We start from the raw sequence: 45,079 nt of genomic DNA, 5'->3' as shown, positions 1-45,079 counted from the left end.
AGCTTTTTTGCTACGCTAAAGAAAGAGAAGCTGTACAAGATCCGCACGGAGCGCTATCCGATGGCCGCGATGAAATCGATCATCTTCCGATATATTATGGTCTACTACAACAGGCGACGGATCTATACCTCTAATCCAGGTGGCTGGCCCCCCGCCATTTATCGCGAAAGAATGCTGTCAATGGCAGCGTAGAAACGAGATTTCTCTATGAGTGTGTTTTCAAACTGCACTTTTGTTGACAACTCCAATACTTTTTCATCTGTCTGCACCCTACACCCATCGAAATGACAAAATCGTCCAAACCTCCACCATGCAAAAAGAGAAAATAAAGGCATACACCGTTTGTCTGAGGGAAAATTTTCTGAACAGGCCGTATACCGGAATGAGCATGCCAAAAAATACCAACGGAATTACTCCGACACAAAGCTTGCCTGCGAATGACAGCTCCCGCGGCAGCCTTTCTCCGTCCCCGTACACATAAAATTCAATCGCCGTAAATTCCAGCATGCCGTACAACACAACAATCAACAAAAGCGATACATACAAGTAGAACCCGTTTTTCACATCCAAGCGCCTCCTACCATTTGCTTAAAAATACAGCAGCGGCGCCCAGCCTGGCTGCGCCTTGCCGGGTTCTGACAGCCGCCGTTCGAGCGGAAGCGCATTTCGAAAATCGCCCGCGTCGCAGAAGCCGTTGCTCAGTTTTCCTCTCCGCAAGGCTGGTCTTCATCCATGTAATAGGCCGATGGCCGGTAGGTGACGAAAGCCACTTCCATATCGGCGACGCCTGTTCCCTTTACATGCCGGAATACGGCGTTGGCAAAGCGCTGACGGACAGACGCTCCGCGCTCGAACCAGCCCACCTCGACGAACGGGAAAGCAGCAACCGTCTTTCCTTCACTTACAGCAACCGCTTGAATACATTCCAGTGTAAAATTGTCCGTCCCGCACTCGCAAATGGCGGCCAATTCGGCAACCAGCGGCTCGCTGACCGCACATAGCTGTTCAACAGTGATTCCTCGAAAAGATAAACGAGGCATTTTGTAAGCTCCTTTCATAATAACCGTATGTACCCAAACATCCGTCCCCGCGCAACGGCTAGAGGAAGCGCCAGAAGCGGTCAACCCATGTTTTGACCGGCCGGTAGCGCAACGGATTGTCGAGCAGCACGGGCTGGCGTAGAACGCTTTTGCTGTGGGAAAAGGTCAGAAAGCTTTGCCGTCCGCGATAGCTGCCCATGCCGCTTGTGCCGGTGCCGCCGAACGGCAAATATACCGACGAGGTGTGCGCCACCGTATCGTTAATGCAGCCACCGCCGAAGGGGACCGTTTGCAGCAGCTCGCGCTGCAGACGCCGCGACTGCGTGAACACATACAGCGCCAGCGCTCTGTACGAAAGCGTGGCTACAATCCGCTTGGCTTCGCCTACATCGTCATAGGCCCAGATCGGCAAAATCGGGCCGAAAATTTCGTCCTGCATCACGCCGACGCCCAGATGTCCGGGCTCAAGCAACGTCGGTTCCAGCCGCAGCCCACCGGCGTCATAGCCGCCTCCGGCCAAAATCCGCCCATCGTTCAGGTAACCCAGCAGCCGTTCCATATGCCGGCGGTTGATAATGCGCGCGGTGGTTCCCGAGCGATGCGCTCCTGCCCCGTATTGTTCGGCGATTTCCCGCTTCAGCTCGGCGACCAGCGCTTGATGTACGCTGCGATGAACGAGCACGTAGTCAGGCGCGACGCACGTTTGTCCGGCGTTCATGAATTTGCCCCATACAATCCGCTTGGCGGCTGTTTTCAGACAGGCGTCCTCGTGAACAAGACAGGGGCTTTTGCCGCCCAGCTCCAGCGTAACCGGAGTCAGGAAATCCGACGCAGCCGCCAGCACTTTTTTGCCGGTTGAGGCGCTGCCTGTGAAAAAGATATAATCGAAATGATGACGCAGCAGCTCCGCGCCGGTTTCCCCATCGCCTTCAATGACGCACACATGCCCGGGCTCAAAAACGTCGGCCACCAGCTCGCGCAGCAGCGCGGAAGAAGCCGGAGCCAGCTCCGAGGGCTTGAGGATGACGGCGTTGCCGGCAGCCACAGCGCCAATCAACGGCCACAGCGACAGCGTGAACGGATAGTTCCACGGCGACAATATCAGCACCGCACCATAGGGCTCGTAATAAATCCGGCTCGAGCCACCGGGCAAATAGGACGGAGTACGCACCCGGCGCGGCTTCGCCCACGAAGCCAGCTTGCGGATGGCATGGCCAAGCTCGGTTAACAGCGGCACGATCTCGCTGACGTAGGCTTCCTGCTCGGGCTTTTGCAAATCGGCGCGCAGGGCGGCGATGATGGCCGGACGGAAAGCGGCGATGCGTTGGCGCAGCTTTTTGAGACGGTCAATGCGGTAAGCGACAGAAATGCCATCGCGAACCCGGAGGCGCTGCTGCTCGATCAACAGCTCTAGCTGATTGCCCATGTTGTGACCTCACTATCCTCTTCGGCAGGGGATTGATGGCGCATGAAAGTAACGAACAGCTCGGTAAGCACCGGGTCCCATTGCGTGCCTCTGCCTTCATCCAGAATATTCAGCGCCCGCTCGACCGCCATTCCCTTGCGATACGGACGGTCCGAGGTCATCGCATCGTAGGCATCGGCAATCGCGATAATTCTTCCGAGAAGCGGGATATCCTTACCAGCCAGCCCGTCGGGATAGCCCCGTCCGTCATAACGCTCATGGTGCGAACGCACGCCGGGCAGCAGCTCGGCCATCGCCTCGGCCGGTTCGATCTGTCTGAGAATCGTCTCACCCAGCACGGGATGCAGCTTGATCATCGCAAACTCCTCGTCGGTCAAGCGGCCTTCCTTGAGCAAGACATCGTCGCGCACGCCGATTTTGCCGATATCGTGCAGCAGGGCCGATTTGTGCAAAATATCCATCTCCGCATCGGCCAGCTGCGCCAGCCGGCCGATGCGTACCGAATAAGCCGCCACCCGCTCGGAGTGACCGGCCGTATAGGGGTCGCGCGCGTCGAGCGCTGCCGCCAGCGTGCGGAAATAGCTTTGCAGCAGCTGATCGTTCATCCGCTCGCGCGATTTCAGCCCGCTGACCATATGATTAAAGCCGGCAATGAGCCGGGAAAATTCATCGGAATAAATGTCGGCTGCCCGCGTGTTGAAATCGCCGTTTTGCACAGCTCCCATCGACTGGTACAGCTTGCGGATCGGATCTTGAATGTCGCGTGACAGCAGCCAGGCGCCCAGCGAGGCAAAGGCGATGCCAAGGACGAGAATAATCGCTGCCCATTTCCAGTAGTCGGCGCCGCCCTCCAGACCGCCTAGCCGAATTTGTGTCGCCAGACTGAACAAAAATAGCGGAAACGTGCCGATCAGAAAAGCGCTGAGCTGAAATTTGCGCTGAATGGAAACGAGCACCCGCCCGTCCAGCGACAAATCCTCGCCGTGCAGCTCGAACGCGACCTGGCGAATATGGATCAGCACCGGGCGAATCGCCTGATTGGTCAAAAAGAACTCGATGAGGGCGTGCATGCTCGCCACCAAAAGCGCGCCAACGCCGGCGATGCCGATATAATAGTAGGGTAAATCGACCCAACCGCAATAGATGTACACCACCATCTGGATAATGGCCGGAACAGATAAACCCAGCAGATGCGGCCCCAGCGTTCGCTTGACGGCAAGCGTCGGAAAGCGGTGTGTCTGAAAATAAGCCCGGCGCAGCGTCTCCGGCTGCGGCCGCTCATCTTGAAACAGCGTGCGGATCGGCTTGAGATCGCGGAAAAAGACGAAGGATTCCAATGAAATCATCATGACGAGCGAGCTGAACAGCAAAAAGGAAAGCAGCCATACTTCCCTTCCGCTCACCTCCAGCGTATTAAAGGTAATGATGCTGCCTACACCGAGCACGGCCACTGTAGAGCCGAATATGTAATTCCAGAGAAGGTTTTTGAGCAATTTTTGATAAATCGGCATGGGCTTACCTTCTTCCCTTATATTGATGAGGAGGCTGCCCGTTCGGGAGCTTAGCTATAACTATACCTGCTTTTGACTTTTTCGCCAACGCTTTTGGATGTTGAAAACCCGCACCGGGCTTGGCAATTGATGGAATGGAGGAGCATGATGATTGAAATTGCCGCTGTTTCGCTGGCCGCGGGCATGGACGAAGGCTTGTTCACCCGCCTGCTGAACGTCATTCCACCTGCCAAAGCGCAGGCTGTTCTGCGGTTTATGCGCCGCGCCGACCGCGAACGCTCGCTCGCCGCCGAGCTGCTGGCCCGCCGTCAGCTGGCTTTGCGCTGGGGCATCGATCCGCTTCGCCAGCAATGGATCAAAAACGGCTACGGCAAGCCCGCGCTGCCTGCGCCCGCTCCAGGGCACTTCAACCTGTCGCACGCCGGCGACTGGGTCGTGCTGGCCACGCACAGCAGGCCGGTCGGCATTGACGTCGAGCAAATTCAGCCGATAGAGGCCGAAATAGCCGAGCATTATTTTAGCCCCGAGGAGCAAGCGTATGTGAACAGCGCGGCTGACGGGTGGACGGAACGTTTTTTTGACATCTGGACGTTAAAAGAAAGCTATATCAAAGCCGTTGGTCAAGGCTTGTCGATTCCGCTGACCTCATTTTCGTTCCGTCTCGCCGGACCTGAGCCTATTTCCGTCAGCTGCGGCGGGAAGCAACTGCCGTATGCGTTCCGGCAATACGCATTGCCCGGGCCGTACAGGCTCGCTGTGTGCGCGACTGCCCCGGAGTGGCCAACGGACGTTAAGCTGATCCGACTGGAGGAGCTGGCGGCTTTTTTTCTGAATGGACCGACCGGGGGCCGGGGCTTGGATAGGTCGGTTTGATCCCGGATGGATACTCCGGCTGAAACCGTCGACGGGGCGCGGTCACAGTCGGATCGATTGACGCCTAAGACCGCCTGTGGATGAAAACATGGCGAAAAGCTTGCCTGTATCCATCATGGCGCTTCCCGGCGCCGGCCATGCCGCAATATCCTACTCGGGCAAGCGGTCCCCTGGGAAGCTGCGGCATGCATGCACCTCATACGTGAACATGCCAGCCTGAACGCCCGGATCGGCATCCATAATCCGCTTGACTTCTTCGGGCGGAGCATTGAAAATCCCCACTCCGCTCACTTCCCCGCCATCGGTCACCGGGCAAACAATTGCCAATATGCCCTCCTCCCGCAAACGAAAATTGTTGCGGCCGTGCTCCCAGCGAATCCGGTCGGCACCTTCTATTGCGTGCGACTCCGCGGTCGCCTTCAAAATTACGAGCGTGTACGCCTTGGTTTGAGTGAGCATTTGACGCATAAATTCATCGGAAATTTGCGGATTCATTTCTTTTCCCCCTCATGGATCATGGTTTGCAAAAGCTGGTCGACATGCTTGCGGTCACGGCCGAGCATGTCCATCGTCAGCTGGCTCCGCGAGCCGCAGCCCGGAGCCAGCATCAGGCGCAGCAGCGCCGCGACCGTCCCCGAGGGACCGAGGTCGACGAACAGGCAACGCTGCTGCGCCGCCTGCGCCTGCACCGTCTCGCGCAGGCGTATCGGCTCCCGGACCGCCCGCCACAGGTGCGGTCCGGGAGCAAAAGCCGCTGCCGCGCCGCCTTCGGCGCACGAAAGCAGCGGCACGCGCGGCGCGGCCGCCGCCGACAGAGCTGCGGCGGCCGCGGCAAATCGGGCGGCGATGCCATCGATCGCCGCCGAATGAAACGCGCGCGATACCGGCAGGAGCTGCGCGGGAACGCGCAGCTCGCGCAGGCGCGCGCGCAAACGCTCCAGCGTCGGGCGGTCGCCCGCGAGCACGAAGTGCTCGGGCGCGTTGACGCTGACAAGCGTGACGCTGCCGGCCAGCTCCGGCAGCGTCTCCAGCAGGCGCGGTGCGCCGAGGACGGCCATCATGCCCCCTTCGGGGCAGCCGTCCTCCAGCAGCTCCGCCTGCAGCAGCACAGCGTCGAGCGCGTGCTCGACGCTCAGCGCGCCTGCGGCTGCCGCCGCGGCGAATTCGCCAAGGCTCATGCCGAGCACCGCGTCGGGCCGCACGCCCTTGGCCGCCAAAAGCTCGGTCATCGCCCGCTGCACCATAAAAATCGCCGGATGCGTCACCAGCGTTTGCGTAAACGAGCCGCTTGCCGTCGCGGGCGGCGCATGCCGATAAAGCGCATCCACCACCGACACGCCCAAGCGGGCCTTCACATGCTCGTCCATCTCCAGCATCGACCGCCGGAACACCGGCTCCTCCTCAAACAAAGGCAGACCCATTCGATAAAATTGCGATCCTTGCCCCGAATAACAAAATACAACCGGCATATCCGTCAACCTCAAATCCCCCTGTCCAGCTCCAAGCGCAGCGAGTAAATGGAAACCCTCTCCAGTATACCACAGCGATACCGCAGCCGTTCGACGAAAAGCCCAAGCTTCAGGCCTTCGGGCCACGGAGCGGATTGCCCGCCTCAAGTGCCCGTTCGTTTGCACCTCCAGCCGTGCGCAGGGGCCACTCCGTCGTCCCGGCTGCACGGCTACTGCTTCACCCCCGCTCCTTCTCCGACCCCACGGCTACCCCTTCGCATCGACCCCACGGCTACCCCTTCGCACCGGCTCCACGGCCACTCCTCCGCACCAGCTTCACCACCGCTCCTTGGCACCAACCCCACGGCCACTCCTTCACACCAACCCCACGGCCACTCCTTGGCACCGGCTCCACGGCAACACGCAACCTCGGGTCGGCGGCTGGCGACAGAAAGTTTTTCCGTTTTTTGAGCTGAAAATGGTCAGGAAATTCCCGTTTCTGAGGCTATTACCTCCGTTCGTCCATTCCCAGTGGACAAAAACGCCAAAATGTTTTTCAAATGGTGGACAAAGGGGGATATAGGCTTCCACGGGCAAGCTCTATTTTTCAGCTAAAACCGTCCTCTGAGAACGGACATACCCACCAATAAACCAGCTAAATGTCCACTCAAAAAAGACATAGTTGCCGGCGATATTTTTAAGCCCATTTATGCAATGTCCACTATTTAAAAGACAAATTAAGCAAATTGTCCAATCCCAATGGACAAACGACGATTTTGCACCCGTCAAACCGCTGGAAACAGCCGTTTCCACCTGCTTTTGTCCACAAAAAAACTCCCATACCGTCATTACGGCAGGGAGCGCTGAATGGATCACGCTTCTTGAAAAACTTCAAACAACGATTCGGCAAACTCGCGACCAAATTGCAGGCACACTTCTTCATCGTCCGGGCCCAACTCGATTTTCAAATCCTCCTGGATGATGATTGCGCCCAGTTCGGTCAGCTTGGCCGAAAGCGTATCGACTGCGCCGCAGAAGTTGTCGTACGAGGTGTCGCCGGAGCCAAATACCGCAGCGATTTTGCCGGTAAGGTCCAAGCCGTCCATATCCTCATAGTAATCGAGGAACTCGTCAGCCAGATCGCCGTCGCCATACGTATACGAACCCAAAATGATGCCGTCATACTGCTCCAGCTCGCTTGGCGTCGCTTGCGGCAGCTCGCGCACGGTCAAATCGACGCCCGCCTGCTCCAGTGCTTTGCCAATCAGCTTGGCGATTTTTTTCGTGTTGCCTGTGCTGCTTGCATAAACCATGATTACTTTTGCCATCGTAAATTGCTCCTTTATTATATGAAGTGGGATTATACACAGCGTCAATCGCTCGTTCGATAACGATAATCGTTCTCAATAAGAAAAGAAAAAAATTTTGACTGCTTCATTATGCGAGTAACCCGGCCAGTCTGCGGCTGTGTGGCATATGGGCTGTTTTTATGTGTGCTGCTTTTACGTGTGCCGCTTTCACATGCTCAACTTTCACATACCACTGCTTGCGCATCCACTGCTTTCACGCGCGTTGCTTCTGGCTGCGCAAATCCTGCTCCAGCTCGGCCAGCTGCTCAACCTGCTGCTTTAAAACGCCGATTCGGCGTGATTGCAGAGCCGTGTAAATAAAAATCAAAATAAAGACGACGCTGTACGCGGCAAATACATAATTCATGCGGCTTCCTCCTTTCTGCGGCGCTGCGAGGGAGAGTCCTTCTGCTATTGATGCTCCCTTTCCCTCCTGTCCCTTAGGCAAGCTCGCGCAACGCTTCCTTCAAACGATTGGTTTCCTGTTGCAGCTTGGCAATGACGATGCCTCTGTAGAGCATAAAGAAATACAGCAGCGTAAAAGCAAGCAGCATGGCCAGCAAAGCAACGAGCATTTCCGGCTCGACACCGCCGCCTTTTTGGCTCGGGCCGCTGCCGAAGACGATCGGGTGCTGCTTGGTTTCCCACCAGCGGATCGACATGAACACAATCGGCACGTCGATGAAGCCGATGATGCCGAATACGGCGGCGAGACGCGCTTTTTTCTCCCACAATCCGTCCATGCGGCGGATCATGAAATAGCCCAGAAAGATGAACCACAGGATCAGTGTCGTCGTCAGCCGCGGCTCCCACGACCACCAGGCGTTCCAGGAGGAACGGCCCCAAATCGGTCCGGTAATGAGCACCATCGTCGTAAACAGAAAGCCGACTTCGGCGGAGATGTTGGCGATGTGGTCATGCGTCTGTTTTTTGCTGATCAAGAAAGCGACGCTGAATACAAATACGATAAAAAAGGCGAAAAACGCCGACCATGCCGAACCGACATGCACGTAAAAAATCTTTTGCACGATGCCCATTTTGCTCTCGACCGGAGCATAAATCAGCCCGAGGTACAAAGCGGCGATCATGCTGATCAGCGCCAGAATGCCGAGCGTCCGCTCGGTTGTGGTCCCCATACATTATCCCTCCATGATGTAATCGAATAAAAGCCAGCCGGCAAAGCCAAATACGATATTATAGGCCAGTAAAAGCTCCAGCCACAGTGCGCAGTCGCTCCAGCCCCCGCCCGCCAGCACGATGGTCGTCGCTTTGACCGCCGCAATCAGCAGCGGCGTGAGCAGTGGCAGCAGCAGTACGGGCAGCAGCAGCTCGCTGCCCTTGCCGTTGGCGGCGACAGCGGCCAATAACACCCCCACGACAACCAGCCCCAATGAGCCAAGCACAATGACGAGCGCCAGGAGCACAGCCGAGCCCTCCCAGCGAAAATCAAACAGCAGGAACAGCAGCGGTACGGTCAGCACATTCGTCAGGATGAGCAGCGCAAAATGGAACAGGCACTTGCCGATATAGATTGCGCTCCATTCGAAGGGAGCCATCAGCATGCCGGTCAGGCCGTCATTAAGCTGTTCCCCCACAAATGCCCGATTGAGGCCGAGAATGGCCGCAAAGACGATCATCACCCAGATAATGCCGGGAAATACGTTGCGCATCACATGATTGGCCGGGTCAAAGGCAAAGCTGAACACGACGATGATCAAGAGCGCGAAGACGGTCATGGAGACGACGACTTGTTTGGACCGGGATTCGGCCAACCACTCCTTGTATAGCACCGATATGACGCCATTGGGAGCGGTGTGTTTTTTCGAATTGTTCACACGTAAGATACCTGCCTTTGAAACTCCAGCTCCTCCATCTGCTTGCGCGAGATGTCTCTGGTCAATTTGCCTTGCGAGAGCCATAGCACGCGGTCGGACAGCTCCTTCACCTGGGCAAGATCGTGGCTGACCATCAGCACAGCCGTACCGGCGGCAGCGCGTTCGCGGATCAAGCCGTTCAGCCAGCGCACGCCCTCCTGATCAAGCCCCGTATGCGGCTCGTCGAGCAGCAGCAGCTCCGGGTCGATGAGTAACACGCGGGCAATCGCCAGCCGCTGAACCATTCCCCGGGAGAAAATTTGCACCTTCTCGTCCTTGGCCAGCCGCAGGCCCACCTGCGCCAGCGCTTCCGCGATCACTCGACCGCTATCGGCGATGCCATACCAACGGCAGACAATGCGTAAATTTTCCGCCGCGCTCAAGTGCGGGTAAAACGAGCTTTGGTGAAATAAATAGCCGATTCGCCCGCGCAGGCTTGCCTCGGCCTCGGCCAGCGGTTCGCCAAACAGCTCGATGCGCCCTTCCGTCGGAGCGACGAGCCGGGCGATCAGCTTGAGCAGCGTGCTTTTGCCCGCGCCGTTGGGCCCCAGCACAGAAACGCATTCTCCGGCGCGGATTTGCAGCGAAATGCCGCTGAGAATTGTGCGGTAGCCCCAGCGCTTTGAAACGTTGTCCAAGCGTACCATCGGCCGCCCTCCCTAAGATATCAGCTTGTTTAACTCCATCTGCACGTCGACGATTTTTTCCTTGTAGCCTGCCTTGAGCCGGACGAGCTCGCCGTCGTCGGCTCCCTCTTCATCGATTCGCTGCTGGAGCGCGGCCAGTTTTTCGAACAAAATCTGCTTTTGCCGATACAGATCGAGAAAACGCTGCTCCTCGGCATCCGGCGTCCATTCGGCTGCGCCCTTGCGCTTGCGAAAGGCGTCGTAGCCCAAATATACGCCAATGCCGATCACGACGGCGACAATCGCCGCGAGCAGATGCGGATTGACCGAGCGCAGCACGCTGTTTTGCCACAGCTCGATCAGCTTTTTGCTGTGAAAGGGCGGCACATGCACCGTGCCGGCGGCGCTTCTTACGTCGATGCCATAGACGCCCGCTTGCAGCGAGCCAGCGCGATAGAAGAAATATGAGGTTCCCTGAAAATCCGTCGGGCCGGTTTTGCTCAAGCCGTCGGCGGCCAGCTCGTACTGCTGATTGTCTGCAGGCAGCAAAATTTGCAGCGTCTGGGCCGGATACGACAGCGGAAGCGCAAAGCGCTTGCTGCCGGCCGGATACGGATAGCGGTAGCGGTAGACGATGGTGAAATCGCCGCCGCCGGACAGCGCTTCCTTGCGCTGGAGCTTTTTGCCGCCGACGTTGATCACGTCGGATTCGCCGACGAGAATTTGCAGCTCGCTCGCTCCCTCCGGCAGCTCCCACACTGCTTGCTGCGGGCTTGCGCCCGCATTCACGGCATGCAAAATCGTATGCACGCTGATGCCTTTATCGTCGGGGTGGACGACGACGGTTTCGCTCTCGAAGACGATGCCGTCATTGGCCAGCGCCAGCGGCGCGGGCAGCACCAGCAGCAGCGCCGGCAAGGCAAGCAGCGCCAGCAGATACAGGTGGAGCCTATGGAAACGCAAAGTGTTCATGGCCGGTTCCGTTCCTTCATTTTTTTCTGCAGCTCCAGTTCAATTTGCTCCTCCAGCCGCTTGCGTTGCGCTTCGTCGCTGCCGGAGGACAGTCCGTCTGCCGCTTCGTTCTGCGCTCCTGCTTCGGCTATTGTCCGGACTTGTGCTTCAAACGCTGTGGCAAGCCCGGTCGTCGGACCTGCTTCAACTGCTTGGGTCAGCTTGCTCGTTGAAGCCGCTTGTTCCAGCGAAGCCGCCGCCAGCTTGCGGTAAGGAGCGGCCAATTTTTCATAATCGTCGGCCGACAGCTTGTTCATGCGATAATCGTATTCCAGCTCATTCAGCGTCATCATTGCCTCGACGCGCTGCTGCTCGGCAACGGAAGCCGCCGCAGCTATTCCGGGCGCAGCCGCCGGATTCCTGGTCCATAGCGGCCGGGCAACCATCAGCATGACGACGGCAAAGATCGCCAGGCCCAGCAAAACCGTTTGCATGGGATCGTGTCTCCTTTTTACAAATATGTGCGCCGCTCGCGTTCCACCATCTCTGCGTACAGCTCGCTATCGACGGTATTGACCGTGGCAGACGCGCCTGCGAGCGCTTCGCCCGCAGCGGCAAGCTGCAAGGAGCCTTTGGCGATGCGGCGGCGAATCAGCAGCCATACGCCTGCTCCGCCAAGCGCCAGCCCGGCAAAGGGCAGCGTCCATGCGGTGAGGCTGAAGCCTGTTTTCAGCGGTGCGCGCAAGATGCTTTCTCCGAATTGAGCGACGTAGTAGTCGCGAATTTGCTCCTTCGTCTTGCCATCGCGCAGCATCTGCTCGATTTCACTGCGAAACGCTTTGGCGGTTGGGCATTGCGATTCGTCGCACGGGTTGATTTGCGTGCCGCAGTTGCAATTGCACACAAATAACAGACACATGCGCTGGATGTCCTCGGAGCCGGGATTGGCCGCCTGCGAGGCGGTGACCGGCACGATCAGCGCGAACGCCATGCCGAGCAAACGTAACCAGAAATAGGCTTGTTGTTTCATGCGCCGACTCCTTCTATATATTTGGGCACCTTTTGACCAAAGCGACCGCCCCAAATTGCCAGCAGTCCGCCCGCCAGCACGACGACAGCGCCGATCCATACCCAGATTTGCAACGGAATGACCTTGATCATAAAGGTCGCGCGGCCGTCTTCTTCCCAAGAATTGAGCACGACGTACAAGTCGTTTTCAAAGCTGCTGAGAATTGCCACTTCGGTAGACGGCTTCTCGAACGTCGGGTAGAACACTTTTTCGGGTTCAATCGTGTCTGTGCCGCCCCCGGCTTTATGAACGGACAGATCGGCGTAAACAACGTCGTTGGCGTTGACTTTCTTTTGCTTCACCTGCTGGTAGGTCAGCACGTACGGTCCGACGGTAATTTGCTGCCCGGGCTTTAACGTCTCCAGCTTTTCCTTCGCGAACTGCTGCGAGCCGACGATACCGACGGCGATCATGACAATGCCCATATGCACCAGATAGCCGCCGTACCGTCTGCGGTTGCGCACGACCAGCCTGTACATCGACACAACAAACGACTCCCGTGTCATCTGCATCCGCGCCCGCACGCCGCGGGCAAAATCGATATAATGCGTCATGACGACGAATACGAGCACGCCCGAGGTCAAAAGTGCCCAGTTGTTCCGCATATCCATGAGATAAAAGACAAGCGCGACGCCATTGGCCAACAGAAACGGCAGCAAAAAGTTTTGCCGCAAATGGGCCAGCGACGAGCGCTGCCACGCGATCAGCGGGCCGATACCCATCAGAAACAACACGCCGAGCAGCATCGGAGCGACGACGTGGTTGTAATACGGCTCGCCAACGGTAACCGTCGTTCCGCGCACCGCTTCGGATACGAGCGGGAACACCGTGCCCCAGAAAACGGCGAAGGTCGCGCCGACCAGCAACAAATTATTGAACAAAAAGCTGCTTTCCTTCGAAAGAAAGGAGCGAAATTCTCCGCCTTGGGTCAGCAGCGAATAACGCTTGAACAGCACGTAAACCGCGCCAATCGTCATGATGCCGATAAAAACGAGGAAATACATGCCCAAATCGGAGTCGCCGAAGGCGTGAACGCTCGTCAGGACGCCGCTGCGCACAAGAAACGTACCGAACAACGTCAAGCCGTACGTCACAATAATCAACGAAATGTTCCAAACCTTGAGCATATCCTTGCGCTCCTGAATCATCGCCGAATGCAGGAAGGCGGTTGCGGTCAGCCAAGGCATGAACGAAGCGTTTTCGACCGGGTCCCACGCCCAATAGCCGCCCCAGCCCAATTCCACGTAAGCCCAAGCCCCGCCCAGCACGTTGCCTGCGGTCAAAAACAGCCAAGCGATCATCGTCCAGCGGCGGGTCGCTTTGATCCAGAAGCCGTCGGCGCGCTTGAGGATCAGGGCTGCGATGCCAAAAGCGAACGGCACGACCATGCCGACATAGCCGTGGTACAGCATGACTGGGTGAATGAGCATCGCCGGGTTTTGCAGCTGCGGATTGAGACCGCGCCCTTCCTTGGGCACGACATCCAATACCTGAAATGGCGAATCGACAAAGCCGAGCAAAGTGAGAAAGAAAATCATGTTCAAGGCCAAAATCGCCATCACGATGGGAACCATTGGATTGCCGCGCAGCGAGCGGGCGTACTGCACCAGCATCGCGTACGCGCATAGAATGAGCAGCCACAGCGTCAGCGAGCCGGCGTTGCCGGCCCAAAAGGCGGCCAGCTTGTAAGGCAGCTGCAAATCGCGCGTCGTGTAATTGACGACGAACTCGAAGCGAAAATCGCTCGTGCCAAGCAAATACCAGATCATTCCGGCGATGACGAGCACGAGTCCAAACAACGCGGTCAAGCCGCGAAAGCCGCTTTGCACAAGCTGCGGCTTGCTGCGCCAGGCGCCGAATGCAAGCGCGGCAAACGAATAAACGGCCAGCGCCCATGCGGCGTAAAATAACGCTTTTCCGAGCATCTCCATCAGGGGTAAACCTACTCTTTCTTCATATGCTGCTTCTCGTAAGCTTCCTTGTTCGCTTCCTTGTCCAGCGACTCGTATTTGGACGGGCAACGCGTGCGCAGCCGCTCGGCGACCAGCATTCCGCGCCCGGCGTCGTAGACGCCGTCGGCCATCACAATGGTCCCGTCGCTGAACGTATCGGGCTTGACGCCCTTGTACTCCACATCGATGGTCCGGTCATCCTGTTTGATCTGAAAACGCAGCAGCGTGCTGGTTGCGTCCCAATTCACGGTGCTTTCCTGCAAATCGCCCTGAACGGTGATCAGCTTTTCCTTGTATTTGTCGGGAGCCGCAATCACCTTGTCCAGCGTCACTTCCTGCGAGGAAGAGTTCGTCGTGTTGGCGGCAATCAGCAGCGCAATGACCACAACGAGCGGAATGACGGCGAATAGTATTTTTTTATTTTTCTTCATCAACGTACACGCTCCCGGCGGTTAGCCCCATTTTTTTCGTGCGGCTTTGTAGGCTTCCTCGTTTAACTCATCGGCCAGCAGCTTGCGGCGCAGGGCGTTGATTTGCTCGCGCCTTTTGGCGCTTTGCGTCTGAGCTTCGGCCTCTTGAGCAGCCGTCGTCCGCGCTGCCAGCGGCGCGCGATAGCTGCGCAAGCCCAAAAAGACAAACAAGCCGAAAATGATGATTGCGCCGCCAATAATCCACGAGTCCTTCGAAGCGTCGGGCTTGCCGGCCGCTGCGTCCGTCGTGCCGAGCGGGCCCGTATCGACGACTGCGGTTCCCGCCCCAGCGGCTGTCCCGGCCGCTTGCCCGGTCTGGCCGCCGCTTGCGGCCGCTTCCTGATCCTGCTGCGCCTGACGCGTATGCTTGGCCAGCACGGTTTCCATATTGTCCTTCAAATATTTCACCGACAGCTTCGACGCTTGACCGCTGCGGAGCGCGCCAAGCTTGAACGGATACACTTCTTGTCCAAGCTCGCTCGTAAAGGAAGCTTCGCCTTGCGCCGACAGCTCAAAGCCGATTGTATCGGCCGGTTTGAATACGAACAGCTGGGCTTCATCGGTGTCATAGGCCGCTTGCAGCTCAAATTCAAAGGCGTGCTCCTTCTCCTTGAGCGTAAACGGATTGCTGTAATACTCCACGACGAAGCTGTAGCTTTGGCCTGGCTCCAACGCTTTGGCTGGCTTCCAAACAACCTTGTTGTCCTTCAGCTCGTAAGCGAGCTGCGTCGTCGGGTCCTGCGATTCGCTCAGCTCGGCGACCAGATGAATGCTCAAATCAGGGGATGCCTGCACAGGTACGGCGATTTCGCCGTCATAGGCTGCCGTCCCCGTGTTGACGAGCAGCCCGTAAATGCCTGTCAAAAGGCAAGGCTTTTCGGCCGGCCAATCCTCGGGAGCGACAAATTCGGGCATCACCTGCACCTCCAGCTGACTGAGCTTGAGCGGCTGCGTATCGGCAGCAGCGGCTGTTGCCGGCGTCAGCGCCAGTGCCGCCTGCAGCAGCAGGAGCAAAGCCGGGACGAGTCCGGCGTATTTTTTCCACATGTTCTTCACGACCTTACGGAGTAGTAGCTGCTGTGCTCGCTTGAACCTCGCGGGCCAATTCTTCGGCTGTCAAACCGCCGATAATGTAGCGCCGCACGACGCCTTGGGCATCGACGATCATCGTTTCCGGCTGGCCCTTGATACCATAAGATTTGCTTACGTCATCGCGGTAATCAAGCAGAAAATGCAGGGGCGCCTGGTTGCTAGCGGCAAACGCCGTCACCCGCTCCTTGGGCTCCCGGCGGTCCACAACGAGCAGCGGGTAGCGGTCGCCGTAGCGCGCGTGAAATTTTTTCAACTCCGGCAGCTCCTCGACGCACGGCCCGCACCAGGTCGTAAAAAAGTTCAGCACGACCGGCTGGCCCTTGTACTGCTCCAGACTGACGGTTCCGCCGGCAATCGTCTCCAGTTGAAAGGCGGGAGCGGCTTCGCCGACCTGAACCGTATCCGTACGCTGCACAAAGCGCACGCCGGTGTATACAAATAAAGCCACAAGCATTAGCAAAATGCCGTATTGGACCCATGTTCTCATCGTTATTCTCCAAACGTTGGCAAAATAGCGCCGCCGTGTGCGGCGTGTAGAGATCGTCGGCGCCGCACGCCCTTAGGGCGCGTTACCGACGATGCAGGCTCGCCTGCCGCACCGGCAACGGCGGCGCTGGCGCGCGCCCGATTAGCGGCGCGCCCGCGGCTGGGGCCGCCGCCTGCGGCGTGGCGGCCTCCGTAACCGGCGCGTTCTGCGGTGCGCCGGGGGGCGGGTCCGCTGCCGATGGCGCTGCGGCCCCGCCGTCATCCGGCGCGTCGGCTGGCGCGCCGGCGGATTGGGCCGCTGCGGGCGGGGCAGCGGCCTCGCTTGGGGGCGCGCTCGCCGCCGGGTCGCCGGGCTCTTGTGGCGACTGCGGCGCTTGCGCGCCCGCTTCCTCCGGCACGCTGGCCGGCGTGCCGAGGGGCTGCGCTGCGGCCTGCGGAGCCGCAGCCGGGAGGGCAGCGGTCAGCGCGTTGCTGAACGCGGACCGCTGCCCGGCCCTTACGGCGCGCACCGTGTACGTGTACACGGCGGCTTGCGCGCTCGGGCCGAGATCGTCGATGGCATAGAGCATCGACGTAGTCCCAAGCAGCACTCCGTTACGGAATACCTCGTAGTGTATAGCTCCTGCCGCTACGCTGTCATTTGCTCCGCCGATTGCTGCGCTATCACCAGCCTTGTCGGCCGATGCGCTCCATTCCAGCTTCACCTGCGCGCCGTTGGCTTGCAGTCCGATTAGCTCGGGAGCAGCCGGGGCGTCGCCGCGTTCTGCCAATTCGCCGAATGCCAGCTCGTTCCAATAAAACGATACTTTATCGCGCCGGCGGTCCAGGGTCAGGTAATTCGTAATTTCTTTTTCGTGCGCATAGCTGATCCAATACGTCCCGCCCGCTTCCACAGCGGCCGCTTGGCCAAAAACGCCTCCTTGCCAGCCCTCCGCCTGCGAGTCGAACCCGCTTTGCGCCAGTATTTGGCCAGGTCGACCGGTCGCCGGATCGGTCAGATACAAGCGCACAATGGCTCTGCCCGGCGCCGAGCTGTAGAACTGCACTTGCGAGACCAACATTGAAGCGGACGGACGCCACTGATAGCGGACCTCAATCCCGCTCTTTTGCAACGCTCCGGGCGCCGGCGTCGCCGCCTCATTCAAGCCTTCAAGCGGCGCCGCTTCGTCAGGCACAGCCCCGGCCGCATAAACCCTCATCATTGGGCTTACGCCGCCATAAGGTCCTTTCAGCGGTCCGGCCGGTCCCGATGCAGCGATAATCGCCGCACTGTCGGGCTCATTGCCGGCTGCGGAAGAGGTTGCGCCGTCGAGCGGCTCAATAATTCCGGCCGCGGCCGCTGCGTCTTCCGGCGTCACCTCCGCTCCGCCAGGCGCTGCTCCTGCGTCGCCCGACTCGCTCACCGCGCTGCCCGCTTCCGCTTGGCTGCCCGCTTCCGCTCGGCCGCCCGCTTCCGCGTCTGCTCCCGCCGCTACGCCTCCCGGCGTCGCCTCCGCTCCGCCCGGCGCTACTCCTGCGTCGCCCGACTCGCTCGCCGCGCTGCCTGCTTCCGCTTGGCCGCCCGCTTCCGCGTCTGCTCCCGCCGCTGCGCCTCCCGGCGTCGCCTCCGCTCCGCCCGGCGCTGCTCCTGCGTCGCCCGACTCGCTCGCCGCGCTGCCTGCATCCGCTCGGCCGCCCGCTTCCGCGTCTGCTCCCGCCGCTGCGCCTCCCGGCGTCGCCTCCGCTCCGTCCGGCGCTGCTCCTGCGTCGCCCGACTCGCTCGCCGCGCTGCCTGCTTCCGCTTGGCCGCCCGCTTCCGCGTCTGCTCCCGCCGCTGCGCCTCCCGGCGTCGCCTCCGCTCCGCCCGGCGCTGCTCCTGCGTCACCCGGCTCGCTCACTGTGCTGCCGATTCCTGTTTCCGCCACGACGCGTTCGTCCGGGCCAAACAGCCCGGAGGCAGTTAGTGCCACAAGCAGCAGCACCAGCGGAAGCACGACCTTTCGCTTCATGTTAATCCCTCCCTTGCATCCAAATTAAGCCAAGCTATTCCTTTCATTCAGTGCGGCCCATACAGGCTTCCGCATCCGTTACGGTACGTTCAAATGGCAGCCCGAGCCGGGGGTCGCACAGGAGTTTTTGTTCGTCCAGTCGCCGTCGGCCGGATAAAAAATCGTCAGATTCGTATCGGTACTATAAGTCTGATAAGGGGCCGGATCGCTCAAATCGACGAGCATCGCCGGCAGCCGGCCCGTGCCATGCGGCACTGCCGAATGGCATTGCGCGCACGCTACGCCCAGATGGCCCTTGTTCAGCGCAGCGTTCCAATAATTGTGCAGGTTCTCGCCCGTCTGCGGTACGCCGACAGTCGCTTCGCCCGTACGCCGCTGGAAGCGGGTTTGCCCCACCGACATGTACGAGGCGTCCTTGCCGGGATTGCCACCGTACGAGCTGCGGTCGTGACAGGTAAAGCACAACGCGTTCGCGTCTGTATCCGCCCGCGTCGCCGCACTGTACGGCAGCTTGAGCAAATGGGCGTTCGTCGAGCCGTGTACGCCCATTGCTGCGCTGCCCGCAGACGCCGCTCCGTGACAATCGGCGCACGCCGTAACTCCGGTCGCTGTCCAGCCGTTGACATACGCGCCAAAGCCGCTGGAGGCCGAGAAGGCAATATGACCGGAGACGTTGGCCGGATTGAATTCCTTGGCCGTTGACGTTGCCGCCGTCGCTACCGCTTTATCGGGATTGCCCGAATGGCAGCTCAGACACAGCTCGTTTTGCGTGCGCACCGCCGATTTGACGGCAAAGCCAATCGGCTCTGTAAACGGCTGCCCGTCATATTGCGGCTCAACTCCAGCCACATGAGCAAGGCTGCCGGACACATCCGGCGCCAGCGACCGCGCGCCGTTGGCCGCATGAGGATTGTGGCAGCTGCTGCAATCCATGCTGCCGGTCGGAGCCGCAGCGGTGCCGACGACCGGATGAAACGAGACGTCCGCTGACGTAAATTGACCGCTGACGTTATATGTACTGCCTGTACCGTCATGGCACGTGAGACAAAGCTGACTTTGGCTCGCCTTTTTCAAAATCGTCGTGCCGTAACCTTTGTGCGACACGTGACAAGTGGAGCAGGCATCTGTGTTTTCCGTATAAGAGTGGTGCGGATGACGCAGCGGATCAATAACCGCCGGCACGCCGCGTACGGCGCGTGTTCCTGCCGATTCGACTCCAGAGCCGACGGCCCGGATCACGTAGTAATACGTGCGTCCGTTATTTAATCCCGTATCGGTATACCTTGTTTCCGTAACAGGAGCAGCGTTGAGCTTCGTAAAAGGTCCCGTCTCCTGCGTACTGCGATACACATTGTAGCCATCCGGCGCAGCTCCGCTGCCGGCTGTCCAGCTCAGGCGCAAGCCTGCGCCTTCATTTGGCACCTCGACGCGCACCTGACGCGGTGCCTGCGGCCCGCGCGGCAAATCCAGATAAACCTCATCCACATTCACGGCATTCACTGCCGTCGTGTCGGCATCCGCCGTCCACAGCTCGGCCACAAAACGGATATCGTAAGTGCCGGCTTGTGTCACATAGGATGTCAAATCCAAATTTTCAACCAGCGCATAGTCGCTCATACTGCCAACCGTGCTGTCTTCCCATACGCGCACCCAAGTGCCGTCAGGACGGGCAAGCTCCGCCCGCAGCGCTTGCTTGCTCAAGCTGTCCACCAGACAATTGCACGTTTTTTTCCAGGCAAAGCTGAGCTGCACCGGCTCGCCATTTGGCGTCACCTCCAGCTTGCGCTGATACAGCGTGGTGCGTGTGCGCTTGCCCGCTCCCGCCGCCGTTATTTGGGCCGCTTGGCCCTTGCCTGTATAGGTGTGACCCGCATTGTGAATGGCGCCGCCGTAGCCGTCGCTGTCCAGGGTGAGCTGCGCCCGGCTCCACGGCGTCGCATCGTTGTACAATTCATAAAAACCGGTCGACCAGCCGCTCCAGCCGCTGTCAAAATGACCGTTTTCCATCATATTTTGCTCGGATACAAAAGCCGCCATTGCCGTGGAAAGCGGCAAACTAAGCAGCGATTCATAACCGCCGCTATTAACGGCGCTGACCCGGTACTCATACGTCTGTTCGCGTTCCAGTCCGGTATCGATGTAGCTTGTTTGCGTAAGCAAAGCTGAATTCAGGGAGAAAAAATTAATGCCGTCCTCGCTGCGATATACGCGATAACCGGCCAGGTCGCTTTCGCTGCTTGCTGTCCAGACCAGCTCGAACCCCTCGTCCCGCTGCTGACCGTGCAAGCCGCCAGGGCTGGCCGGCGGCGCATCCGCCGCTGCTGCAAGCGGAAGCAAGTCCTCCGCGCCGATCGACACAATCAGCAAAATGAGGCAAACTACAATTTGTGCAAGGCTGCCGCTCCAACTCTTCATGAGAAACGCGTGCCGCCACACCTCCTACCGGCTTGATGCAGCCGCCGTATGGAGCGGACTGCTTACTTGTCCGACAGCCACCGGTCCAGCAGCCACATATACAATGAAATTGATACATACGTCAGGGCCGGCAAAACAATAAAAAGTCCGATGACATACAGCCCGATATGCAGGACGTTCGTGACGCGATTGCCCGCCTCGATGAACAAATAAGAGGCGGCCCCGGCCAGAAGGCCGGTGCCGAGAAGCAGCAACAAGGTGTGCGCGTACTGCTTGATGGTTTGCTTGTTCATTATTTTTTGTGACATTCCTGACAGACGCCGACGTAATCCATGCGGTTGAGCATCGTCGAGGTTTTGCCCGGGATGAAGTTCGATTTTTGCTCGCCGGCATTTGGCGTTCCGTGCGAGTAGTGACAGGTGATGCAAGTAATGTAGCTGTCCTTCGTTTTACCGTTGTCGAGCGTGATGTTGTTCGGCGAATCGCCCGGCGCCAAATCCTTGGCGTTTTGCAGCGGCAAATTCGAAGTCAGCAGTGCGCCGTGCAGGTTCATTGCTTTTTCCGACGGATGGATAAAGAACGTTTCCCCGTTAAAAGTCGACGTCGTGCCCGTCGTCGGATGAAACGCCTTGTGGCACTGCTCGCAGAACTGTGTCGCGCCCGATTTGTAGCGCACCGTTTCCTTCGTGCCGTCCGTGTTGACGGCATAAGCTTCAATAACGACCGGCGTGACGGTAGCGGTCAGCGTTGTGGACGGCGCCACGGCGGCGTAGGTGCTGTTGACGCTTTTGAGCAATCGGAAGTTATTGTCGTTCGGATGCGCTTGATGGCAGCTTGTACACTGCATGCTGCGCGTTTCCAGCAGGACCGTCGATTTTTTATCGGCGCTTAGCCCAAGGTTCAAGCTGTCGCCCTGCGCCTTGTACACGCCGGTGTACGGATGGCCGGAGGTCGCTTTTTTGATGCCCTTGGCGGCAAGCGCCGGATCGTTCGGTACGGCTGCGCCGAACAGCTCGGTTTCGGTTCCCTTGGTGATCGGACCGGCCGGAGCCGGCGTGAAATCGCCGTTTTTATCCCGTACGGCTCCATAATCGACCAAATATTTGCTGCCCGCCGCTGCCGCTGTATGACAGGTTTCGCACAAGGCGCGCACTGTATCGGTTTTCAGGAGCTGCTTGGCGGCGCTTTTGCCCTTATGGTTGACGTGACAGCTCGCACAGGCATTCGTATTACTCACGTAGTTGCCGTGCGCGTTCTCTACGGTCGGGTTGCCCGAATCGATAAACATGTTGACGCGCTTGATATGCGACTGCTTCGTCGACGTCGAGCGTTTCGTGGTATCTGCGTCGTAGCCGGCGTCGCGAATTTCGTAAAAGACGTTAGAGCCCTTGACGAAACCGCTGCCGTTATTGTCGTCTTTGACCGTTACGTTCCCGTCCGCAGTTGCTGCCGGAATGGTCAGCTCCGTCCAGTTATCCCCGTCAAAGGTGCGAAACAGCCGGTCTCCGGCCGTAAACTTCCATTTCAAGGTGACAATGGCCGACGAGCCTGTACCATCCTGCGACGCTTCGACATTCACCGTGCGCGCTTCCGCTCCAGCGGATGCGAATAACAGCGCCAGCAGCGCCAAAGTAAAAATTCCCAAAAGCCGTTTCATCGCGTTTTTTTCTCTCTCCTTTCCTTCATGATCGTTATGTGCCTGCCGAAAAGACTTGAACGCGCTTGTTCTCGCGATCGGCGACAAACACTTTCTTCCCGTCAACGGCGACCCCGTTCGGGAAGCTGAATTCGCCGTCCTCGCTGCCCAGCTCGCCGTATTCAAACAGCGATTCGCCCGTAAGCTCGAAAAATCGGACCTGATTCGCCAGCGTATCCACGACAACCAAATGGTTGTACGCATCGATCGTCAAACCGCGCGGCAATGCCAGCCGGGACTTGCCCCCGCTCGTTCCGTCGATCACAGACAAAAATTTCCCCTGCCGGTCAAACACCTGCACGCGGCCGTTATTGGAGTCGGCCACATAGATACGTTTGTTTTTGTCCAATACCAGATCGTGCGGGTAAGCGAACTGCCCTTCCTTGCTGCCCGGCTGGCCGAAGCTCGCCGTCTTCTGCCCGTTCTGATCCAGCTCGACGACGCGATGGCCCGCGACATCCGTAAACAGCACGTGGCCGTCTCCAGCGGCGGCAATGCCGACCGGCGAGTATTTGTCATCATCCGGCGAGGTAAACAAGGTTTTGACGAATTCGCCGTTTTTATCAAAAGCCTGGATGCGGCCCACCGTCGGATCGGTAACCAGCACAAGTCCGCCGGATACGGCCAGCGCTGCGGGCGCTGCGAGCTTTTGCTCCTCGCCGCCTGTCTGACCAAACGATTTTACAAATTTGCCGTTCGGATCATAGATTTTGATTGTGCCGTCGCCATTGTCAATGACATAGCTTTGGCCGAGCTCGTCAATGGCAATATCGATCGGCTGGCGCAGGTTGTTTTCGTCTCCGTCGCCGTTGCCAAACGAATACATGACGCTCATTTGCTTGATTTCCCGGCTGGCGGCCAGCACGGGCAGCTGCTCCAGCGGCGAACGCTTTTTGCTGTAAAAGAAGATGAACGTCCCTGCCGTTACCAGCACCAGCGCGCTTAACACAATGAGTAATTGCTTAACCTTCATGGCGAAGTCCCCTGCGCGGTTTCATGAAATTTTTTCGGTTCATAGGCGTCGACGCCCAAGCGTTTCAGCCCGGCTCTTGCCTCGGCATAGTCGGGTACGAAATCGACGCATTTCTCATAGTGCGCAATCGCTTGCTGCGGCTTGTTCATCTTTTCATACAGCAGCCCGGCGTCATAATACAGATCGGCCGACAAATAGTTCAGCTCCAGCGCCCGCTTGAAGTGGCTCTCCGCGTCCGCATATTGCCCTTGCTCGCGTTCGGCGACGCCCAAATCATGCAGCACCGCATCGTTGTCCGGGGAAGTCTCGACCAGATCCGCCAGCAGCTTCTCCGCCTCAGCGTACCGCTGCAACCCCATGTAGGCGTTGGCAATGCCGTATTTGGCATCGGCGCTTTGCCCAGCCTTGTACGCTTGATCGAATTGCTCCAGCGCCTGCTCGTATTTGCCCTGCTCGTAGTACGTCCACCCCAGCTCCAGCTGATTGTTCGTATCGTTGGGCTTGACCACCGCCTGCTCCTCCAGCTGCGTTGCCCGCTTCTGGCTGCTTGTGGCCGTATCGTATTGGTTCCAGAAAAAGCTGTAGCCGACCGCCGCCCCGATGCCGCACAGCAGCACGGCCGTTCCGGCGATGAGCAGCGCCGAAGCTTTGCCGCTAACTCGTTGTTCCACTTGCTTGCTCCCCCTTCTGGCGCAACGCCTTGAGCATCTCCAGCGATTTGGCATGATGGCTGTCCAACTTCAACGCTTTGGTAAACATCAGCTCCGCTTCCTGTTTGCGGTCGTTTTTCAGCGCCAGCATGCCGAATAGGCAAGGTACTTCCGGAGATTGCGGCAAAAATACGCCGGCCTTGCCAACCGCCATCCCCGCTTCCTCATAGCGACCGAGGCTGTAATACACGTAGGCAACGTTCACCAGCGCCTCCCCGCTGTCCGGGTAGCTTTGCAAAAACCGATCATACGCCGCCAGCGCCTCTTCATACGCATTGTCCATACTCAGGTACAACCCCTTATAGTACAAGCTTTTGATCAGCAGCTCGCTGTCCGGCGCGGCATGTTCCCCGATATATTGAAGCTGCAGGCGCGCTGCGTCATGCTGGCCCTTGCGGTACATCGCGCCCAGCAGCTCGTAGCGCACCTTCAGGTCCTCGGGATGCGTCTTGAGCTTCTCGATATTGGCGCGATATGCCTTCTCCAGCTGGGTCGCGCTGTTATAATCGTTCCACACCAGCAGTTTGATCACGAACGCTCCGCTGCTGATCAGGATTGCCATGACGAAAACGATCACTGACAGCGCCATTTTCGCGCTCATGCGCTTGGTCGGCTTCGGCGCGCTCGCTGCGGCTGCAGCCGCAGCTACCGCCGGGGCCGGCTTCTTGGCGGCGGGCGTTTTGCCGGCGGCTTTGGCCTTCGCTGCTGCCAGCGCCGCTGCCTTCGCTTGCGCCCTCGCTCGCGCGTCCGTCGGCTCGCTTCCGCCCGGCGCTGCTTCCGACGCTCCGCTCGCTTCCGGCTCCGCCGCTTCGGCCCGCTGCGTCGCTTCCACCGCTCCCGCCTTCGCCCGCACCGCCGCCTTCGCTGCTGCCAGCGCCGCTGCTTTCGCTTGCGCCCTCGCTCGCGCGTCCGCCGGCTCGCTTTCGCCCGGCGCTGCTTCCGACGCTCCGCTCGCTTCCGCTTCCGACGCCTCGGCCCGCTGCGTCGCTTCCACCGCTCCCGCCTTCGCCCGCACCGCCGCCTTCGCTTGCGCCCTCGCTCGCGCGTCCGTCGGCTCGCTTCCGCCCGGCGCTGCTTCCGACGCTTCGCTCGCTGCCGGCTCCGCCGCTTCGGCCCGCTGCGTCGCTTCCACCGCTCCCGCCTTCGCTCGCACCGCCGCCTTCGCTGCCGCCAGCGCCGCTGCTTTCGCTTGCGCCCTCGCTCGCGCGTCCGTCGGCTCGCTTCCGCTCGGCGCTGCTTCCGCTGCTCCGCTCTCCAGCGTCGCCACGGCTGCCCCGCCGGCTGCGCTCGCCGGCTCCGCTTCGCTTTTCGCTTTTCTCGCCGCTTTGGCCGCCGCCAAAGCAGCCGCTTTTTGCTCAGGTGTCACCGTTCATCACTTCTCGCATATTGAAATTATGGCAGCTCAGACAATCAAAGCCGTCCGCATCGATGCTGCCGGGCGTCGTCGTGCTCACACCCTTCTCCCCAACGTGAAACTTGGGCTCGTGACACTGCTCGCATTCGCCATGCTCCGGATACGGCAGCTTCACAAACGACTTCGAAGCGGAGTCGATGTGCAGCTTTTGAATATCGGTATGACAGAACGTATGCGATTTGAACGAAAACGGCTCGGTCAGCTTGTGGCACTCCTCACACGTTTTATTGACCATATCCCGATGCGCCTGCTTGTAATCGCTGATGTGACATTGCTTGCAATCCTTTTGCAGCTTGTCGTCCAGCTTCGTCTTGTGTCCGTCGAGATCAAGCGGCAGGCTGATGTTCCCGGCCAATCCGCGATGCTCCGTATGACACGTGAAGCAGGTCACCCCGTCTACAAACACCAGATGCGCGTCCTTCACAACCTCCCGTTTGGAATTGGCAGTGAAATCCGCTTGCGAATGACAGCTGACGCAGTATTCGCTTTTGACCCGCTGCCCTGGCGTGTGACAGTTCTGGCAGTTGATTTCGCTTTTGAAATGGGCCGCATGCAGCTCACCCGGCGAATACAGGAAGGAAGCCACCTTGTCCGACCATCCGCCCTCGCTGCCGTCGGTCAATTGCGCGCTGCGCGTATGATCCGTTTTCGGATGCAGGCTGTCGCTGACGATCATCACGGTCACCAGCACGAGGCCGGCGATAAAAGCGGCCGCAAACGTGTGAAGCGTCCCCCACTCCTTTTTCATAAACGCAAGCCCCGGTAATACAGCTCGGAAATGACGTGCAGCACGATCAGAATGGTCAGCGCCGCCGTCAACTGCACATGCACCAGCTTCCAATGCTTCATGACCGACACCGAAAATACCATGACCATCAAATCGTCTTCCTCGTCGCGCGCGCTTCTCGCTCCCGCTGCAGCGACTTCGTTCGGATGAGCCTTGGGCGCCTTGGCCGCCAGCGCCTTTTCCTGCGAAATTCGCTTGGACAGGTGCGAAATCAAATACCGTCCGATGACCCCGCTAATGACGACCAATTGCATCGCAATCAGCGTCAGCGACGGCAGCAGCGCCCGAAAATGGAACTCCGAATGCACAAAAATAAGAAACGATCCGAATGATCCGGTCAGTACGTGCAGATCCAGCCATGTTTTCATACGCGACAGTTTTTTCAAATAGCGCTTGCGCAGCACGTAACCGAGCGAGATGATCACAATAACCGTCCCGGCGATTCCCATATAGATATAGGCGATTTTGGGGAGCAGATCCCCCGCCACATATTTAAAGGCGAATACGAGCAAGTTTAAAAAGAAAAAATACAATGCGGCCATGTAAATTGCCACCTGGAACACAACCGTCACCCTCATCTGCCGTCGGATTGCCAAGCCTGCTGCTTGGCTGTTCGTTTGCTCGTTCGTATTTATTGATAACAAAAATCATTCTCATTAAATAAAAAGCAGAAAATTCCCTTGCAGCCGCACCCATCAAGCAGCTTTCAAAATCGCCCCTCTCATTTTCATGCGAATGAGAATCATTTTCACATACATATTTATAGAGGATAACCGGGCTTACTGTCAACAAGATTTTGTGACGTTTCACACTTTTTTTTACAAAACTTGCACAGGGCCTGCCGGATCACGCCTCCGCCGCCGTTGCGGACACGGCAAAAAGTCCACCTCCTTCTTGCGAAGAAAGTGGACGCAGCAGCAGCTTCTGCCGTTTTACGCTACTATAACGACCCATTCGTCTTTGCCGATAAATATAATCCGTGCGCTTTTCACGCGGAGCTTATTTCTCGCATCGCGGCTTGCGGCATACCATGCCAGCTGTGCCAGACCCTGCTGCCTGATCGTTTCCAATTCCACGGTATGCTATTTTTTTAATACTTGAGCTCCACAAGCCATTCATACATAATGCCCGGAATGCGGGTATCTTTCTCCAAAAAAATGTCGATGCAACCATTTTCAGTTTCCCGTTCACTGACCGGCCAGCTACTCGATCGGCATGCGCAGCTGCTCCGTGGCGGGACGAATCTGCTGCCGCACAAATTCTCCCCCCACCCACATAACGCCGCCTCCACAGGAATAAGATGAAACATAAGCTCTCTACAACGAGAGCCTGTTTGCATTCCCAGGAGGTGTCACCCGCTATGACAAATCCTTTATTCATCGTGTCCCACGAGGATTGGTCCCTGCATCGCAAAGGCTATCAGGATCAGAACCGGCACCAGCAAAAAGTGCGGGATGCGATCAAGCAAAACCTGCCCGATCTGGTGACCGACGAAAGCATCATCATGTCAAGCGGCAAGCAGGTTGTGAAGGTGCCGATTAAAAGCCTTGATGAATACCGCTTCCGCTTCAATTACAACAAAAGCAAGCACGTCGGACAGGGCGATGGCGATACGGCCGTGGGCGATGTGCTCGGCGTCGATCCTTCTCCCGCAGCCGGTCCGGGGAAGGGCGAAGGCGCAGGCGATCAGGCCGGCGAGGACTATTACGAGGCCGAGGTCAGCATGGAGGAGCTGCAAACGATGCTGTTCGCCGAGCTGGAGCTGCCGAATTTGCAGCAAAAGGAACACAAAAGCCTCTCGACACAGGAAGTGATTTTCAACGATATCCGCAAAAAAGGGATCATGTCCAACATCGACAAGAAGCGGACGATTCTGCAAAATCTGCGGCGCAATGCCTCCTCCGGCGTGCCGGGCATTCACGGCATTTCGCCGGACGACCTGCGGTTCAAGACGTGGGATGAGGTGGAGAAGCCGCATTCCAACGCGCTGATTATTGCGATGATGGATACGTCGGGATCGATGGGCTCGTTTGAAAAGTACATCGCGCGCAGCTTTTTTTTCTGGATGACGCGGTTTTTGCGCACGAAATATGAGCATGTGGAGATCGTGTTTATCGCCCATCACACAGAGGCGAAGGAAGTGACTGAAGAGGAGTTTTTCACTAAGGGCGAAAGCGGGGGCACGATTTGCTCATCCGCTTATCAGACCGCGCTCGACATCATCGACCGGCGCTATCCCCCTGCACAATACAACATTTATCCGTTCCATTTCTCGGACGGCGACAACTTGACTTCAGATAACGAGCGCTGTGTCAAGCTGATCGGCCAGCTGATTGCGCGCTGCAACATGTTCGGCTACGGTGAAGTGAACCAGTACAACCGCAGCAGCACGCTGATGTCGGCGTTCCGCCACATTCAAGACCCGAAATTCCTTCACTACGTCATCCGCGAAAAAGGCGAGGTGTACAAAGCGCTGCGCACGTTTTTCTCCAAGCAGGAAGCACCCGTGGTGTAGCGGGACGGACGGCGGTGGTGGGTGGTGGCTGGCCGTTGGTGGCTGGTCGTGGGTGGATGGATGGTCGTGGGTGGCTGGTGGTGGGGCAGCTTCCCGCTGGTTTATCACTCCCGGCCGCGCTGCTGCGTTCCCCATCGTCCACTGGGAACCGCGCCCGGCCGCCTGCCGCTTGCCCGAACGCAAAAAAGGCGCAGCAGCGCTGCACCGCATGTTGCGTATAACCCTCCGCTTCAATTGTCGCTTCCGCCGGGGGCGCGCAGCAGGTCGTCGATGGCCTGCAGCGCGTCGCCGGCTTTTTGCTGCAGGAAGCCGTCAAAGCCGCGGACGTGACCGTTGTGCTCAAGGTTGATGTACAGCTTGCGCGCCGTGCCGTTCATCGCCGGCAGGCTGCTGACCGGGTACACCTCCAGACTCGTGCCGATCACGAGAATCAGGTCGGCGCGCCGAATGTGGTCCAGCGCCGCCGACCACGCCGCTTCCGGCAGCGTCTCGCCGAACAGGACCACGCCTGGTCGCAGCCGTCCGCCGCAAGCGGCGCAAGGGTTACCGGCGACCCAGTCCACATCCGTCGCCGCCTGCCCGCAGGCGTGGCAGCGGATGCGGCGGATGTCGCCGTGCAGCTCGCTGACGTCGCGGCTTCCCGCGCGGCGGTGCAGCCCGTCCACATTTTGCGTCGCAATGTGGGCGACAAGACCGAGCTGCTCCCATTCGGCGAGCAGCTCGTGTCCGCGATGCGGGCGCACGTCCGCAAGGCGCTCCAGCCGCATCGTATAAAACTCGTGGAACAGCTCGTAGTTCTGTTCCAGCGCTTCCACCGTCGCCACCGTCCGCGGATCAATTTGCCGCCACCAGCCCGACGGTGAACGGAAATCGGGGATGCCCGACTCCACGGACATGCCCGCGCCAGTCAGCACGACCGTATGCGTCGCGTCGCGCAGCCACTCGGCCGCTTGCCGTATGTCCATCACGCAGCCCCCGTCCTTTTTATACTTGAATCCAGGCAAACGACTTGCGGTATTCCCCCGGCGGATAGCCGGTATATTTGCGGAAGCTGCGCTGGAAGTGCGCAGGATCGACCGCACCGACACGCTCCATAATATCTTCAATCGACAGCGTGGTGTTGTGCAGCATCGAACGGGCCATCTGCATGCGGATCGTATTGATGTACATCATCACCGAATGACCCGTATAGCGCCGGACAAGCTGATTCAGCGTCGTTTTGTTCGTCGTAAACCGCTGCGCCAGCTCGTCCACCTTGAGCTTTTCGCGATAATGCGTATGCAAATAACGCAGCACAGGCTCCAGCATTTCGTCTTCGCCTTCTGTGTCCATCAAGCGTCGCTCCTGCGCGCGCGCATACATGCGGCGGATCAGGAACAGCAGCTCCAACAAGCAGGCACGGGCCAAACAAGGCCAGTGGTGAGGCTGCACATGCAACGTTTGATGAAGCTCCTCGACAATCACTTTGGCGTGCCGTGCCACCTCCGGCGCCAGCAACAGCTCGCCTACGTAATCCTCGCTCCGTTCAAAAAACGGCGCCAGACACCACATATCCTGCGAGCCGGTAATCGACGCGTTCAGCTCCTCATTGCGAAAAGAATCAAAATCAAACCGCTCATTGATCACGCACGGGTGAAAATAAATCAGACTGCCGCGCAGCGCCACATCGGACAGCAGCCGTAGCCCTTCCTGCTCATTGCAGCAGTAGATCGCCGGAGCAATCAGCATACACGACGTATCGCCCAGTTGCATCCGCCCAATGCCCTCTTCGACGAGCAGCAACGCATAACGCGTGCCCGGCTCACGGTCCGGCAGCTTTCCTTCCACCGGCCCGCACGACATGGACATCGTGAAGCCCAGGTAATATTGTTTTGCCTCCGTACTTCCGTTCAAGTCTGCTTCCTCCCAATCGCTTTTCTTAATAAGCGCTGATGTCCCTACTAGCTTCGCCTTTTTGGACCGATTTTCCTTCTTAACCGGGCTTTGCAAATCCGTTTAATCGGGCTTCGTTCGGGGCGAAATTTGTGAAACGAGCGTTTTTGCCGCTATTTTGGCGGATTACGTAATATTGCGTATCAAAAACATAAAACATTTCATCGAGTTCCTGGACAGAGAAGCCTACAATGGGTGAAGCGCTTGTAGTAAATGATGGAAAATACATGTTGCAGACCCGGCAGATTTGATCATGAAATGAAAGCGCGCTCTTTTTGGAAGGGGGATTTAAAGGAGTATGCAGATTGTTCATATCTGCAATGATCCATGTTCATCCAATATGAAATCGGAGGCTTAGTGAATGACTCGAAAAAAATGGTTGTCGAACAAAAATCCGTTTGCGTTATGCTTGTTGGCAATAACTTTGTTTCTCACGCAATTGACCTTGATTCCTGCGATTTCAATCGCCGCCACGAATCTGGCTGCCGGTAAAGCGACTACGGAAAGCGGCCATGCCGACGTTTACGGTTCGGGCAACGCCACCGACGGCAATCAGGGCACTTACTGGGAGAGCGTCAACAACGCATTTCCCCAGTGGATTCGCGTTGACCTGGGCAGCGCCAATACGGTCAATCAGGTTGTGCTGAAGCTGCCTTCAGGCTGGGGCACGCGCAATCAAACGTTGTCCGTTCAAGGCAGTACGAACGACTCCACTTACACGAATCTGGCCGCTTCCCAGACATATACATTCAACGGAAGCACCAACACCGTAACGATCAACTTCACAAGCGCAAGCGTGCGTTATGTGAAAGTGAACTTTACGGCTAACACGGGCTGGCCGGCCGGACAGCTGTCCGAACTGGAAGTGTACAACACGTCAACTTCCACGCCGACGCCGACGCCAACAGCAACACCTACAGCAACACCTACACCAACGCCAACTCCTACACCTACACCAACACCTACACCAACGCCAACTCCTACACCTACACCTACACCGACTCCAACCCCAACTGCAACTCCAACATCGACTCCGGCAGGAGGCACGTATCAAGCCGAGTCTGCAGCATTAAGCGGCGGAGCGAAGGTCAACACGGACCATACCGGCTACACAGGTACGGGATTTGTTGACGGCTACTGGACGCAAGGCGCGACAACAACCTTCACCGTCAGCGCAACGACTGCAGGCAGCTATAGCGTAACGCTGCGTTACGGCAATGCCAGCGGCAGCGCAAAAACAGTAAGCATTTATGTGAACGGAGTGAAGGTCAAACAAACGACGCTGGCTAATCTGGCTAACTGGGACACATGGGCGACCAATGCCGATACGCTTACGTTGAATGCCGGCAATAACACGATCGCGTACAAATACGACTCGACCGATTCCGGCAACGTCAATCTGGACAACATTCAAGTGACTTTTACAGGAACGACGCCAACGCCGACACCAACGGCGACTCCTACAGCAACGCCGACGGCAACACCAACGCCAACGCCAACGGCAACACCTACACCAACACCGACGGCAACTCCTACACCAACGCCGACGGGTACACCGACGCCAACGCCAACAGCAACGCCAACGCCTCCTCCTAACTCGAATCTGGCGCTGAACAAGCCGATCACGGCATCCTCGTCTGTGTTCTCGTTCGTGGACACGAATGCGAATGACGGCAGCGTAACGACTTATTGGGAAGGGGCCGGCGGTTCTTACCCTAATACCTTGACTGTCAACCTCGGTTATAACGCCAATCTGACTTCCATCGTCTTGAAGCTGAACCCTGACAACGCCTGGTCGACTCGCACACAAACGATTCAAGTGCTGAGCCATGACCAATACGGCACGACGTTCAATAATCTGGTTTCTGCAGCAAGCTACACGTTCAACCCGGCTTCCGGCAACACCGTTACGATTCCCGTATCGGCCACAGCCAGCGCCGTACAGTTAAAAATTACCGCAAACAGCGGCTCTTCCGCAGGCCAAATCGCCGAGTTCCAAGTATTTGGCTCCGCAGCGCCAAACCCGGACTTGACCGTAACCAACCTGACGTGGACACCAACCGGCACGATCACGGAAGCCACGCCGGTCACGTTTAGCGCAGAAGTAACCAATGCCGGCAGCGGCGCTTCGCCGAACACCGCGCACAAGGTCTCCTTTCGCGTCAATGGCAATGAAGTGGCTACAGGCACAGCGACGACCAGCCTTGCCGTCAACGGAAAAGTAACCGTGACCGCTTCCGCCCCGTGGGTCGGCTCCGCCGGCACCTACAGCATCGCTGCCGTCGTGGATCCGGACAACAGCGTCATCGAATTGAACGAAACGAATAACACGAATACGAAATCGCTGACGCTTAGCCAGCTCCCAGGCCCCGACCTGATCGTACAAAACGTAACCTGGAACCCGACGCATCCGGCTCCGGGCAATACCGTCAGCTTTACCGTAGCTGTGAAAAATCAGGGTAAAGATGCAGCCAGCGGCAGCATCGGCGTGCGCGTAGTCGTTGGCACAACGACGTTAAACGGCACCCTCTCCGGCGGTCTCGCCGGAAATACATCCGCTAACGTGATAATTCCGGGCACATGGTCGGCCGTAAATGGCTTGACGCCGATTACAGCTACCGTCGATCCGACTAACGCGATTAGCGAAGTCAGCGAAGCCAATAACGTCTTCAATACAAGTATTGGCGTATCTTCCGCCGGACCTGCGCTTCCTTACGTAGAAATCCAGGCTGAAGACGCCGTGACCAACGGCACGATCATTGGGCCGAACCGCGCTTATCCGAGCCTTGCCGGCGAAGCCTCCGGCCGCAAAGCCGTCACGCTCAGCGCCCAAGGCCAATATGTTGAATTTACGGTACCGCAAAACGCCAACTCGATCGTATTGCGCTACAGCATTCCCGACAGCGCGCAAGGCACGGGGCAAACCGCGCCGCTTGGATTTTACATCGACGGCGTCAAACAACCGGATCTTTCCCTTACCTCCATCTACGGCTGGGCCTACGGCGGCTATCCGTTCAACAACACGCCTACCGACTTGAGACCGCATCATTTTTACGACGAAGTGCATCGTCTGGTAGGTCAAATGACGCCGGGAACCAAGGTTAAAGTACAAGTAGATCCGGGCAACAACGCCGGTTCGTACACGATTGACCTGATCGACTTCGAGCAGGTTGCTCCGGCGGCTACACAACCGGCAGGCTCCCTCTCGCTGACCGACTTCGGCGCTGACCCTACAGGCGTGAACGACGCAACGACAGCTACGCAAACTGCAGTGAACACAGCATCGAGCCAAGGCAAAGTATTGTGGGTGCCGGCCGGTACTTATAAAATCAACACGCAAATCCACGTCGACAATGTCACGATCAAAGGGGCCGGTATCTGGTACTCGACGTTCCACTTCGTCAACCCTTACGGCGACAACGAAGGTTTCTACGGCAAGTTCCGGCAAGGCTCCGCCAGCCAGAACGTTCACTTGTCCGACTTCGCAATCTTCGGTGAAGTCATCGTTCGTATCGACAACGACCAAATTAACGGGATTGGCGGCGCACTGTCCAACTCCACGGTCGACAACATCTGGATCGAGCATACCAAATGCGGCATGTGGCTGGATGGACCGATGGATAATCTGAAAATCACCAACATGCGCATCCGCAACCAAAATGCCGATGGCGTCAACTTCCATCAAGGCGTAACCAATTCCAGCGTCAGCAACTCGTTTTTCCGGAATACGGGCGACGACGGTTTGGCGATGTGGAGCGATTCCACAAACGCTCCAGGTTATAACGTTTCCGTAGCCGATGAGAACAACTCCTTCTCGTTCAACCGCGTGGAGCTGCCGGTTCTGGCAAACGGGATCGCACTGTACGGCGGCAAAAACAACAGCGTAACCGACAACTATGTGGCCGACCAACAAGCGGAAGGCGGCGGTATCCACGTAGGCAACCGCTTCTCCCCGGTGACGCCGGTAAGCGGCACCATCACCATCGCGCGCAATGTCGTCGTTCGCTGCGGCTCGGAAGACTACTACAACGGCTGGGACTTCGGTACAGGCGCAATCTGGTTCTTCGCTTTGGATCAACCGCTGACAGCGACGATCAACGTGGATGACAATAAAATCATCGACAGCAACTATGAAGCGTTCAATTTTATGGGCAACACCATTACCGGCATTACGCTGAACCGCAACGAAATTAACGGCACCGGCACGTACGCGATCGAAAACCGCGCCAACACCGGCTCCGTAACGTTCAATTACTTATCCGCAACCAACCTGGGCCGTGGCGGCTACCTCAGCACAGGCACAGGCATGACCGTTGTGCAAGGCACGGGCAATACCGGATGGAGCGCAACGCCGGTATTCGTCAATCCATACCCGGCTCCTATTTACTTGCCGATCACTTATTAATCTCTCGTTGCAGCCAGCCATGCAAGATTTGGCCTGCGAAAACAAACGCCTCTGTTTCTTCGTGAAACAGGGGCGTTTGCTTCTCCTCATATTCCGCTCCCCAGCGAAATATATATATATCGGAAGAAGAGGAGGGATGCACCATGTTGGGCGAGGACAAAAAGCAGCTCGAACGGGCCATTGCCGAAATTACGGAAATCGCCACCGGCTTCGGGCTCGATTTTTATCCGATGCGCTATGAAATTTGTCCGGCGGACATCATTTATACATTCGGCGCCTACGGGATGCCGACGCGGTTCAGTCATTGGAGCTTCGGCAAAAATTTTCACCGCATGAAAACGCAATACGATCTAGGCTTGAGCAAAATCTATGAGCTGGTCATCAACTCCGACCCGTGCTACGCGTTTTTGCTGGACGGCAACTCGCTAATCCAGAACAAGCTGATCGTAGCGCACGTGCTCGCGCACTGTGATTTTTTCAAAAACAACGTTCGTTTTTCCAAAACAAACCGCAACATGGTCGAAAGCATGTCGGCGACTGCGGAACGCATCCGTCAATACGAGCTGGAATACGGCTCGGCCGAGGTCGAGAAGTTTCTTGACGCCGTTCTGGCGATTCAGGAGCACGTCGATCCGAGCCTGAACCGCTCCCGCCGCCCCGAGCGGACCGCCAAGGAAGCCAAAAAACCACCAAGCGTCCGTCGAGACTTATCTGGCAGCTACGACGACCTGTGGGAGCTCGACGAGCCCAAGACTGAGCAGCCGCCCGACAAAGAGGACGCGCGCCGCTTCCCGCCGAAGCCGGAGAAGGATTTGCTCCTATTCATCGAGGAGTATGCGCCGTATCTGGAGGATTGGCAGCGAGACATCCTCACGATGATGCGCGACGAAATGCTCTATTTTTGGCCGCAAATGGAAACGAAAATCATGAATGAAGGCTGGGCCTCGTATTGGCACCAACGCATTATGCGCGAGCTGGATCTGACCGAAGAAGAGACAATTGAATACTCGAAGCTGAACTCCTCCGTCGTCCAGCCGTCGCGCCACAGCCTCAATCCGTATTACCTGGGGCTGAAAATTTTCGAAGATATCGAAAAACGCTGGGACCATCCTACCGACGAAGAGATGCGCCGGCATAACCGCAAGCCCGGAGAGGGCCGGCAAAAAATGTTCGAGGTGCGCGAATACGACTCGGATACCTCCTTCATCCGCAATTATTTGACCAGAGAGCTTGTCGCCGACCTCGATTTGTACATTTTCGAGAAAAAAGGCCCGGAATGGAAAATTACCGACAAAACGTGGGAGCATATTCGCGACCAGCTCGTCTACTCGCGCGTCAACGGCGGCTTTCCTTATCTCGTCGTCGAGGACGGCGATTACCAGCGGAGCGGCGAGCTGTTCCTCAAGCATGCGTTCGAAGGCGTCGAGCTGGACCTGAAATACGTGGAAAAAACGCTGCCCTACATCTACCGGCTCTGGGGCAAGCCTGTCCATCTGGAAACGACTGTCGAAGATAAGAAGGTCCAATTCACGTATGACGGCAAAAAGCATCACCGCCGGTTTTTGTAGCTGCATGCTGCGCCCCCGCCTGAATAGGACTTCGCAAGTACAAGACGCTTTCAGACCGATTGGCATGGTCGTAATGAAAGCGTCTTTGTCTATGCGCGGGGACTGACGCATCTGCGGCTGGGCTTTGCGGGCAGCTCGTTGCGCTTGCCTTGTGCGCTACCCGGGCTGCAACGGGATCGGCGGCTCCCCCTAGATCCGTCGCCGGGCTCTATAACCAGAATGGTTCACATTCTGTCCCGGAGCCAGACGGTTCGGTTAGCACTTTTTAGCAGGATACGCTATCTTTTTTCAATTAATCACCAAATTTCGACAACAATGTCGAAGCTTTTTGCATATAATCAAGAAGGCTGTTCACACACGCCCTGCTGCGTCAGATTATATTCAAAGAGATGAGGGAATCGTTTGCTTCACCCGCCCGACCTGAGTCAATTTCAATTCGGCTATTTGCTGGCCGCTCTGGCCGTATCCTCGCTGGGCAGTCTGGGAGCGACCCGACTGCAGAAGCGCTGCGCGCAAGCCCCGCTCGCCGCCCCCGGCGATAAACCGGCCCTGCTGCTCGGCGCTGCGGGGCTTGGCCTCTGCACATGGCTGGCTTATTTACTGTGCCGTTTGGCGCTGGACGTTGCGCTGCCGCTGGCAGGCAACGCCGGCTACTATGCCGTCACCCTGCTGCTGTGCCTGACGCTCAGCAGCTGGACCGTGCTCCGTCTGCGCCCTCGCGCCCGGCAGCGGCGGCGGCTGCTCGGCGCCGAGCTGCTATTCGCTGCCGGCTGCGTCGTGTGCGACGGCGTCGGCTATGCGCTGACGTATCCGCACTACGCCCAATGGAAATACGCGCTGGTCGCCAGCACGATTACGTGCATCAGCGGCACCCGGCTCGTCGCCACCCGCCTTGCCTTTCGCCGCCAGGAGCTGCGCGGCGCGGCCCCAAGGCCGCTGGCGCTGGCTGCCGGCAGCGTACTGTCGGGAATCGCCGCCGTCCTGCTGCCCATGTTGACCGCGCTCGCTTTGTCCGTCGCCCAGCCGCTGCTGTTTGCAGCAGTCACGCCAGGGCTTGTCTACATGCTCGGTTTTACAATCGTCCTGTCCGGGCTGCTTGTAGCGCTCCACCTGCTGGAGACGTCGATTGAGCGTCAATGTCTCGCCGCCGAAGAAGCGGCTCTGCAGGAAGAGACGCATTACGACGTGCTGTACGAGCGCAATCCCGACGCCGTCTTCCGGCTCGATCTGATGATTCGCTTCACGCATGTCAATCCGGCGATGAACACGCTGAGCGGCTATGACGCGGATGAGCTGATCGGCAGATCGCTGATTGGCTGCATCAGTCCAAGCGAAGTCGAGCTGACCCTGCAGCAGCTGTATCAGGCGCTCAAGGGACAAGCCTGCTCGTTCGCTACCGCTCTATTGACCCGCAGCGGTCAGACACGCGGCATGCTGATGACGGCCATTCCCATTGCGCCCGACGGCCGGACCGTTGGCATTTTCGTCATGGCCAAGGATGTTCACGACAGCAAAAAAGCGTTCCATGAATACCGCTATTTAACATATTACGACGAGCTGACAAACCTGCACAATCGCCGCTCCCTTCTGGAGAACGTCGACAAGCAGTTGACCTCCGCCGAGGGCGGCGGCTCGCGTGGCGTAAGCGTCCTCTATATGAATCTGGACCGTTTCGGACAAGTCAACGCGCAATTCGGCCACGATTTCGGCGACCGGCTGCTGCGCGAGGCCGCAGGACGGCTGGCCCACTGCATCCCGCTCGGAGCGCTGCTCGCCCGCATTGGCGACGACGCCTTTGCCGTCCTGCTGCCCGACGTCGGTTCGCCGGACGACGTGCCCAAAATCGCCGCCCACATCGTCGAGCAATTCGCCAAGCCGCTCGTCGTCAGCGGCCGCGAGCTCGTCGTCACGGCGAGCGTCGGCGCCGCGAGCGCGCCCGTCGATGGCAGCGATGCCCGCACGCTGCTTGCGGCCGCGCAGCAAGCCATGCGTGCAGCGAAGCGCCGTGGCGGCAACCGCTGCGCGGCGGGCGGCGATGCCGATGGCACGGCGGCGGACGGCGCGAACGCAGACGGCGCAGCGAATGCGGCAAGCGCAGCTCTCGCCGAACGGCACACCGGCGCGGACGCAGACGGCGCAGCGAATGCGGCAAGCGCGGCCCTCGCCGAACGGCACGCTGGCACGGACGCAGACGGAACAGCGAATGCAGCAAGCGCGGCCCTCGCAGGACGGCATATCGGCGCGGACGCGTACAACCTGGACGGCAGCTCGCGTAACAAAATTGGCGATCTGAGCGAAGATCGCTCTGACCCGGCCGTCGCCGAACGCTACACCGTCTCCCCAAGCGCGGGCTCCGACCCCTCCGACACCCGCAAGCGGCACAAGCCCGGCGAGGCCGACGGGCCAACGAGCGCGGCGTTCGCCCCCGGCAGCGCCGCAGGCGATTGAATTATGCGCCGTTTTGTGTCACTATAGGCTTAGGCTGCAGGCAGCCTGCAATACACAAGATTAGGTGGTTTGACAATGACAACGGGAGAAGCTCCATACCGCATTTTACTCTACTATAAATTCGTCACGGTTGAGGACCCCGAGGCTTTGGCTCGCGAGCACCTCGCCTATTGCAAACGGCTCGGCGTGAAGGGCCGTATTCTGATCGCCCCCGAAGGGATCAACGGCACGCTGTCCGGCACGGTCGAGCAAACCGACGCGTACATGCAAATGATGCGGCACATGCCGCTGTTCCGCGATCTCGTTTTCAAAATCGACGAAAGCGACAAACACGCGTTTCAGAAAATTTTTGTCCGGCCGAAAAAAGAGCTGGTGACCTTCCGTCTCGAAGAAGACGTCAACCCGAACGACCTGACGGGCACGCATCTGTCGCCTAAGGATTTTTACGAGAAGCTGCAGCAGGAAGACGTCCTCGTGCTCGACGGCCGCAACAATTATGAATACGACATCGGTCATTTTCGCGGCGCGATCCGGCCGGAGGTCGAATCCACTCGCGAATTTCCCGAATGGATTCGCAGCAATCTGGAGCAGTATAAGGACCGGCCGGTGCTGACCTATTGCACCGGGGGCATTCGCTGCGAAAAGCTGTCCGGCTTTTTGCTCAAGGAAGGCTTCAAGGAAGTGTATCAGCTCGACGGTGGGATCGTGACCTACGGGAAGGACCCCGAGGTGCAGGGGCGGTTGTTCGACGGCAAATGCTACGTATTTGACGAACGCATTTCCGTGCCGATCAACCGCACCGCCGAAGACGTCGTCATCGGCCACTGCCACCATTGCGGCAAGCCTGAAGACCGCTACGTCAACTGCGCCAACGATTACTGCCACCTGCAGCACATTTGCTGCGAAGCTTGTGAGGAGGAGCATAACCGCTTTTGCTCCAAGGAATGCGAGGAACAGACGATGGCCCGTCTGGAAGCGTAATGCCGATAAAGCCCGTGGAGATTGGCTCCGACGGGCTTTTTATTTTATGGAAGCATGAATACGCCTGTGAATCCCTTGCGGACTTATGGGTTTTTGCGCATGCGCGTGCTCCAACCATAAGTGCGACCTTCCTCGCGGCCAGCGCATTTAACGGTAATCGCGGCCAATCGCCCGCGCCGCATACATCCCGCTAAGCGCAGCCGAAAGTGTGCCCGGCCCCGGAAAAACCGTCTCGCCCGCATGGTACAAGCCGGGTACGGACGTACGTACGCCCGCAGGCCGCAGCAGCGCGCGCTCGACCGTCAGCGGGAAGCCGCCGACCTCGGCTTTGCCGATATAGCGCAGATAGGTCCGCGGCGTACCGATGTCGGCAGACCGCACGTGCCGGCGCAAGTCGGCAATCTTGGCGATTTCGCGCCAGAGCGCTTCGCCGGCCTGTTGCTTTTGGGCCGCATACGCTTCATCAGAGCAGGCCAGCCAGCGCCAGGTATCGGTATGCACCGTCGCCGTCATCGTCACTTCTCCGATAACCGGCCGCCCCTTGCCGTCCAGCGTACGCTGAAAGGTGACGTATACAGGGCCGTGCTCGTCTCCGAACAGCCGGTCATGCTGGCAATCCGGTGCGATTTGATACGCAAAGGGCAGCGCCAGCCGCGGCAGACAGGCCTCAAAGCCCGTCTCGTCCAGCACCGCATCCAGACGAAACGCGCCCCAAGCTCCCGCGTGCGGCTGCGGCTGCAACTCAACCGGCAGCGCCCTCCCGGGCTCTGCCTTCGTTCCCGCCCGCGGGTTTGCTCCAGCGGCCAACCCGCCCTCCAGGTCGAGGCCGGTATTGTTGACGACGATGTCGTAAAACCCGCTGCGCCGTGCAGCTTCCACACTCCACTTGCGCTGCTTTGCGTTGTAGACCGCAGATTGCACCGGGGAAGCGGTGACGATCTCGCCGCCCCAGCCGGCTATGCGTGATGCCAGCGCCTCGCAAAGCCCGCCGAGCCCGCCGTCAAGCCCGAAGCTGCCCTGCCGGTAGACCGTCAGCGCGAGACTGGACGGCAGCAGCGCGGCCCGGCTGACATCGGTCTGCACCGCATCGACCAGCTGCAGATTCAGCAGTCGGACCAACGGCTCGTAGTGCTCCAGCCCGTGCGCCCGCAGCAGGTCCAGCACCGTCCGCCGCGCAGAACGAGCCAGCTGCAGCGCCGTTCGCGGATGACGGAGCAGGTAGCCCGGCAGACCGCCAAGATCGGCCGGCCGCCGCACAGGCAGGGCCGCTCCCGTCCCCGTGACACCGAGCACCGCATGGCTGATCGCTTCCAGCTCCCGCCAGAAGCGAAGGGTCGCTGCGCGCTGCTCGGGAAACCGCTGGGCCAGCTCCTCCTCCCAGGCTGCAGCATTGCGCAGCACCGCCACCTTGCGGTCGGGCAGCACGATATCCATCGGATGCTCCAGCTCCTCCGCCTCCAGCTCCACGCCAAGCTCCTCCAGCCTGCTGCGCAGCAGCCCACCCGCTTCGAGTCCAAAAGCCAGCGTCGCGCCGGTCGGAAACCGCCGGTTGCGCCGCACATACCAGCCCGCCGAACCGCCAACTGTCGCCGCTTTTTCCAAAATCGTTACCGCATAGCCCGCCTGGGCCAAATACGCGCCGGCCATCAGGCCGCCGATTCCCGCTCCAATCACACATACGCTCGTTTTCATCCGATCTCCCCCTCGCTTTCCCGCATCCTGACTGTCCATCCCCGCTTGACGCCGCAGCAACTGCCACTAGCGCCGTCAGACTGCCCGAAACTTATACAAAACAGTTGACCATTTGTATAAGTTTAGTATAGTATTTGTATAAGATATTAACGCATTTTGTATATGTTGTCTATGCGCATACCGTATAAACCGTTCCCGCATCATCCGCAGTAAGGCCCGAAAGGAGATTGCTATGAAAAAACGCAAGGTGTTGATCGTTGGCGCCGGGCCGGGCGGCCTTGCCGCCGCTATGCTTCTGGCCGCTCAGGGACTCGATGTGGCCGTCTACGAAAAACAGCCGCAGGTAGGCGGACGTTCATCGCGGCTGACGCTTGGCGAGTTTCATTTTGATCGCGGCGCCACGTTCCTGATGATGCCGCATAAATGGCAGGAGCTGTTCGCCATGACCGGACGACGGCTGGAGGATCACGTCCGGTTGGTGCCGCTGGAGCCGATGTACCGGCTCCAATTCGGCGACGTCCAGCTGAACGCCACGACCGACCGGGCGCTGATGCAGCGGCGCATTGAAGCGCTATTTCCCGGCGAAGGCGCCGGCTATGCGCGATTTATGCGCGACGAGGCCGAAAAGTTCGCGCGAATTGCGCCGCTGCTGGAGCGTCCGTTCAACAGCTGGCGGGACTATGTGGCCGGCGATATGGCGCGGGCGCTGCCTAAGCTGCATGCAACCGGCACCGTATACAGCCGGCTGTCCGCTTATTTTCGCGACGAACGGTTAAAAACCGCCTTTTGCTTTCAATCCAAATATTTGGGCATGTCGCCGTGGGAGTGTCCGGGAACGTTTACCATCCTGTCCTATCTGGAGCACCGCTACGGGCTGATGCATCCGGTCGGCGGCATCAACCGACTTTGCGAAGCGATGGCTGATGCCGTGCGCGCCGACGGTGGGCGCATCGAGCTTGGCGCCGCGGTACGGCAAGTACTGGTGCAGGACGGCCGCGCCGTCGGCTTGCTGCTGGAGGACGGCAGACGCGAGGAAGCAGACGACGTGATCATCGGCGCCGATTTCTCCCAAGCCGCTTCCCGGCTGTTCGCGCCGGGCGTGCTGCGCAAATACGGACCGGCAAAGCTGGCGCGCAAAAAATTTTCCTGCTCGACCTTCATGCTCTACCTCGGCCTCGACCGGATGATCGACCTGCCGCACCATACTGTGCTGTTTGCAGCCGATTACCGCAGCAACGTCGACGATATTACGTCCCGGCAAAAGCTGTCCGACGAGCCTTCGATCTACATCCATAACCCGAGCCCGCTCGATCCGACGCTCGCGCCTGCCGGTCAATCCGCCTTGCTGTTACTCGTGCCCGTGCCGAATACGCAGGCCCCCATCGACTGGGAGCGAGAAGCAGGCCCGTTTCGCCGACGCGTGCTCGACCGGCTGAAGTCGTACCCCGAGCTGCAAAAACTGGAGGAGGCCATTGTCTGCGAACGCGTCGTAACTCCTTGGGATTGGCGGGACGGACTCGATGTCTATCACGGCGCTACGTTTAATCTGGCTCATTCGCTCGATCAGATGCTGACCCTGCGTCCGCACAATCGCTTTGAGGAGCTGGAGCGCTGCTGGCTGGTCGGAGGCGGCACTCATCCGGGCAGCGGACTGCCGACGATCCTGGAGTCGGCCAAAATCACCTGCGCCATGCTTACCGCCAGCCCGTCAGACCGCGCCGGCATAAACGCGAAAGGGGCGATCCGCCGATGAGCCGGCTGTCAATCGGCATTGCCGGAGGAGGCATCGGCGGCATGACGGCAGCGCTGCTGCTGGCAGGCGACGGTCATGCCGTCACGCTCCACGAACGCTCCAGCCGCTTGGGCGGACGATTGCGCTATGAGCAGTTCGGCCGCTTCCGCATCGATCAGGGCCCGACAATTGTGCTGCTGCCCGAGCTGCTGCTGGGCTTGCTGGAGGAAGCCGGCGTGCGGCTTGACCGGCTGGAGCTGCTGCCCTGCGATCCGATGTATCGGATTCATTACGGCGACGGGGCCGTTTTCGAAAAATGGAGCGATCCCGAGCGCCAGCTGGCCGAAATCGCCCGCTTGTTCCCTGGAGAAGAAAACGGCTTCCGCCGCTATATGCGCGATCACGACCGGGCGTTTCCCGAAGGCAAGCGCGCCTTTCTCGACCGGCCATTCCTCCACGCGCGCCGGGCGCTCACGCCGCAAAGCGTGCGTCTGCTGCTGCGCATGCGGGCATATCGCAGCGTCCGCGCACGCGCGGCGTCCTACTTCCGCGATCCTCGGCTGATCGACGCCTTCTCTCTCCAGACGCTGTATATCGGCGGCGGGCCGCACCGCACGCCGGCATTGTACGGCTTTATCCCGTATGCCGAACACCGTTATGGCGTCTGGTATCTCAAAGGCGGCTACGCCGGTCTTGTTGCCGAGCTGTCCGCCGCGCTGGAGCGGCGCGGCGTAACCGTCAAGCTCGGCAGCGAGGTGACCGGCATCCGTGTCGCAGACGGAAGAGCGCGCGGTCTGGAAACCGCCGACGGCTTTGAGCCTTACGACGCCGTCGTGTTTAACGGCGAAGCGCCGTTGCTGCCCAAGCTGCTGCCCGCTCACGTCCGCGCGCCCAAGCGGCGCTTTACGCCGTCGAGCGGCTGTCTGCTGCTCTACATCGGCGCGAGCCGCCGCTGGCCGGAAGCGGCCGTCCACCAGTTCGTGCTGCCTGCGGATTTTGACGCCGGTATGCGCCGCTTGTTCGCCGAGGGCGTTATTCCCGAGCAGCCCTCCTATTATCTGTTCAACCCGGCCGCCATCGACCCGGAATCGGCCCCGTCCGGCGAGTCGGCGCTTTACCTGATGATCCCCGCGCCGCCGGCGAATGCGCCGATGTGGGCGGAAAGCGACATCAAGCAGCGGATCGACGCTTTGCTGGACGCCGTGCTCGCTGACGCCGAACGCAAGCTGCTGCCCGGTCTGCGCAGCGCCATCGTCGAACGGAAGGTGCGCACGCCATTCGACGCCGAAGCCATCGGACTGTATCAGGGCGGCAGCTTTGGCATCGCGCCGACGGCCGCGCAATCCGGACCGCTTAGGCCGCAGCTCAAGCCGCTGCCGATCGAACGGCTTTATGCCGTAGGCGCTTCGACGCATCCCGGCGGCGGCGTGCCCATCGTCATGCAGGGAGCAAAGCTCCTTGCCGAGCATATACGAAAGGAGATGTATTCATGAATCATCCGGCTTTTTTTTCCGATTGTGAGCACATGATCCGCAGTCATTCCTCTTCGTTCTATAAAGCATTCAGCTTCCTGGAAAGTCCCAAGCGGGAGGCTGTGCACGTCATGTATGCCTTTTGCCGCATGATCGACGATTCCGTCGACGAGCCTGAGCGCTC

The 45,079-nt window shown here is 58.8% G+C and carries 42 protein-coding genes (1 of these 42 only partly in view); 10 read left to right on the top strand and 32 right to left on the bottom strand.

The features are described from left to right. Positions 1-192: IS3 family transposase (locus B5M42_RS19870; protein WP_230632848.1), on the top strand; the 192-nt coding region annotated here is incomplete at its 5' end. A gap of 78 nt (positions 193-270) precedes the next feature. Here B5M42_RS19870 and B5M42_RS19865 read toward each other — a convergent pair. The 4 genes from B5M42_RS19865 to B5M42_RS19850 form a co-directional block, all read right to left on the bottom strand. Then, positions 271-564, bottom strand: a complete 294-nt coding sequence (locus B5M42_RS19865) for a hypothetical protein (RefSeq protein ID WP_134752927.1) — start codon at positions 562-564, stop codon at positions 271-273. 134 nt (positions 565-698) lie between these two features. Further along, on the bottom strand, positions 699-1,040 hold the full coding sequence (locus B5M42_RS19860) for a DUF1904 family protein (RefSeq protein WP_134752925.1): 342 nt from the start codon (positions 1,038-1,040) through the stop codon (positions 699-701). Between the two features lie 58 nt (positions 1,041-1,098). Next, the gene (locus B5M42_RS19855; protein WP_134752923.1) at positions 1,099-2,466 is read right to left on the bottom strand and encodes an aldehyde dehydrogenase family protein; all 1,368 of its coding nucleotides are present in this window, start codon (positions 2,464-2,466) and stop codon (positions 1,099-1,101) included. Continuing rightward, positions 2,451-3,977 carry an HD-GYP domain-containing protein gene (locus B5M42_RS19850; protein ID WP_134752921.1) on the bottom strand — a complete coding sequence of 509 codons (1,527 nt, stop codon included), beginning with the start codon at positions 3,975-3,977 and terminating at the stop codon, positions 2,451-2,453. The genes B5M42_RS19855 and B5M42_RS19850 overlap by 16 nt, the downstream gene beginning before the upstream one ends. A 144-nt stretch (positions 3,978-4,121) precedes the next feature. Between B5M42_RS19850 and B5M42_RS19845 the strand changes: the two genes are divergently transcribed. Then, entirely contained in the window at positions 4,122-4,850 is a 729-nt protein-coding gene (locus tag B5M42_RS19845; RefSeq protein WP_167689912.1) for a 4'-phosphopantetheinyl transferase family protein, read from the top strand. 150 nt (positions 4,851-5,000) lie between these two features. On the opposite strand, the gene B5M42_RS19840 is transcribed toward B5M42_RS19845, so the two are convergent. The 24 genes from B5M42_RS19840 to B5M42_RS19725 all read right to left on the bottom strand — a co-directional run bounded on the left by B5M42_RS19840 (position 5,001) and on the right by B5M42_RS19725 (position 26,960). Further along, on the bottom strand, positions 5,001-5,345 hold the full coding sequence (locus B5M42_RS19840; protein WP_134752917.1) for a YciI family protein: 345 nt from the start codon (positions 5,343-5,345) through the stop codon (positions 5,001-5,003). Then, entirely contained in the window at positions 5,342-6,319 is a 978-nt protein-coding gene (locus tag B5M42_RS19835; protein WP_230633041.1) for an acyltransferase domain-containing protein, read from the bottom strand. Before B5M42_RS19835 ends, B5M42_RS19840 begins: the two co-directional genes overlap by 4 nt. A gap of 851 nt (positions 6,320-7,170) precedes the next feature. Further along, on the bottom strand, positions 7,171-7,626 hold the full coding sequence (locus B5M42_RS19830; protein ID WP_134752913.1) for a flavodoxin: 456 nt from the start codon (positions 7,624-7,626) through the stop codon (positions 7,171-7,173). A gap of 235 nt (positions 7,627-7,861) precedes the next feature. Beyond that, entirely contained in the window at positions 7,862-8,014 is a 153-nt protein-coding gene (locus B5M42_RS19825; protein ID WP_134752911.1) for a CcmD family protein, read from the bottom strand. 73 nt (positions 8,015-8,087) lie between these two features. After that, positions 8,088-8,783, bottom strand: a complete 696-nt coding sequence (locus tag B5M42_RS19820) for a cytochrome c biogenesis protein (protein ID WP_134752908.1) — start codon at positions 8,781-8,783, stop codon at positions 8,088-8,090. A 3-nt stretch (positions 8,784-8,786) separates the two neighbouring features. After that, a complete protein-coding gene (locus tag B5M42_RS19815; RefSeq protein ID WP_167689909.1) occupies positions 8,787-9,482 on the bottom strand; it encodes a heme exporter protein CcmB in 696 nt (231 codons plus the stop codon). Next, the gene (gene ccmA / locus B5M42_RS19810) at positions 9,479-10,168 is read right to left on the bottom strand and encodes a heme ABC exporter ATP-binding protein CcmA (protein ID WP_134752904.1); all 690 of its coding nucleotides are present in this window, start codon (positions 10,166-10,168) and stop codon (positions 9,479-9,481) included. Before ccmA ends, B5M42_RS19815 begins: the two co-directional genes overlap by 4 nt. A 12-nt stretch (positions 10,169-10,180) precedes the next feature. After that, on the bottom strand, positions 10,181-11,119 hold the full coding sequence (locus B5M42_RS19805) for a hypothetical protein (protein WP_134752902.1): 939 nt from the start codon (positions 11,117-11,119) through the stop codon (positions 10,181-10,183). Beyond that, positions 11,116-11,592 (bottom strand): hypothetical protein, encoded by a 477-nt coding sequence (locus B5M42_RS19800; protein WP_134752900.1) that lies wholly within the window; start codon positions 11,590-11,592, stop codon positions 11,116-11,118. The genes B5M42_RS19805 and B5M42_RS19800 overlap by 4 nt, the downstream gene beginning before the upstream one ends. A 17-nt stretch (positions 11,593-11,609) precedes the next feature. Next, entirely contained in the window at positions 11,610-12,128 is a 519-nt protein-coding gene (locus B5M42_RS19795) for a cytochrome c-type biogenesis protein (RefSeq protein ID WP_167689907.1), read from the bottom strand. Continuing rightward, the gene (locus tag B5M42_RS19790; protein ID WP_134752896.1) at positions 12,125-14,098 is read right to left on the bottom strand and encodes a heme lyase CcmF/NrfE family subunit; all 1,974 of its coding nucleotides are present in this window, start codon (positions 14,096-14,098) and stop codon (positions 12,125-12,127) included. The genes B5M42_RS19795 and B5M42_RS19790 overlap by 4 nt, the downstream gene beginning before the upstream one ends. Positions 14,099-14,109: 11 nt before the next feature. Continuing rightward, on the bottom strand, positions 14,110-14,550 hold the full coding sequence (locus tag B5M42_RS19785; protein ID WP_134752894.1) for a cytochrome c maturation protein CcmE: 441 nt from the start codon (positions 14,548-14,550) through the stop codon (positions 14,110-14,112). 21 nt (positions 14,551-14,571) lie between these two features. Then, a complete protein-coding gene (locus B5M42_RS19780) occupies positions 14,572-15,636 on the bottom strand; it encodes a hypothetical protein (RefSeq protein ID WP_134752892.1) in 1,065 nt (354 codons plus the stop codon). Positions 15,637-15,649: 13 nt separating this feature from the next. Next, positions 15,650-16,168: a TlpA family protein disulfide reductase gene (locus B5M42_RS19775; RefSeq protein ID WP_134752890.1), complete on the bottom strand. Its 519-nt coding sequence runs from the start codon at positions 16,166-16,168 to the stop codon at positions 15,650-15,652. 82 nt (positions 16,169-16,250) lie between these two features. Continuing rightward, a complete protein-coding gene (locus B5M42_RS19770; RefSeq protein ID WP_230633035.1) occupies positions 16,251-18,155 on the bottom strand; it encodes a DUF4082 domain-containing protein in 1,905 nt (634 codons plus the stop codon). A 78-nt stretch (positions 18,156-18,233) separates the two neighbouring features. Beyond that, positions 18,234-20,570, bottom strand: a complete 2,337-nt coding sequence (locus tag B5M42_RS19765) for a cytochrome c3 family protein (protein ID WP_134752887.1) — start codon at positions 20,568-20,570, stop codon at positions 18,234-18,236. Between the two features lie 62 nt (positions 20,571-20,632). Then, positions 20,633-20,863: a hypothetical protein gene (locus B5M42_RS19760; RefSeq protein ID WP_134752885.1), complete on the bottom strand. Its 231-nt coding sequence runs from the start codon at positions 20,861-20,863 to the stop codon at positions 20,633-20,635. Further along, entirely contained in the window at positions 20,863-22,227 is a 1,365-nt protein-coding gene (locus B5M42_RS19755) for a cytochrome c3 family protein (protein ID WP_134752883.1), read from the bottom strand. Before B5M42_RS19755 ends, B5M42_RS19760 begins: the two co-directional genes overlap by 1 nt. A 34-nt stretch (positions 22,228-22,261) precedes the next feature. Continuing rightward, positions 22,262-23,239, bottom strand: coding sequence for a 6-bladed beta-propeller (locus B5M42_RS19750; RefSeq protein WP_134752881.1), 978 nt, complete (start codon positions 23,237-23,239; stop codon positions 22,262-22,264). Next, positions 23,236-23,910, bottom strand: coding sequence for a tetratricopeptide repeat protein (locus B5M42_RS19745; RefSeq protein ID WP_167689905.1), 675 nt, complete (start codon positions 23,908-23,910; stop codon positions 23,236-23,238). Before B5M42_RS19745 ends, B5M42_RS19750 begins: the two co-directional genes overlap by 4 nt. Further along, positions 23,894-25,315, bottom strand: a complete 1,422-nt coding sequence (locus B5M42_RS19740) for a tetratricopeptide repeat protein (protein ID WP_134752876.1) — start codon at positions 25,313-25,315, stop codon at positions 23,894-23,896. The genes B5M42_RS19745 and B5M42_RS19740 overlap by 17 nt, the downstream gene beginning before the upstream one ends. Continuing rightward, complete coding sequence (locus tag B5M42_RS19735) at positions 25,305-26,111, bottom strand: cytochrome c3 family protein (protein ID WP_134752874.1); 807 nt, start codon at positions 26,109-26,111, stop codon at positions 25,305-25,307. The genes B5M42_RS19740 and B5M42_RS19735 overlap by 11 nt, the downstream gene beginning before the upstream one ends. Then, positions 26,108-26,692: a hypothetical protein gene (locus tag B5M42_RS19730; protein WP_134752872.1), complete on the bottom strand. Its 585-nt coding sequence runs from the start codon at positions 26,690-26,692 to the stop codon at positions 26,108-26,110. Before B5M42_RS19730 ends, B5M42_RS19735 begins: the two co-directional genes overlap by 4 nt. Then, complete coding sequence (locus B5M42_RS19725; protein ID WP_230633034.1) at positions 26,643-26,960, bottom strand: hypothetical protein; 318 nt, start codon at positions 26,958-26,960, stop codon at positions 26,643-26,645. Before B5M42_RS19725 ends, B5M42_RS19730 begins: the two co-directional genes overlap by 50 nt. A gap of 550 nt (positions 26,961-27,510) precedes the next feature. On the opposite strand from B5M42_RS19725, the gene yhbH reads away from it, so the two are divergent. Beyond that, positions 27,511-28,665 carry a sporulation protein YhbH gene (yhbH, locus tag B5M42_RS19720; RefSeq protein WP_134752868.1) on the top strand — a complete coding sequence of 385 codons (1,155 nt, stop codon included), beginning with the start codon at positions 27,511-27,513 and terminating at the stop codon, positions 28,663-28,665. A 230-nt stretch (positions 28,666-28,895) separates the two neighbouring features. Here the strand turns inward: yhbH and B5M42_RS19715 are convergent, their stop codons facing one another. The 3 genes from B5M42_RS19715 to B5M42_RS19705 all read right to left on the bottom strand — a co-directional run bounded on the left by B5M42_RS19715 (position 28,896) and on the right by B5M42_RS19705 (position 30,910). Further along, positions 28,896-29,630, bottom strand: a complete 735-nt coding sequence (locus tag B5M42_RS19715; RefSeq protein WP_134752866.1) for an SIR2 family NAD-dependent protein deacylase — start codon at positions 29,628-29,630, stop codon at positions 28,896-28,898. Positions 29,631-29,649: 19 nt separating this feature from the next. After that, complete coding sequence (locus tag B5M42_RS19710) at positions 29,650-30,558, bottom strand: helix-turn-helix domain-containing protein (RefSeq protein WP_134752864.1); 909 nt, start codon at positions 30,556-30,558, stop codon at positions 29,650-29,652. Positions 30,559-30,637: 79 nt separating this feature from the next. Next, complete coding sequence (locus tag B5M42_RS19705; protein WP_134752862.1) at positions 30,638-30,910, bottom strand: hypothetical protein; 273 nt, start codon at positions 30,908-30,910, stop codon at positions 30,638-30,640. A gap of 48 nt (positions 30,911-30,958) precedes the next feature. Here B5M42_RS19705 and B5M42_RS19700 point away from each other — a divergent pair, with 48 nt between their 5' ends. The 4 genes from B5M42_RS19700 to trhO all read left to right on the top strand — a co-directional run bounded on the left by B5M42_RS19700 (position 30,959) and on the right by trhO (position 39,999). Beyond that, positions 30,959-35,002 carry a CARDB domain-containing protein gene (locus B5M42_RS19700; RefSeq protein WP_134752860.1) on the top strand — a complete coding sequence of 1,348 codons (4,044 nt, stop codon included), beginning with the start codon at positions 30,959-30,961 and terminating at the stop codon, positions 35,000-35,002. A gap of 143 nt (positions 35,003-35,145) precedes the next feature. After that, a complete protein-coding gene (locus B5M42_RS19695) occupies positions 35,146-36,570 on the top strand; it encodes a SpoVR family protein (RefSeq protein WP_134752858.1) in 1,425 nt (474 codons plus the stop codon). Positions 36,571-36,972: 402 nt separating this feature from the next. Then, positions 36,973-39,018 carry a sensor domain-containing diguanylate cyclase gene (locus tag B5M42_RS19690; protein WP_134752856.1) on the top strand — a complete coding sequence of 682 codons (2,046 nt, stop codon included), beginning with the start codon at positions 36,973-36,975 and terminating at the stop codon, positions 39,016-39,018. A 75-nt stretch (positions 39,019-39,093) separates the two neighbouring features. After that, the gene (trhO, locus tag B5M42_RS19685) at positions 39,094-39,999 is read left to right on the top strand and encodes an oxygen-dependent tRNA uridine(34) hydroxylase TrhO (RefSeq protein WP_134752854.1); all 906 of its coding nucleotides are present in this window, start codon (positions 39,094-39,096) and stop codon (positions 39,997-39,999) included. Positions 40,000-40,146: 147 nt separating this feature from the next. Here the strand turns inward: trhO and B5M42_RS19680 are convergent, their stop codons facing one another. Continuing rightward, on the bottom strand, positions 40,147-41,691 hold the full coding sequence (locus B5M42_RS19680; protein WP_167689903.1) for a phytoene desaturase family protein: 1,545 nt from the start codon (positions 41,689-41,691) through the stop codon (positions 40,147-40,149). A 232-nt stretch (positions 41,692-41,923) separates the two neighbouring features. Between B5M42_RS19680 and B5M42_RS19675 the strand changes: the two genes are divergently transcribed. The 3 genes in view from B5M42_RS19675 to B5M42_RS19665 are tightly spaced (each overlapping or abutting the next) and all read left to right on the top strand, a layout consistent with a single transcriptional unit that may run on beyond the window. Next, positions 41,924-43,444, top strand: coding sequence for a phytoene desaturase family protein (locus B5M42_RS19675; protein WP_134752850.1), 1,521 nt, complete (start codon positions 41,924-41,926; stop codon positions 43,442-43,444). After that, on the top strand, positions 43,441-44,916 hold the full coding sequence (locus B5M42_RS19670; RefSeq protein WP_134752848.1) for a phytoene desaturase family protein: 1,476 nt from the start codon (positions 43,441-43,443) through the stop codon (positions 44,914-44,916). The genes B5M42_RS19675 and B5M42_RS19670 overlap by 4 nt, the downstream gene beginning before the upstream one ends. Next, a protein-coding gene (locus B5M42_RS19665; protein WP_134752846.1) for a phytoene/squalene synthase family protein crosses the window boundary here: on the top strand, positions 44,913-45,079 show its beginning. The gene runs 712 nt beyond the window's last position; only the first 167 of its 879 coding nucleotides appear in the window; its start codon is at positions 44,913-44,915; the stop codon falls past the right edge of the window. The genes B5M42_RS19670 and B5M42_RS19665 overlap by 4 nt, the downstream gene beginning before the upstream one ends.

Source organism: Paenibacillus athensensis (assembly GCF_004514475.2).
In the GTDB taxonomy this organism is placed as follows: Bacteria; Bacillota; Bacilli; order Paenibacillales; family NBRC-103111; genus Paenibacillus_AL; species Paenibacillus_AL athensensis.
The sequence above is the reverse complement of the archived record's forward strand: the minus strand, read 5'-3'. Positions and strand labels throughout refer to the sequence as shown.

Bases quoted from the DNA above. Each gene is read 5' to 3' on its own strand.
- B5M42_RS19860 (WP_134752925.1), bottom strand. From the start codon at position 1,040: ATGCCTCGTTTATCTTTTCGAGGAATCACTGTTGAACAGCTATGTGCG.
- B5M42_RS19855 (WP_134752923.1), bottom strand. From the start codon at position 2,466: ATGGGCAATCAGCTAGAGCTGTTGATCGAGCAGCAGCGCCTCCGGGTT.
- B5M42_RS19850 (WP_134752921.1), bottom strand. From the start codon at position 3,977: ATGCCGATTTATCAAAAATTGCTCAAAAACCTTCTCTGGAATTACATA.
- B5M42_RS19845 (WP_167689912.1), top strand. From the start codon at position 4,122: ATGATGATTGAAATTGCCGCTGTTTCGCTGGCCGCGGGCATGGACGAA.
- B5M42_RS19840 (WP_134752917.1), bottom strand. From the start codon at position 5,345: ATGAATCCGCAAATTTCCGATGAATTTATGCGTCAAATGCTCACTCAA.
- B5M42_RS19835 (WP_230633041.1), bottom strand. From the start codon at position 6,319: ATGCCGGTTGTATTTTGTTATTCGGGGCAAGGATCGCAATTTTATCGA.
- B5M42_RS19830 (WP_134752913.1), bottom strand. From the start codon at position 7,626: ATGGCAAAAGTAATCATGGTTTATGCAAGCAGCACAGGCAACACGAAA.
- B5M42_RS19825 (WP_134752911.1), bottom strand. From the start codon at position 8,014: ATGAATTATGTATTTGCCGCGTACAGCGTCGTCTTTATTTTGATTTTT.
- B5M42_RS19820 (WP_134752908.1), bottom strand. From the start codon at position 8,783: ATGGGGACCACAACCGAGCGGACGCTCGGCATTCTGGCGCTGATCAGC.
- ccmA (WP_134752904.1), bottom strand. From the start codon at position 10,168: ATGGTACGCTTGGACAACGTTTCAAAGCGCTGGGGCTACCGCACAATT.
- B5M42_RS19805 (WP_134752902.1), bottom strand. From the start codon at position 11,119: ATGAACACTTTGCGTTTCCATAGGCTCCACCTGTATCTGCTGGCGCTG.
- B5M42_RS19800 (WP_134752900.1), bottom strand. From the start codon at position 11,592: ATGCAAACGGTTTTGCTGGGCCTGGCGATCTTTGCCGTCGTCATGCTG.
- B5M42_RS19795 (WP_167689907.1), bottom strand. From the start codon at position 12,128: ATGAAACAACAAGCCTATTTCTGGTTACGTTTGCTCGGCATGGCGTTC.
- B5M42_RS19790 (WP_134752896.1), bottom strand. From the start codon at position 14,098: ATGGAGATGCTCGGAAAAGCGTTATTTTACGCCGCATGGGCGCTGGCC.
- B5M42_RS19785 (WP_134752894.1), bottom strand. From the start codon at position 14,550: ATGAAGAAAAATAAAAAAATACTATTCGCCGTCATTCCGCTCGTTGTG.
- B5M42_RS19780 (WP_134752892.1), bottom strand. From the start codon at position 15,636: ATGTGGAAAAAATACGCCGGACTCGTCCCGGCTTTGCTCCTGCTGCTG.
- B5M42_RS19775 (WP_134752890.1), bottom strand. From the start codon at position 16,168: ATGAGAACATGGGTCCAATACGGCATTTTGCTAATGCTTGTGGCTTTA.
- B5M42_RS19770 (WP_230633035.1), bottom strand. From the start codon at position 18,155: ATGAAGCGAAAGGTCGTGCTTCCGCTGGTGCTGCTGCTTGTGGCACTA.
- B5M42_RS19765 (WP_134752887.1), bottom strand. From the start codon at position 20,570: ATGAAGAGTTGGAGCGGCAGCCTTGCACAAATTGTAGTTTGCCTCATT.
- B5M42_RS19760 (WP_134752885.1), bottom strand. From the start codon at position 20,863: ATGAACAAGCAAACCATCAAGCAGTACGCGCACACCTTGTTGCTGCTT.
- B5M42_RS19755 (WP_134752883.1), bottom strand. From the start codon at position 22,227: ATGAAACGGCTTTTGGGAATTTTTACTTTGGCGCTGCTGGCGCTGTTA.
- B5M42_RS19750 (WP_134752881.1), bottom strand. From the start codon at position 23,239: ATGAAGGTTAAGCAATTACTCATTGTGTTAAGCGCGCTGGTGCTGGTA.
- B5M42_RS19735 (WP_134752874.1), bottom strand. From the start codon at position 26,111: ATGAAAAAGGAGTGGGGGACGCTTCACACGTTTGCGGCCGCTTTTATC.
- B5M42_RS19730 (WP_134752872.1), bottom strand. From the start codon at position 26,692: ATGGCCGCATTGTATTTTTTCTTTTTAAACTTGCTCGTATTCGCCTTT.
- yhbH (WP_134752868.1), top strand. From the start codon at position 27,511: ATGACAAATCCTTTATTCATCGTGTCCCACGAGGATTGGTCCCTGCAT.
- B5M42_RS19715 (WP_134752866.1), bottom strand. From the start codon at position 29,630: ATGGACATACGGCAAGCGGCCGAGTGGCTGCGCGACGCGACGCATACG.
- B5M42_RS19705 (WP_134752862.1), bottom strand. From the start codon at position 30,910: ATGAACAATCTGCATACTCCTTTAAATCCCCCTTCCAAAAAGAGCGCG.
- B5M42_RS19700 (WP_134752860.1), top strand. From the start codon at position 30,959: ATGACTCGAAAAAAATGGTTGTCGAACAAAAATCCGTTTGCGTTATGC.
- B5M42_RS19695 (WP_134752858.1), top strand. From the start codon at position 35,146: ATGTTGGGCGAGGACAAAAAGCAGCTCGAACGGGCCATTGCCGAAATT.
- trhO (WP_134752854.1), top strand. From the start codon at position 39,094: ATGACAACGGGAGAAGCTCCATACCGCATTTTACTCTACTATAAATTC.
- B5M42_RS19680 (WP_167689903.1), bottom strand. From the start codon at position 41,691: ATGAAAACGAGCGTATGTGTGATTGGAGCGGGAATCGGCGGCCTGATG.
- B5M42_RS19675 (WP_134752850.1), top strand. From the start codon at position 41,924: ATGAAAAAACGCAAGGTGTTGATCGTTGGCGCCGGGCCGGGCGGCCTT.
- B5M42_RS19670 (WP_134752848.1), top strand. From the start codon at position 43,441: ATGAGCCGGCTGTCAATCGGCATTGCCGGAGGAGGCATCGGCGGCATG.